The sequence below is a fragment of the Bordetella genomosp. 5 genome, assembly GCF_002261475.1.
Classification (GTDB): domain Bacteria; phylum Pseudomonadota; class Gammaproteobacteria; order Burkholderiales; family Burkholderiaceae_B; genus Bordetella.
The window spans coordinates 396,074-451,781 of the sequence record NZ_NEVN01000009.1 but is presented as its reverse complement, the minus strand read 5'-3'; the positions used below and the strand labels follow the sequence as shown (position 1 = coordinate 451,781).

Genomic DNA, 55,708 nt, shown 5'->3' with positions numbered 1-55,708 from the left:
TGTGCGGGCGTTGTGGTTCGATCAACCAGCCATCCTGCCCGCCGCCTGGACGAGCGCGAGCGAGGCCGAAGACGACATGGGCGCCGATGTGCGGCCCGCCGCGCCGCAGGGTCTGTCGTGCGCCGGTTATGGATCGGTGGTGATGGTGACGGCCGCGATGGGCCTGGCAGCCGCCAACGAGGCGGTGCAGACCATCCTGGCCCAGGCGGCCGGCGCCGGCACCTGAGGCCTCAGGCGTCCCGCAGCACCACGTCGAACCAGCCTCGCAACGCGTTCGAGAGCCGCAGGGCGCGCGCTTCGCGCAGGTCCTGCACGGTCAGCACGCGCTCGTGCACGTCGTTGGCATCGAGCAGCGCGGCGCGTTGCACGCCGGGCAGGCAACCGCTGTCGACGGGAGGCGTGTACCAGCGGTCGCCCTGTTGCACATACACATTGCTGCGGCTGCCTTCACAGACCTCGCCGCGCTGATTGATATAGACCAGATCGAAAATGTGCGGATGCGAGGGCAGCCACTCGATGGTTTTGGTGTACCAGGGCCGGTGCGTGGTTTTGTAGCGCAGCAGCGGCTCCGAGGCGTTCAGCGTTTCGGGCGCGATCAGGATTTCCTGCACCAGCGGCAGCGGCGCGAGCGGCGCCGTCTGGATGGTGCACTGGCCCGCCCGATCGAGCAGCAGGCGCAAGCGGTGCGGCCCCGGGGCGGTGAGCGCGCGGGCCGCGGCCCGCACCTGGGTCTCGACGCCCATCTCGTCGCAGCGGTAGCCCAGGTCCTGGGCGCTGCTCGCCAGGCGCACCAGATGGCGCGGCAACAGCGGCATGTCGCGCGTGGCGGTGACGAGGATGGTTTCGATGAGTTCGGGCGACATGGGCGGCTCCGGATGAACGAGGTGCGTCAGCGCGCGGGCGATTCCGCAAGAATACGCGCTTTCCAGTGGCATTCCTCCCATTCGAGCGCCGGGTCGGAATCGTGCACGATGCCGCCGCCCACGCTGTACACGCCGCGGCCCTGCGCGTCGAGCACCAGCGTGCGGATCGCCACGTTGAGCGAGAAGTCGCCGTCGGGCGCGAGCCAGCCCACGCTGCCGCAATAAAGGCCGCGCGGCGCGATCTCCATCTGGCGGATGCGGCGCATGGCCGCGATCTTGGGCGCGCCCGTGATCGAGCCGCACGGAAACAGGGCGGCCAGCACGTCGGCCAGGCCGGCGTCCGGCACATGCGCGCTCACCGTGGACGTCATGGTCCAGACCGAGGGGTACTGCTCCAGCGTGAACAGCGCATCCACCGTGACCGAGCCGGGCTCGGCCAGCCGGCCCAGATCGTTACGCAGCAGATCCACGATCATCAGATTCTCGGCGCGGTCTTTCTCGCTGGCCAGCAGCGCGGCGCGCAGGCGCGCATCCTCGGCGGGATCCGCAGAGCGCGGCGCCGTGCCCTTCATGGGGCGGGTGACGAGGCGGTCGCCCTGCCGCGCCACGAACAGCTCGGGCGAAAACGACAGCACGGTGTGCGCGCCGTCTTCGATGTAGGCCGCGTGCGGCACCGGATGGCGGGCGGCGATATCGCGATAGAGCGCGGCGGGATCGCCGTCGACGCGCACGGCCAGCGGTTGGGTGTAGTTGATCTGGTACTGCTCGCCGGCCGCGATCTGGGCGCGGATGCGCGAGATCGCCGCCAGGTAGTCGTCGCGTGCGAGCCGGGGCTGCACCGACGTCACGCGCGCCGGCACGGCCGGGGCCGGCGCCTGCCAGCACGCGCCGTGTTCCGCGCGGCCGAACACCAGCGCGGTCAGCCGCGCGCTGCCGTCGTCGGCCGGCGGCGGGCAGGGCCCGTCGGGCGCGGGCAGCAGCGACTCGGGCGCGAGCCACTCGCCCAGTTCGTAGTCCAGCAGCAGGGCGACCCAATGGCCGGCCGCACGTGCGGCGTCGATCTCGTGCCAGACGCGCGGCAGGTCGTCGCGCCGCCGCGCTTCGATGCGCGCGATCGGATCGGCCAGGCGCAAGGCGCGCCCGGCCAGCCGATCTTCAAACCAGCACTGTGTCATTGAGAGGAAGCGGCCAGAAACTCTTTGAGCACACGGCCCGTATGCGAATCCGGCGCCTTTTCCATGACGTCTTCGGGCGAGCCTTCGCCCACCAGCTGGCCGCCGCCGGTGCCGCCCTCGGGACCGAGGTCCAGCAGCCAGTCGGCCTCGGCGATCACGTCGAGGTTGTGTTCGATCACGACCACCGTATTGCCCGCCTCGACGAGGCGATGCAGCACGTGGATCAGCTTCTCGACGTCGGCCATCGACAGGCCCACCGTGGGCTCGTCCAGCACGTAGAGCGTGTGCGGGATGCGCGAGGCGCGGCCGGTCTTGATGAGGCCGTCGGTCAGGCGCGCCTTGGAGAGCTCGGTGACCAGCTTGATGCGCTGCGCCTCGCCGCCCGACAGGGTCGGCGAGGGCTGCCCGAGCGTCAGGTAGCCCAGACCCACGTCCTGCATGAGCTGCAGCGGGCGGTGGATCTTCGGATGGGCCGCGAAGTATTCGAGGGCATCGTCGACCTCGAGCTTGAGCACCTCGCCCGCGTTCTTGCCGCGCATCTGCACGCTCAGCGTGTCGGCGTTGAAGCGCGCGCCGCCGCAGGCATCGCAGGGCACCTTGACGTCGGGCAGGAAGCTCATCTCGATGGTGCGCATGCCCTGGCCTTCGCAGATCGGGCAGCGGCCGTCGCCGGTGTTGAACGAGAAGCGCGCCGCGCCCCAGCCGCGCATGCGGGCCTCGCGCGTATCGGCGAATTGCTTGCGCACGTCGTCCCAGAAGCCGACATACGTGGCGGGGCAGGAGCGCGGCGTCTTGCCGATGGGGGTCTGGTCGACCTCGAGCACGCGGTCGATGGCCTCCCAGCCGCTGATGCGGGCGCAGCCGTTCCAGGCTGGCGCCTTGCCCTGCGAGACCGCATGGACCAGGTTGTCGAGCAGCACCTCGCGCGCCAGCGTCGACTTGCCGGACCCCGACACGCCGGTGACCACCGACAGGCGGCCGACCGGAATGCGGGCATCGACATTGCGCAGGTTGTGCAGGTGCGCGCCCTTCACTTCGATCATGGGCGTGTCGGCCGTGACCGGCCGGCGGCCTTCGAGCGGATGCGCGAGCGGCTTGGCCAGATAACGGCCCGTGACGGACTCGGGCGAGGCGATCAGGTCTTCGGCCGTGCCCTGGGCCACGACGCGGCCGCCGCGGATGCCCGCGCCCGGACCGATGTCGATGATGTGCGAGGCGCGCTTGATGGTGTCGTCGTCGTGCTCGACCACCACCAGCGTGTTGCCGTTGCCCTCGAGGCGCGCGAGCGCGTCGAGCAGGATGCGGTTGTCGCGCGGATGCAGGCCGATCGTGGGTTCGTCGAGCACGTAGCACACGCCCTGCAGATTGGAGCCCAGCTGCGCGGCGAGCCGGATGCGCTGCGCCTCGCCGCCCGAGAGGGTGGGGGCCGCGCGGTCCAGCGCCAGGTAGTTCAGGCCGACTTCCTGCATGAAGTCGAGGCGGCCGCGGATCTCGGCCAGGATGTCGCGCGCGATCTCGCCTTCGCGGCCACGCGTGACGAGGCCCGTGAAGAACGTGTGGGCATCGGACACCGGCAGCGACGCGAGCTCGGCGATGGAACGATCGCGCCAGCGGACGGCCAGCGCGGTGCGGTTGAGCCGCTGGCCATGGCAGACCTTGCAGGTCTGCGCATCGCCCTCGTACCAGGCGTTCCAGGCGGTTTCTTCGCCGGTCTGCTCTTCGTCGAAGCCGCTGAGCTGCAGCCCGGTGCCGAAGCAGCCCGTGCACCAGCCGTGCTTGGAGTTGTAGGAGAACAGGCGCGGATCGGGCTCGGGGAAGCTGATGCCGCACGAGGGGCAGGCGCGCTTGACCGAGAAGTGCTGCTGCGTGGCCTGGGCGGCAATGCCGCCGTCGCGGCGCTCTTCGAGCGATCCGCCGCCCTGCGTCAGGTCGGTGAGCACGCTCATGGTGCCCTGGCCGAACTCGAGCGCGGTGCGAACGGCGTCACGCAGGCCGGCTTCGTCGGCCGGGTCGACCAGCACGTCGGCCACCGGCAGTTCGATGGTGTGCTCCTTGTAGCGGTCGAGGCGGGGCCACGGGCTCACGGGAATGAATTCGCCGTCGACGCGCAGGTGCGAGTAGCCCTTGCCCGACGCCCATTTCGCGAGGTCGGTGTAGTAGCCCTTGCGCGCGGTGACCAGCGGCGCCAGCACGCCGATGTGCGTGCCTTTGTGCTCGCGCATCAGGCGCGCCACGATCTGGTCGGTGTTCTGCGGCTCGACCGGCACGTTGCAGTCGGGGCAGTATTGCGTGCCCAGCTTGACGTAAAGCAGCCGCAGGAAATGATGGATCTCGGTCATCGTGGCGACGGTCGACTTGCGGCCGCCGCGGCTGGTGCGCTGCTCGATCGCCACCGTGGGCGGAATGCCGAAGATCGCGTCCACGTCGGGCTTGCCCGCGGGCTGCACGATGGCGCGCGCGTAGGCATTGAGCGATTCGAGGTAGCGGCGCTGGCCTTCGTTGAACAGGATGTCGAAGGCGAGGGTGGACTTGCCCGAGCCCGACACGCCCGTGATCACGGTGAACTTGTCGCGCGGAATCTCGACGCTGACGTTTTTGAGGTTGTGCTCGCGGGCGTTTTTGATTTCGATGGCGCGCGCGGCCTCGCGGCGATGGCGCAGGTGCGATTGCAGCGGCGTGCCGTAGTCGGCGTCGGGCTCGGCGACACGCGCCACCAGCCCGGCCTGCTCGGCCTCCTGGCGGTCGGCGTCGCTGGACACCACCACGTCGGCCGGCAGGATGCTGACCTCGTAGTCGCGCAACGCGGCGCCGGTGTAGGAGCGCGGGTTGTCCATCAGGTCTTGCGGCGTGCCCACGCCCACCAGTTCGCCACCGGCGTCGCCGCCGTCCGGACCCAGGTCGATGAGCCAGTCGGCCGCGCGGATCACGTCGAGGTTGTGCTCGATCACCAGCAGCGTGTGGCCGGCCGCCAGCAGCTTGCGGAACGCGCGCATCAGACGCGCGACATCGTCGAAGTGCAGACCGGTGGTGGGCTCGTCGAACAGGAACAGGCTGCCCTTCTTGGCCACCTTGGCCGTCGAAATGCCGGAGCGAGCCGCTTCGGCCAGATGGCCCGCGAGCTTGAGGCGTTGCGCCTCGCCGCCCGACAGCGTGGGCACGGGCTGGCCCAGCCGCACGTATTCGAGACCGACATCGGCCAGCGGCGCGAGGCCGGTCTGCACGTCGCGCAGACCACGGAAGAACTCGACCGCTTCGCTCACGGTCATTTCGAGCACCTGGTCGATCGAAGCCGATTTGTTCAGGTGTTCGATGCGGACCTCGAGCACTTCGGGGCGGAAGCGCTTGCCGTCGCAGTCGGGGCAGCGGAGGTAGACGTCGGACAGGAACTGCATCTCGACGTGTTCGAAGCCGGTGCCGCCGCAGGTGGGGCAGCGGCCGTCGCCACTATTGAAACTGAACGTGCCGGCGGTGTAGCCGCGCTCCTTGGCCACCGGGGCCTGGGCGAACAGCTTGCGGATCGCGTCGAAGGCGCCCACGTAGCTGGCCGGGTTGGAGCGGGCGGTCTTGCCGATCGGGGTCTGGTCGACCATCACGACCTCGGCGATCTGCTCGGCGCCCAGCAGACGATCGAACTCCCCGGGGCTCTCGGACGGCTTGCCCTGGTGCTTGAGCAGCGCCGGATACAGCACGTCCTGGACCAGCGTGGACTTGCCCGAGCCCGACACGCCGGTCACGCAGACCAGCCGGCCCAGCGGCAGCGCGATCGAGACGTTTTTCAGGTTGTGCGCCCGTACGCCTTCGAGCAACAGCTTGGGCGTGTTGGCCGCCACCGGCATGGGCCGCGGCGCTTCGACGCGCTGGCGCGCGCCGAGATAGTCGCCCGTGAGCGTGGGCGCCGTGCGCAGCTGGGCCGGCGTGCCGTCGAAAACGATCTGGCCGCCGCGCTCGCCCGGACCCGGGCCGATATCGATGATGCGGTCGGCCGCCACCATGACCTGCGGGTCGTGCTCGACCACCACCAGCGTGTTGCCGGCGTCGCGCAGGCGATGCATGACCTCGACCACGCGATGCATGTCGCGCGGATGCAGGCCGATCGACGGCTCGTCGAGCACGAACAGCGTATTGACCAGCGAGGTGCCCAGCGCGGTGGTGAGGTTGATGCGCTGCACCTCGCCGCCCGACAGCGTACGGCTCTGGCGGTCGAGCGTGAGATAGCCGAGGCCCACGTCGCACAGGAATTTGAGGCGCGCGCGCGCTTCGGTGAGCAGCAGATCGGCGGCGGCGTCGAGCGCGCCCTCGAAGCGCAGCGTGTCGAAGAATGTTCGCACGCGCTCGATCGGCAGCAGCATCACGTCGTGCAGCGACAGGCCATCGAGCTGCTCGAGCTGTTCGCGCGACCAGTTGGTGCCGGCCGGCATGAAGCGGCGATAGCGGCCGTCATCGGGCGGCAGAACCGTATCGGCCTCGGCCTTGCTGCCCAGGCGCCACAACAGCGAATCGGGCTTGAGGCGTGCGCCGTTGCAGGTGGGGCAGGGCGTGTAGCTGCGGTACTTGGACAGCAGCACGCGCACGTGCATCTTGTACGACTTGGTTTCGAGCCAGTCGAAGAAGCGGCGCGCGCCGTACCACTGGTTTTTCCAGGCGGAGTCGGCGCCCTTCCAGTCGGGCGTGCCGCGGATGACCCATTCACGCTGTTCTTCGGTGAGCGCCTTCCAGGGCACGCCGAGCGGAATGCCGGCCTTGGGCGCGTACTTCACCAGGTCGTCCTGGCATTCCTTGAACGACGGCGTCTGCCAGGGCTTGACCGCGCCCTCGAGCAGGGTCTTGTTTTCGTCGGGGATCACCAGGCCGTAATCGATGCCGATCACGCGGCCGAAGCCGCGGCAGCTCTCGCACGCGCCGAGCGGGGAGTTGAACGAAAAGCTGCTGGGCAGCGGATCGCTGTATTCGATGTCGCAATCGGCACAGTGCAGCCGATCGCTGAACTTCCAGACGGCCGCGTCGGCGCCGTCGTCGTCCATCACGTGGATCGCGAGGTGGCCGGCGCCCATGCGCAGCGCGGTGTCGAGCGCTTCCATGACCCGGTCGCGCTCGGCATTGCCCATGCGCAGCCGGTCCTGCACGACGTGCAGCACGCGGCGGGCCTCGGTGGCCTGCTTGTCGGCCTTCTTGCCCTTGCCCTTGGCGGGAGCGGCGGCCCGCGCCGGCGCCGCGTCTTCGGCGTGCACGCGCGTGTAGCCCTGGCCTTCGAGAAAGCCCTTCACCTCATCTTCGGAGAAGTTGGCCGGCACCGCGATCGGGAAAGTGATCACGAGGCGCGGATCGCCGGCCTCGGCGGCGCGGTGCGTGAGCGCGTGAAAGATCGATTCGGGCGAGTCGCGGCGCACGAGCTTGCCGCAACCGCGGCAATACAGCTTGGCGCCGCGCGCGAACAGCAGCTTGAGGTGATCGTTGAGCTCGGTCATGGTGCCGACCGTGCTGCGCGAGCTGCGCACCGGATTGGTCTGGTCGATGGCGATCGCGGGCAGGATGCCCTCGATGCGATCGACCTGCGGCTTGTCCATGCGGTCGAGGAACTGCCGCGCGTAGGGCGAGAAGGTCTCGACATAACGGCGCTGGCCCTCGGCATACAGGGTGTCGAACGCGAGCGAACTTTTGCCCGACCCCGAGACCCCGGTCACGACCACGAGCTCGCCGGTGGCGATCTCCAGGTCCAGGTTCTTCAGGTTGTTCTGGCGGGCGCCAACGATGCGGATATGGGAGCTCATGAAGCGTAATCGTAGCCTGAGGGGTGGGCCGGCCTGCCGCGGCCGCGAGATCGTGTGGCCGGGAAGGATACTGTGGAATAATTGGCTATATCGTGAACGCCATGACCACATTGTGGATAAACCAGATGTGGGCGAGCGCGCGGATTTCAAGCCTGCCACTCTGTAAGCGGCGAAGGTACGACACCGCAAGCCGCGCGCCCGGCACGGGGGCATGGTGCGCGGCAAGCTGTATGGATAAACAGTATCGCAGATTTTGCGCACCGCCGCGCCGGCGCCGCGCACCAGGAGACGTCTTGTCCGAATCGACCGTGGCCGGGACGGCCGCCTTCGCCAAATTCATGGTCATTCTCCAGGCCGTGGCCGACGCCGCGCAGCCGCCGTCGATCGCCGATCTCGCCCGCGCCAGCGGCTATCCGCGTTCCACCGTGCATCGCATTGTGGCGGCGCTGGCCGAGCACGGGATGCTGCGCGAGATGCGAGGCGGCTATGGCATCGGCACGCGCGTGCTGGGCCTGGCGAGCCGCGCATGGTCGCAGTTCGACGTGCGCGAGGCCCTGGCCGGAGAGCTGCGCGCATTGCGCGACCTCACCGGCGAGACCGTGCATCTGGCCGTGCCGGCGGGCACCGCCATGATGTACATCGACAAGCTCGAGAGCCCGGGTCCGCTGCGCATGGTGTCGCGCGTGGGCGCGACGGTCGCGGCGCACCGCAGCGCGGTGGGTCGCGCCTGGCTCGCGGCGCTGGCGCCCGAACTGTGCGAGGCGCGCCTTGCCGCATTGCCCGATTGCGACGCCGCGGCGCGGGGCTTGCTGTCCAGCACCACGCTGCCGCAGGCGCGCGCCCGTGGCTATGCGCTCGATGACCAGGAAAACGAAGCCGGCATCTGCTGCTATGGCGTGGCGCTGCAGGCGCCCGATGACACAGTGGTAGCCTGCGTCAGTGTGAGCGTGCTGTGCTTCCGCACCCACGCCGACCCGCTGCAGGCCTATGTCGCCCCTTTGCTGGCGCTGCGCGAGCGCTCGCGCGCGCTGCTCGGACTGCTGCCGCCGCAGGGCGGCTGAGTCCCCGCTCTTCCTTTTGCTGTTTCCACGTTTTCAGCGAGGTATTCCGTGACTGCTCCTTCCGATCATCCTGCCCTGACCGCCTTGCACACCGCCCGGGTGGTGCCCGTGCTGCGCTACGACGACGCCGCGACCGCCGCCTACGCCGCCGAGGTCGCGTTCAACGCCGGCTGCACCACGCTCGAGCTGACCTGGACCATCCCCGGCGTGACGGACCTCGTGCGCGCGCTGCGCGACAAACACGGCGACCAGGTGGTGCTGGGCGTGGGCACCATCCTGGATGAATCGCAGGCGCGCGATGCCCTGACGGCGGGCGCGGACTTTCTGGTGTCGCCCGGCCATACCCCGGGCATCGTGGAGCTGGCGCATGCCGCGGGCGGGCTGTGCCTGCTGGGCGCCTTCACGCCCACCGAAGTGCTACAGGCGGTGCGCGCCGGCGCGGACATCGTGAAGGTGTTCCCGGCCGACACGGGCGGGCCGCGCCATCTGGCCGCGCTCAAGGCGGTCTTTCCGGACGTGGCGTTCTGCCCCACGGGCGGGGTGACCGCACAGAACATGGGCGATTACTTCGCGGCCGGCGCGGCGATGGTGGGCATCGGCAGCAATCTCTATGACAAGACCGCCTTCGCGGCGCGCGATACCGGCACGCTGGTGCGGCAGATCGTTCAGACCCTGGAGGCCGCCCGTGGCTGATTTCGACATTGTCGGTCTGGGCGAGCCCCTGATCGAGTTCAACCAGACCCAGGCCGGCGAGCGCCAGTATCTGCAGGGCGTGGGCGGCGATACCTCCAACGCGGTGATCGCCGCCGCCCGGCAGGGCGCGCGCTGCGCCTATCTGACCCGGGTCGGCGACGACGCCTTCGGTGAGCAACTGCTCGAGCTGTGGCGCGCCGAGGGCGTGGACACGCAGGGCGTGCTGACCGACAGCGGCGGCCACACCGGCATGTATTTCGTGCAGCACGGCCCCGACGGGCATGTGTTCAGCTATCTGCGCGCGGGCTCGGCGGCGAGCCGCATGCAGCCGGACGATCTGGAGCTGGGCCTGGTGGAGCGCGCGCGCTTTCTGCATGTGTCCGGCATCAGCCTCGCCATCAGCGCCAGCGCGTGCGACACCGTGTTCGCCGCGATGGCGCGCGCCCGCGCCGCGGGCACCGAGGTCAGCCTCGATTCGAATCTGCGTCTGCGGCTCTGGCCGCTGGCGCGGGCGCGCGCCATCCTGCGCGAGGCGCTCACCCAGGCCGATCTCTTCCTGCCCAGCATGGACGACCTGCGTCACCTCACCGGGCACGAGGATCCCGAGCGCACGCTCGACTGGATCCGCGAGGCCGGCGCGCCCGGTGTGGTGGTGCTCAAGCTCGGCAAGGACGGCGCGGTAATCGACGATGGCGAGAGCCGGGTGCGTGTGCCCGGCCATCCCGTGAAGGCGGTGGATGCCACCGGCGCGGGCGATTGTTTCGCCGGCAATCTGCTGGCGCGCCGTTGCCTGGGCGACGATTGGCGCGCCGCGGTCACCTACGCCAACGTGGCGGCGGCCCTGTCGACCCAGGGCTATGGCGCGGTCGAGCCGCTGCCCCGCGCGGAGGCCGTGCTGGCGAAGATGGCGGAAGGCTGAGGGCCACCGGGGGACGGATCCCTGGCGCGGCCGAACGCCAACAGCTGAGCCGCCGTCGCCGCGTGGACAATTGGCCGCCTTGCCGGCCCCGCCGATTTCCGGCTAGAATCCCAAGTTACCTGAATTTCGCCGCACGCCAGCAAGCAGTTTGATTGCGGGTGTCGCTGTACTGGATATGTCCGGTTGCGCGGCGGCTTTTTCGAATCAACCCGCGAACCCTATACCGGAGTCATCATCATGGCAGAACGCAAGCGCGTGCGTCGTAACACCCTGGAACGTCGTTGCCTGGGCAAGAGCTTCAAGCGTCTTTTCGTGACCGCGCCCAAGGGCGTGTTCAAGATGCTGGAAAAGATCAAGCGCGTCTAAGCGCCTTCGGTCCAGACCAACAAAACGCCGGCTTAGCCGGCGTTTTGCTTTTGTGCCGCGCGTGCCACGGCCTCAGTCGGGATTCTTGAACTGCGGCATGGCCGCGTGCGGCGCGTCGGTCGGCGCACGCCGTGCGCCGGTGTCCACCGGCGCGCTCGACGGCGGGGGCGCACCGGCCGGGCCGAGCTGCGGGCGGATGAAGTCCATGAAGGCGCGGGTCTTGGCCGGCAGGATGCGCGACGGGAAGCGGGCGTAGATCGAGATCGGCTGGACCTTCCAGTCGGGCAGGATGCGGCGCAGCGAGTTGCGCTCGATCACCGGATCCAGCGCCAGGCACGAGGGCAGGCGCGTGATGCCCAGCCCCAGACCCGAGAGCGTGCCCATGACGCTGATGTTGTTGCCGGCGAGCTGCCCCTGCACGTCGACGCGCTCGGTCCGCACGCCGTTGTTCAGGATCCAGTACGAGTGCGCGTCGTCGATGGCGGTGCGCAGGCACTGATGATGCGCGAGGTCGGCGGGTTGCTCGGGTTCGCCATGACGCTCGAGATAATCCGCCGAGGCATACAGATAGTTGTCGAGCGCGATGATCTCGTGTTCGACGCTGCCCGGGGTGTCGGGTTCGCCGTCGCCATCGCGGCCGAAGCGCAGGATGACGTCGAACGGCTCGCCCTGCGAATCCGCGCTCGACTTCATGCTCAGATCGAATTCGCATTCGATGTCGGGATAGGCATCGGTGAAGTCGCGGATCGACGAAGGCAGCAGCCAGATGGCGAGGCTGTACGGAATCGAGATGCTCAGGCGGCCTTTGGGGCGGCTTGCGAGCGAGCGCAACTGCTCGTGCGCCAGCCGGGCCTCGTCGATCAGGCCCTGGCAGCGGCGCAGATAGATATCGCCGGCGTCGGTGAGCTCGAGACGGCGGGTGTTGCGGTTGATCAGGCGCAGGCCGATCGCCCGCTCCAGCTGGCTGATGCGGCGCGACAGCGTGGAAGTGGGGATGTGCAGCGCCCGGGCGGCCAGGCTGAAGCTCTTGCGCTTGGCCACTTCCACAAACAGGGCGATGTCGTTGAGCTGTACGGGACTCGGTTCCATGGCGGGCAGGCGGGGGCAACGCGGCAGTGTACCTGCTCGCGCGCCGGCCCTGCATCCCCGATGCCCCGACATATGTGAATTCGTGACATATTCGTTTTCAAAATCCGCGCAAGCCCGAATATCGGGGTTCGGGCGGATTCCGTACACTGCCTTCGTGACCTGCCTGCCGCCCCACGTGCCCTCTCATCTTCGTCCCGCCGCATGATCGAACCGACCTATCGATTCACGGTCCTGACGCCCACGTTCAACCGCGCAGCGACACTGTCCCGGGTCTACGACTCGCTTTGCCGCCAGACCCTGCGCGACTTCGAATGGGTGGTGGTCGACGACGGCTCCACCGACAACACCCGCGAGGTCGTCCTGGCCTGGCAGGCCCGCGCCGATTTTCCGATCCGCTATTTCTGGCAAAACAACCAGCACAAGAAGGCGGCGTTCAACCGGGGCGTGCGTGAGGCGCGCGGCGAGTTCGTGGTGGCGCTCGACAGCGACGACGCGATGCCCGCCGACGCGCTGGCCATCCTCGATGCCGCCTGGGAAGAGATCCCGGCCGACCGCCGCGAGTCGTACGTGGCCGTCACCGGACTGTGCGCGCGGCCCGACGGCAGCATCGTGGGCGAACGCTTTCCCAAGGATCCGCTCGACGCCACCGCCGTGGAGATGTACTTCCGCTACCGCGTGCCGGGCGAAAAATTCGGCTGCATGCGCACCGACGTGCTGCGCGCGTATCCCTTTCCGCAGGATGTCGCGGGCTTCGTGCCCGAGAGCCTGGTGTGGTGGGCGATCGCGCGGGCCGGCTTCATGACGCGCTTCATCAACCGCGTGGTGCGCGTCTATCACGACACGCCAGGCGGCCTGATGAACAGCGGCGTCTCGATCCGCAACAACGTGCAGGGCCTGTATCTGCTGGCCTGGGACATGCTGCAGCATCACATGGACCAGATCCTGCACCGGCCGCGCGAGTTCCTGCTGGCGGCGGCGCGCTACACGCGCTTCCGCCTGCACCTGCAGAATTCCGGGCTGCCCACCGCGGTGTCCAACTACCGGCTGACCAATGTGTGGGCCGGTATGCTGGTCACGGTGATGTGGCCGCTGGGCTATGTCATGTACCGGCGCGACCGCCGCCGCGGCCTGGCCTGACACGCGTCAGGCCGCCTGAGCGTGCCCCAGCCCCAGATACACCTCCACCACGCGCGGGTCGCGCGCCACCTCGGCCGCCGGCCCTGACAGCGTCACCTTGCCCATCTCCAGCACATACGCATGGTCGGCCACCTGCAGCGCCGCCCTCGCGTTCTGCTCGATAAGCAGGATCGACACGCCGCGGCGGCGCAGCTCCGCCACGATCAGGAACACTTCGCGCACGATGCGGGGCGCCAGCCCGAGGCTGGGCTCGTCCAGCATCAGCAGCCGCGGCCGCGCCATCAGCGCGCGGCCCACGGCCAGCATCTGGCGCTCGCCGCCCGACAAGGTGCCGGCGAGCTGCCCGCGCCGCTCGCGCAGGCGCGGGAACAGCTCGAACACTTCCGCCATGCATTCCTGCTGGTCGCGCTGACCGGTGCGGTAGCGATGGAAGCCCCCGAGCAGCAGGTTGTCCTCGACGCTCATCTCCGCGAACAGCTCGCGCTTCTCGGGCACGAGGTTCATGCCGGCCGCGACCATTTCCTCGACATCGGCGTGGGCATGCGAGGTGCCGCCGAACTGGATCTCGCCGCGCGACGGCAGCACGCCCATGATGGCCGACAGCAGCGTGGTCTTGCCCGCGCCGTTGGGGCCGATCACGGTCACGATCTGGCCTTCGCCGACCTCGAGGTCGACGCCGGCGACGGCTTCGATCTTGTCGTAGGCCACGTGCAGGCCGCGCACTTGCAGAAGGGGTGCGCTCATGTCGTCGTTTCCATATCGATACCGTTTTCCACGCCGCCCAGATACGCCTCGAGCACCGCGGGGTCGCGCTGCACCTCGGCCGGCAGGCCCTGTGCGATCTTCTGGCCGAAGTCCATCACCACCACGCGGTCGGCCAGGCCCATCACGAATTCCATATCGTGCTCCACCAGCAGGATGGCCATGCCTTCGCCGCGCAGGCGGTCGAGCAGCGCGGCGAGTTCACGCTTTTCCTGGTAGCGCAGGCCGGCCGCGGGCTCGTCGAGCAGCAGCAGGCAGGGATCGGCGGCGAGCGCCCGCGCGATCTCCAGGATGCGTTGTTGGCCCAGCGCCAGCGAGCCGGCGGGGTCGAGCAGATGCGGGCCCAGCCCGACCCGCTCGATCTGGCGCGCGGCCTCGGCGAGCAGGCGCTGCTCTTCGGGACGGTCCATGCGCCAGGCCGAGCGCAGCACGCCGCTCTCGCCGCGCAGATGCGCACCGATCGCCACGTTCTCGAGCGCGCTCATGCGCTTCATCAGCTTGACGTGCTGGAAGGTGCGCGAGAGCCCCATGCGCGCGATCCGGCGCGCGCCGAGTCCCGCGACCTCCTGGCCGAGGAAGCGCACGCTGCCCGAGGTGGGCGTGTCGACGCCCGAGAGCTGGTTGAACATGGTGCTCTTGCCCGCGCCGTTCGGGCCGATGAGCGCAAGCACCTCACCGGCGTGGACCTCGAGGCTCATCGCATCGTTGGCCACCAGGCCGCCGAACTTGCGCGTCACCTCGTGCGCCACCAGAACCACCTCGCCGCGCGGCGGCATGGTCCGCCGGGGCAGGGGTTCGGCCTGCGTGTCGACGCGGCGGGGCGGCACGCGCACCGGCACGATGCGCGCCAGCGCCGGCCAGATGCCGCCGCGCCAGCGGTGCAGGAGCAACACCATGCCGAAGCCGAACACGATCACTTCGAAGTTGCCGCTCTGGCCCAGCAGTCGCGGCAGCCAGTCCTGCAACCATTGCTTGAGCACGGTGAAGACGCCGGCGCCGACCAGCGCGCCCCACACGCTGCCGGCGCCGCCGATGACGGTCATGAACAAATACTCGATGCCCATCTGCAGGCCGAACGGATTCGGATTCACGAAGCGCTGCATGTGGGCATAGAGCCAGCCCGAGGCGCAGGCCTGCAGCGCGGCGATGATGAAAATCACCATGCGCGCGCGCGCCGTGTCCACGCCCATCGACTCGGCCATCACGCGGCCGCCCTTGAGCGCCCGGATCGCGCGGCCCTCGCGCGAGTCGAGCAGGTTGCGCGTGGTCCAGATGCCGATCAGCAGGAACGCCCAGATCAGGTAGTAGATCCGATCGCCCTGATGCAGGCTGATGCCGAAGAGCGAGATGGCCGGGATGTCGGTGAGGCCGGTGTGCCCGCCCAGCCCTTCGGCCGAGCCGAAGGCGAAGTACAGGCTCAGGCCCCAGGCGATCGTGCCCAGGGGCAGGAAGTGTCCCGAGAGCCGCAGGGTGAGCGCGCCCAGCAGCCACGCGACCAGCAGCGTGAGCAGCAGGCCGGCCAGCAGCGTGAGCCACGGCGACAGGCCGAGCCAGGCCACGACGGACGGCAGGGCGTCGGCGCGCGTGGTCAGCACGGCGGTGGTATAGGCGCCCAGGCCCACGAACGCGGCCTGGCCGAAGCTCGTGAGGCCGCCCACGCCGGTCAGCAGCACCAGGCCGATGGCCACCAGCGCGTACAGACCGATGTAATTGAGCAGGGTGACGTAGAACGCGGGCAGACCCAGCGGCGCCAGCGCGAGCAGGATCAGAAAGACGGCGAGGAGGCGGCCGGACGTCATGCTTCGTCCTCCTCTTCTTCGACCGTGTGGCTCTTGAGCGAGCGCCACAGCAGCACGGGAATGATCAGGGTGAAGACGATGATCTCCTTGTAGGCGCTGGCCCAGAAGGCGGAGAAGGCTTCGATCAGGCCCACCAGCACGGCGCCCAGGGCCGCCACGGGGTAGCTCACCAGGCCGCCGATGATGGCGCCCACGAAGCCCTTGAGGCTGACGAGAAAGCCCGAATCGAAATACATGGTGGTGATCGGCGCGATCAGGATGCCGGAGACGGTGCCGATCAGGCCCGCCAACAGGAAGGTGATGCGGCCGGCGAACACCGGCGAGATCCCCATCAGCCGCGCACCGGCGCGATTGAAGGCGGCCGCCCGCAACGCTTTGCCATACATGGTGCGTTCGAAGAACTGGTAGAGCACCAGGATCAGCACCAGCGACACGGCCAGCACCCACAGCGCCTGGCTATTGACGTTGAGCGGGCCGAGCGCGAACTGCGCGTCCGAGAAGGGGCGCGTGCGCGCGCCCTCGGCGCCGAATGCCAGCAGGCCCAGGCCGACCAGCGCCAGGTGCACCGCGACCGAAACGATCAGCAGCACCAGCGTGGAAGCCGCCGCGATCGGTTGATAGAACAGCCGGTAGAGCTGAGGGCCGAGCGGAACCACGATCGCCAGCGTCAGCAGCGCCTGCACCGCCATGGGCAAGTCGGCCAGCGGCAGCGTGTACAGCAGCCCCGCCAGCACGAACGGATAGACCAGCCGCGCGCCCCAGCGCCAGTCGGGCCGCATGCGGCCGTAGCGGCGCCGCTGGGCCAGCAGATCGGCCAGCGCTTCCGCCACGGCGAACGCGACCACCAGCCAGACCAGCAGCACGGGTTTGCCGGCCTGCAGCGCGGCCATGGTGAGGGCGCCAAAGGCGACGAATTCGCCCTGCGGGATGAACAGCACCCGCGTGACGGTGAAGACGAGCAGAATGGCCAGGGCCAGCAGCGCGTAGATCGCGCCGTTGGTCAGGCCATCCTGCCCGAGGATCAGGGCTATCTGAGCATTCATGCGTCGTGGTTCCGGCCCGGCGTCTTACTTGACCAGCGTCCAGTTGCCGTCACGCACGGTGATCAGCTCGCGTCCGCGTTCGTCGAAACCGCTGTGGTCGGCGGCGCTCATGTTGTAGACGCCCTGCGTGCCCACCAGCTCCTTGGTCTGTTCCAGCGCATCGCGCAGCGCGGAGCGGAACTCCTTGGTGCCCGGCTTGCCGGCCTTCTCGGCAATCGGAACGGCCTTCTCGAGCAGCAGGCCGGCGTCGTAGACGTTGGCGCCGAAGGTGGCGGGCACCGAGCCGTGCAGCTTCTGGTAGGCGGCGATGTAGTCGGAGGCGACCTTCTTGGACGGGTTGCTGTCGGGCATTTCCGGCAGCACCAGCATCAGGCTGGCCGCGAGGATCGTGCCTTCGACCTTCTTGCCGCCGAGCTTCAGGAAGTCGGGTAGCGCGGCGCCGTGGGTCTGGTAGAACTTGCCCTTGTAGCCCTGATCGAACAGCGTGGTCTGCGGCAGCACGCTGGCCGCGCCCGGAGCGGCGATCAGCACCGCGTCCGGCTTGGCGGCGAGGATCTTGAGCGCCTGGCCGGTCACCGAGCTGTCGAAGCGCAGGTAGCGTTCGTTGGCGCTGATCTTGATGCCTTTCTCGGTCGCCATGGCCGAGAACACCTTGTACCAGTTCTCGCCGTAGGGATCGTTCAGGCCGATGAAGCCCACCGTCTTGATGCCGGTCTTGGCCATGTGGTCGACCAGCGCACGGGCGATGATGTCGTCGTTCTGCGTGGTCTTGAACACCCACTTCTTCTGGTCGTTCATCGGCAGCACCACCGCGGCGGTACCCACCGGCGCCAGCATGGGCACGCCGGCCTCGGCGGCGAACTGGATCACGCCCATCGCGTTGGGCGAGCCCGACGGGCCGATCAGCGCGTCGACGTTCTGCTCCGAGATCAGCTTCTTGAACGCGGTGACCGACTGCGTGGAGTCGCTGGCGTCATCGAGCGAGATGTACTCGACCGTCAGGTCGCCGATCTTCTTGGGCAGCAGCGGGACCGTATTTTTTTGCGGGATGCCGACCAGGGCGGTGGGGCCGGTGGACGACGTGACCACGCCGACCTTGACCTGGGCCAGGGCGGGGAAGGCGATCAGGGCGGCGGCGGCCGCGGCCGCCAGGGAGAGCTTGTTCGACAACATGGCAATTCCTCCGTGCTTTGGAGAGGGTGGATGCTGCGCTTGCCGCGGGCGCCGGGAAGGGCGTCCGCGCTTCGTGGGACTGCTTGTTAGACGGGTGAAACGTTCAGATCGTGATCGAGCCCACGCTCGCGCCGCCGCAGACATACAGCGTCTGACCGGTCACGAAGCTATTGGCGGGATCGGAGAAAAACATGACCGCGCGCGCGACGTCGTCGCTGCGGCCGATGCGCTTGACCGGGATGTTGTTGGCGAGCGCGCGCTCGCGTTCGCTGCCGGGTTCGATGACCTCGTAGAACATATCGGTCTGGATCGGGCCGGGCGCCACCACGTTGACGGTGATGCCGCTGGGCGCGAGCTCCAGCGCCCACGTGCGCGCCATGCCGATCATGCCGGCCTTGGTGGCGGAATAGGCCGTGCGCGTGGGCAGGCCCAGCGCACCGCGCGACGACAGCAGCACGATGCGGCCGTAGCCGCGCTCCTGCATGCCCGGCAGCGTGGCCTGCACCAGCGCCAGCGCCGCGCCCAGATGGATCTGCGTCAGTCCCTGCAGCTCTTCGGGCTTCACGTCGGGCAACAGATTCGGCCAGATCACGCCGGCGTTGTGGATCACGTGGCTCACGGGATGCCGGGCGGCCACCTCGGCGGCGGCCTGCGCCGTGGCGGTGGCGTCGAGCAGGTCCACCTGCACATGATGCAGGCGCGCATGGCGCTGTTCGCCCGTGCGGCGCGCCAGCGAAATCACCTCGTAGCCGGCCTCGAGCATGCTGCGGCAGATTTCGGCGCCGATGCCGGCGCTGCCGCCGGTGACGATGGCCACATTTTCATTGTTCATTGTGTTCCCCTTGCGTGGCGCTTGCGTCAGACCGGCGCCATGGCCAGCACGCGCAGCGGGCTGCCCGAGCCGTTGCGGATCTTCAGCGGCGCCGAGAAGATCACCGCGCCCTTGGGCGGCAGCTGATCGAGATTGGTCAGGCACTGCAGGCCATAGCGGTTGTTGCCGTGCATGAAGTAGTGGCAGGGATAGGGCGGATCCAGGTGCGCCGCCTGGCCCGCGTCGGTGCCGACCGACTCGGTGCCGAACCCATGCACGTCGCGCTCCTTGATGAGCCACGGCACGACATCCGCGTCGGGGCCCGGCGAGTGAGCGCCATCGGCCTGCATGTTCAGATACTCGGCGGGCTTGGCGCGCTTGGACCAGTCGGTGCGCATCAGCACCCACGAGCGGGCAGGAATCTCGCCATGCTCGGCTTCCCAACGCTTGACGAAGTCGATGGTGAGCAGGAAATCGGGGTTGTCGCGCGATTCGCGCGAGCAGTCGATCACGCAGGCGTTCGCGACGAAGGCCTCGACGGGGATGGTGTCGACGGTATTGTCGGGCTGGTCCTTGCCGCTGATCCAGTGGGCCGGCGCGTCGAAGTGCGTGCCGGTGTGCTCGGAACACGAGAAGTTGTTCCAGTACCAGGCCGGGCCGCGCTCGTCATAGCGCGAGATCTCTTCGATGCGGAACGGCCACGCCTGGCCGAACTCGGGCGGCAGCACGATGGTCGGAAACTCGGGCGTGAGGGTTTCGGTCAGGTCGACCACGCGGATCCGGCCTGCGGCCAGGTCGCCGACGAAACGGGCGAGGGTGTCTGCGCTCAATGGTTGCTCCTTGTCGATGCGGCGGGCTCAGGCGCCCAGCTCGCGTTCCAGTCCCTTGGGGTTGTCGGCCAGACGGGCGAGGAATTCCTCGGCCACGTCGCCCACGTACACGTCTTCGGTGCCCGCCTCGAGCGCGCGCACGATCGCGGCGGCGATCGCCTTGGGCGCCACGCGCGGGGGCGGCGTGCGCTGCTCCCATTCGTGGTCGACCGGGCCCGGGAAGACGTTGATCACGCGCACGCCCGCGGGCCGGAACTCGGCGCGCAGGCACTGCGCCAGCGACAGCGCGGCGGCCTTGCTCGCCGACCACACGCCGCGCGCGGGCAGATTCATCTGCGCATAGATGCTCAGCACGTTGACCCAGGCGCAGGCGTTGTTCAGTCCGTCGGCGGCGCGGCCGCACATCCCGGGGCCGAACGCCTGCGCCAGGCGCATGAGGCCGAGGCAATTGACGTCCAGCGCATCCCGCGCGCGGTTCACATCGCGCGCGCCGAGCAGCCCGCCCTCGCGTTCGTAGTCGGCCGTGTTGACGAGAATGTCGACCTTGCCGCCGATCGACGCGGCGGCGCGATCCACGGCGTCGGTGTCGGTGATGTCCAGCGGCAGGACGCTCACGCGCTCGTCCGTGCGCAGCGCCTCGAAGGCGGCGTCGCCGCGCCAGGCCTGCGGGTCGCCCACGAAGACCCGGGTGGCGCCGGCCTGCAGCAATGCGCCGACCAGGGCCTGGCCCACCGCGGAGCGCCCGTCGGTGACCAGTACGCGTCGCAGCTTCGGCGTGCAGGAGGTCTCGCGCAGCGTCTTGTCGTCTTCCATATGGGGTGTGTCCTTGGGCGGCAGGGCGATCATCACGGCCTGGCCGCTGCGATCCAGTTTGAGTACCAGGCGCACCGGCTCGCCGTCGCGGCAGTCCTCGTGCAGATGGGCCACCACGCTGGGGCCGGCGTCCATCACGACGGTGCCGACGTGCCAGGGCAGGCGCTCGCGGAAATAAAGGTCGTTGCTGTGCTGCAGGGTGGTGCGGGCGATGAGGGTGCCGCATGGCGACACGTCGCGCCAGGGCAGCTCATGATGCAGGCAGGCGCCGCACACTTCGCGCGGCGGATACTGAACCGTGCCGCAGGCGGCGCAGACCTGCAGGCGGAAGTGGCCGAGCGCCGCCGCGGCGGTCAGCCCCAGCGCGGCACGGCTGCGCGCGCCGGGCGGCAGCGTGGGCTGGCGCGTACGCGCGACCGGATTCTTGCGCCCGGGGGGCTTGAGCGGGGCGGTCATGATGCGCTCCCGAGCAGCGCCGCGCCGGTGCACAGGCCGCGGTCGTAGTTGATCATGCCGAAGCCGCTCACCAGCGCGGTGCGCGCGTCGGCCACCTGCGTGCGGCCCGCGCCGCCGGTGAGCTGGCGCAGCGCTTCCACCGTGCCGAGATAGCCGCCGGCGGCGCCGGCCTGGCCGACCGAGAGCTGTCCGCCGTTGGTGTTGAACGGAAAGCTGCCGTCCACCGTGAAGGTGTGACGGCGCACGAACTCGGGCGCTTCGTTCTTGGCGCAGAAGCCCAGGTCTTCGAGCTGCATGAAGTTGATCACCGGGTAGTCGTCGTAGGCCTGCATCACATCGACATCCGCGGGGCCCCGGCCGGCCTGTGCGTAGAGGTCGTCCACGTCGAGCGTCCAGCCGCCGCGCGTCTGGATCGGATCCTCGCTCCAGGCGTTATGGCGCTCGATCGTGCCCAGCAGATGCGCGTAGGGCAGGCCGAGCGCCCGGGCGCGTTCGTCGCTCATCACCAGGAAGGCGTCGGCGCCCGCGCACGGCATGACGCAGTCGAAGAGGTGGATCGGGCTCGCGATCTCGCGCGCGCCCAGGTATTGCTCGAGCGTGAGCGGCTTCTTCATCAGCGCGTGCGGATAGCGCAGCGCGTTGTCGCGCTGGGCCACGCAGAGCTTGCCGAAGTCGGCACGGGTGGCGCCGCTCTCGCGCATGTAGTGGTCGGTGAGCAGCGCGAAGCTGGCGTTGGGGCCGCCCGCCCCGTAGGGATAGACGCCGTCCTGGGCAAAGCGGGAGAACTGGCTCACCGTGTTGCGGAACGAGTCGACATGGTTGGTATCGCCCGCGACGCAGGCGACGATCGAGGCGTCGCCGGCCTGCACGGCACGCGCCGCGCGGCGCAGCGCCACCACGCCCGAGGCGCCGCCCATCGGGATATGGTCGAGCCAGCGGGGCTGCATGCCCAGATGCTGCATCAGGCCGACCGCGCTGTCCGGCGCGAGCGTGAAGCTCGATACGCATACGCCGTCGACGTCGTGCTTGCGCAGGCCGGTGGCGCGCAGCAATTCGGCCAGCGCGCGTCCGAGCCACCAGTGCGCGGCATGCGTGCTGTAGCGGACGTAGGGCACCGTGACCGGCACGGCCACCGCGACGCCGTCGTAACCCTTGCGGCTCATGCGGCGTGCTCCTGGCGCTTCTTGAGCGCGCGGGTGTCGACGCAGCGTTCGGTGCCGGGCAAGGTCGGCGCCCAGTTTTTCATCTCGCCCCGCTGGATCTTGTTGGTGGTGGTGAGCGGCAGCGCATCCACGAACGCCACATAGCCGGGCGCCTTGTAATAGGCCAGTTGCTCCAGACACCACTGCACGAGTTCCTGCGCCGCGGCGGCGCGGCCGTCCGGGTCGGCGGGTTCGCTGTCGGCGACCACGCAGGCCAGGACCTCGTCGCCGCGCACGGGATCGGGCACGGCCGCCACGGCCGCGGTCTTGACGTTGGGGTGACGCAGCAGCACCGCCTCGACCTCGACGGCAGAGATGTTCTCGCCGCTGCGGCGGATCACGTTTTTCTTGCGATCGACGAAGCGCAGCGCCCCGTCGGCATCGCGGCGCACGATGTCGCCGGTATGAAACCAGCCGCCTTCCCACGCGGCATCGGTGGCCTCGGCGTCTTTCAGATAGCCGGCGAAGAAACCGTAGCGGGGGTCGTCGCCCGCATGGCGCACGAGCAGTTCGCCGGGCTGGCCCGCGGCCGCGTCGGTGCCATCGTCGGCCACGATGCGGACCTGAACGTCGGCCTCTTCGCGACCGAAGCAGTTCGATCCGATGTGGCGCGGCTCTTCGTTGGCGATGACGACGGCGCCGGCGCCGGTTTCGGTCATGGCCCAGGCCTCCAGCAGCGGGAAGCCGAAGCGGGCCTCGAAGGGCTCGTGCAGGCCGCGCTCGACGCCGGCGCCGAAGCCGAAGCGCACACGATGCTTGAGGTCCTGCGCGCTGTCGGGCGCCTTCATCAGCATGGCGGGCATCACGCCCAGGTAGTGCAGCACCGTGGCGCGCGAGGCGCGCACGCTGTCCCACCAGCTGCGCGGGTGGAAGCGGTCGAGCGGGATGAGGCAGCCGCCGGTCAGCACCATCGCCATGGCCGAATACGCCATGGCGTTCATGTGCACCAGGGGCAGCGGCGTGATCATGCGTTCCACGCCCGGGCGCAACGCGGCCAGGCCGCCGGCGCGCGCGTACCACCGGCCCGCGTGCAGGAAATAGCGATTGGGCAGGATGCAACCCTTGGGCCGGCCCGTCGTGCCCGAGGTGTAGAGCAGGGCGCATTCGCTCAGCTCGTCCGGCGCTTCGTTCGCGCGCGGGGCCGCGAACGGCGCGACCGGCACCGCGTCGGCCGGGCCCATCACGGCGAGCGGCCGGCCCGCCCGGCCGGCGGCGGCGCGCAGGTCGTCGTGCCGTTGCGGCAGCGCGACCGCCAGCGCGATCTCGGAGTGTCCCGTCAGGTACTCGAGTTCGGCGGCGCGCAGATCGGCGTTGATCGGCACGACCGACACGCCGAGCGCGTTCAGCGCGAACCAGTGCAGAAAGAAGTCGGGCCGATTCTCGAGCAGCAGGCCGGCGCGGTGGCCATGGCCGTAGCCCGCCGCCGCATAGGCGCTGCGCAGCGCCTCGACGCGGACCGCGGCGTCGGCATAGGCGAGCTCGCCTGCCGCGATGCCGTACAGGCCCGCCGTCTCCGGCAGGATGCACAGGAAAGCGTGCTCCGGCCATTGGCGCGCGCTGTCGGTGAAAGCCTGGTGAACCGTTGCGTTCATGTCGCGCTCCTCACATGAACAGTTGAATGTTGCCGAAGGCCGCGTCGCAGTTCAGCAGATCGACGCGCTTGAGGCGCATGCGCAGCGCGCCGTCCTGGTCGACCAGGTGATGCGTGGCCCAGCCCGCGTAGAGGGTCTGCTCGTCCTGGCGCGACTCCACGTAATGGAAGGCGCTGCGCACCACGTAGCGGCCTTCGTCGGGCTGATGTTCGGGGTGGTCGTGTTCCACGGTGGGCGCCTGCAGCAGGTGATGCGAGCGGCTGCGCGGCTGTTGCGAAAACGTGCGGTTGCCCGTCAGGCGTTCGATCCGCACGCGTAGCAGCAGCTGGTCTTCGTACATCAGCGACGCATGCAGGCGCGCGTCCTGCTGGTCGTGGGCGAGCGGCATCCAGTAATGGCCATCGGCGGTGAAAAGCGCCAGCCACGCGTCGAACCGCTGCTCGTCGAGCAGGCGGGCTTCGGCGTAGACGAAATCGGCGAGGCGTTGGTCGAGCGGCGCGTTCATGCGCGGGCCTCCATGCTGTCGGTGAGGTAGCGGGCCCAGGCCCGGTACTGGTTGCGCATCTGCCATTCGTTGGTGCCGTTGGTGACGACGTTGCGCTGGCTCTGCTCGTCGGCCTGCCACAGCCGCGCCACGTTGACCCAGTCGTGCGAGCGGGCCGCCAGGCCTTGCTGGGCGCGCTCGTACATCTCCAGGTCGTCGTGGCCCACCACCGAGGTGGGCGCGTTGATCAAGCGGTTGTACATGAGGGTGCGTTCGAGCAGCAGGTCGGGCGCGCCGACCAGCCGGAAGGTCCACGACTCGACCAGCGTGCGGTCGGCGGCCAGCGGCTTGAAGATGCGCAGCGTCTGGATCGGGCCCTTGACCATGATGTTGGGGAAGTACACGGTGTTGTGGCGGACCTCGCCCAGGATGGCATGGGCCCGGTCCTCGCCGTAGGCGTTCACCATCGCGTCCCAGTAGCCCGGGATCGTGGAGTACGACGCGTGAATGGAATCCGACACGCCGGTATGACCGTGGCCGTTTTCCCAGACGCGGATGCCCATGTTCTCGAAGAATTCGTAGGGCGAGATGAACGGCGCGAAGAGCTCCACGGCCATGGGCTTGGGCGTCCCCTCGGGCGCGGCCTCCCAGACCCTCACGGCGGTACCCGCCGAGGACTCGTGCGCCACCATCGGGTGGCAGGTGTCGGTCTGGTTGTCGACCAGCATCTTCCAGTTGCAGCGGTGCACGTAGCGGAACACCCCGCCCGCCACCTCGAGCCGGCCCTCGGGCGAGCGGTCGACCATGTTGTCGAGGGTGCTGAGCGACTCGCCGAAGAACGCCGCGAAATCCTGGCCCTGCGCGTTGAGGCGGCAGAAGATGAAGCCGCGATAATTTTCCACGGCGCCCACGGCCGCCATGCCGCTGCTGGCCTCGCAGGACGACAGCACCTCGGGGTCGTAGCCCTTCTTGAGCGGGATCGACAGGAGCGATCCGTCGGTCTTGAAGGTCCAGGCGTGGTAGGGGCAACGGAAGAATTTGCCGGTATTGCCGCAGGCATCGCCCGCCACCATGGTGCCTTTGTGCGGGCAGCGGTTGTACAGCACGCGTACCGATTTGTCGGTGTGGCGCACCATCACCACGGGCTGCGCGCCCACGGTGGTCGTGATGTAGTCGCCGTTGTTCGGCACCTGGCTCTCGTGGCCCACGTACACCCAGGTCGCGGCGTACAGGTGTTCCATTTCGAGATCGAACAGCTCGGGGCTGGTGAACAGATCCTTGTGCACTTCGGTCTCGCGCACCAGGGCGCGGACGGCGTCGGGATTGTCGCGGTAGCGTGGGCTCGCCATGTCTGCCTCTACAGGTCCAGCACCAGGCGGGCCGACTTGGCGCGCGAGATGCACATCTGAATGACCGTGCCGCTGGCCTTCTCGGCCGCTGACAGGTAGTAATCGCGGTGGTCCGGCTCGCCCTCCAGCACGGTGGCCTGACAGACGCCGCACTCGCCGCGCTTGCAGTCGTACAGCGGGTCGCAGCCGGCCTCTTCGAGCACATCCACGATGGTCTTGTCGGCCGGCACGGTAAGAACCTTGCCCGACTGGCGCAGCTCGACTTCGAAGGGCTGGTCGCCGGCCTGGGCCGTCGCCGTGGTGAAGAGTTCGAAATGGACGTGCGCCGGCGGCCAGCCGCGCTCGGCCGCCTTGGCGATCACCGCGTCGATCAGGCCCTTGGGACCGCACACATACAGGTGCTGATGCGGCGTGCTCGCCGCCAGCAGGGCATCGAGGTCGAAGCGGGCGGCGGGCTCGTCGTCGGCGTACAGGCGCAACGCGCCGCCCGCCAGACCCTCGAGCTCGCCGGCGAACGCCAGCTGCTCGCGGCTGCGGCCGGTGTAGTGCAGCGCGTAGTCGCGGCCGGCGCCGGCCAGCGCGGCGGCCATGGCGGCGATGGGCGTGATGCCGATCCCGCCCGCGATCAGCACCACCGGCGCTTCGCCGGCCGGGGCCTCGTGCAGCGGGAAGTCGTTCTTGGGGCCCTCGGCTTCGAGCTCATCGCCCACGGCGAGCGCGTGCATGTGGCGCGAACCGCCCTGGCTGTTGTCTTCGAGGCGCACGCCGAGGCGGTAGCGCGCCGGTTGTGCGAAACCGGCGGCGCCACCTTCGGTGGCGATCAGCGAATAGCAGCGCGGCTCGGCCAGGCCGGGGATCGTGATCTTCAGGTGCGCGCCGGGTCCGAAGGCGGGCAGCGCGCCGCCGTCGGACCGCTCCAGACAGACCGAGCGGATCAGCGGGGATTCTTGGCGGATGTCACGTACGACGAGTTTCAGCGGAGCCACGATGGATCTCGATTCAAATGTCAGGCGGGAAGGTGTTCGGCGGCGCGGCGTTCGAGCGGCGCGCAGCTGGCCTGGGCCAGCGCCAGCTCGCGCAGTTCGCGCAGCCGCGCCGCGGCGTCGGGCTGGCCCAGCATGCGGCCCGCCGCGTCGATCAGCGTGTGGTACTTGCTCTGGCCGCGGGCGTGGGTGTCGCTGTAGCCCTTGACCAGACGGCGGCATAGCGTGGTTTCGACCGCCAGCGCGTAGTCGGTGGGCGCGATGCGGGCGATCAGCGCGAGCCAGGTCTGCAGGGCCTCGCTTTCGATCTGGTGGCGCAGGGTGGTGCGCCGGAAGCGTCGCATGCCGGCCAGTCCGTAAAACGCCAGAAAGCCCGGGAGCGTGCCCAGCCGCATGCGTTTGCCGCGCGCGAGCCGCTTTTCCACGAAGCGGCCGAAGCCCCGCGAATGCTCGAGCCAGCGGCCCAGGCGCACGGGCAGGGTGCCGCAGATTTCCTCGAGCCGGGGATGCACGAATTCGGTGGTGTAGACCAGCTGATCGGGCTTGGCGCCGACCTCGGCGCGCACGCGCTCGGTGCGGGTGCCGCGCGTCTTGAGGTCGGCGACACGGATCACGTCGTCGTAGGCCATCGCCACCGCGAGGTGGCGCGCGGCCGCACAGGTCAGCGCCCAGCCCGCCGCGTCGCCGCCGTGCTGACGGTCCAGGGCGGCCAGCGTGTCCATGCGATCGAGGTACTCGCCGGCATAAGCCGGGTCCTGGTAGTCGATCAATCGGCGCAGCGCCGCCACCATCAGCGGCTGGGCCGCGCCCGGAAAGTCGCGCCGCACCCGATCCAGCAGCGTCTGCGTGGCGGGGGAGGCGGCGTGTTCGGGCACCTCGGGCAGATGATCGGGTGCCACGATGGCATCGGGCTGGGCCGGCGCCTGCACCGCGGCGGCGTAACCGGCGCCGAAGGCGCGCAGGCTGGCCTGCACCCCGACACCGGCGCGCTCGATGGTGGCTTCGTAGGCATCGCGCGCAAACGGCAGGGCGCCGCTGCCGGCGACGGCGCCGAACAGGCTGGCGCTGATCACGCTGCCGTTGCGGTCGGCCAGCTCCTGCAGATCGAAGCAGAGAAAGCGGCGGGCGGCGTCGCGGCCGGCATCCAGCACCTTGTTCGGATCGGCGATGCCGTTGCCCGGCGCGGATTTCTCGCTCACCGCATAACTGCGGTGCGATGAGCTGATGAGCGTGGTGCGCTCCGGGGTGACGAGCCCGCGGGTAATGGCGCGGCCCCCTTCCATCAGCTCGGCGGCGACCACGAGATCGACGTCGCCCGGCGTGGGCATGAGCGCCAGCGCGGGTTGTCGTCCGGCGCGCGCGACTTCGGTCTCCGGCAGCAGTTCGAGGTAGTAGATGGTGGCGCCGGTGCGCTGGGCCACGCCCGGCACCGAGGTGGTCTGTGCCCACCATCCGGCATGCTCGGCCAGCTCCACGATCCAGTCTGCGAGCACGCCGCCACCCTGGCCGCCCATGGCCAGGATGGCGATCTTGATCGGTTCGGTGCGGGCGGTATCGGTCAGGCTCATCGGGCGCTCACAGGGCGTAGCGGTTGAGGCGAGCGGCGCGGCGGCGTTGCAGGAAGCCGATCACGCCGTTGCGCACGCGAGCGAGCAGGCGGTCGCCCGCGCTCGGGTTGTGCACGATGTCGGCGCGGTAGAACGACGGGCACAGCACGGCGGCGTGCGCGACCTCGCCGCAGTTGCCGCAGCCCACGCAGCTGCTTTCGACGTGTGCGACCGGGTCGGGCTTGAGCGGGTCGCCGCTGTCCTTCACCGAGAGCGAAGGGCAGCCCGACAGCCGGATACAGGCGTGATCGCCGGTGCAGACGTCGGGGTCGACGCCGAAGCGCTCCTTGACCACGCGCTTGCCTTCTTTGACCGCGCGATTGAACAGCGGCTTGATCCGGCGCTGCTTGTTCAGCATGCATTCCGACTGCGCGATGATGACCTTGGGCCCGCCCTCGTCGGTGGTGAGCGCCTCTTCGAGCACGGCGCGCACGCGCGACACGTCGTAGGTGTGGTCGATCGTGCGCACCCATTTCACGCCGACGCCACGCACGGCCGCGTCGATCGGATTGTTGGTGGAGCGGTCGGGATTCTCGGCGCGCGATGACAGGATGTCCTGCCCGCCGGTGGCCGAGGAATAGAAGTTGTCCACGATGACGATCACGCCATCGTATTTGTTGAACACGGCGTTGCCGATGCCCGAGGCGAGGCCGTTGTGCCAGAAGCCGCCGTCGCCCATGATCGAGATCGGCCGCTTGGCCGCCGGCACGTTGAACGCCGCGGCGCTCGACGCGCCCAGGCCGTAACCCATCGTGGTGGCGCCCAGATTGAAGGGCGGCAGGATCGAGAACAGATGGCAGCCGATGTCACAGGAGATGTGATGCTGGCCGAGCTTTTCCTGGGCCAGGGTCAGGGCCGAGAAGATCGGCCGCTCGGGACAGCCGGTACAGAAGCCGGCGGGCCGCGGCGGCACGACGCTGGCCAGGTCGGCCGCATGGCGCATGAACGTGACGGGCTGCTCGGCCGGGCGTGCGGCCGGGGCGGGGCGCGCGCGCGTCACCTCGGTGGCCTGAAGCTGGCGCTCGCCCTGGGCGTCCGCGGCGGCGGGCGCGTGGGTCTGCACGGCCTCCGGCGCATGGGCCGCCATGAATCGGCGGATGCCGTCGCGCATCACCTGGGTCGTGTACTCGCCCGCCATCGGCAGGACATCCTTGCCGGAAAGCTGAGTCGTGACACCGGCACGCCGCAGCACGGCGTGAAGATTCTGTTCGATGTAATCGGGCTGCCCTTCTTCGAGCAGCAGCACCGCGCGCTTGTCGCGGCAGAAGTCCAGCACTTCGTCTTCGATCACGGGATACGTGACGTTCATCACATAAAGCGGAATGCGGCTGTTGCCGAAGTGATCGGCCAGGCCCTGCAGCTGCAGCGCGCGGATCACGCCGTTGTACAGCCCGCCCTGCAGGATCAGGCCCACGTCCTGCAGCTCGCCATCGAAGAACTCGTTGAGCCTGCGCTCTTTGATGAACGAGATGGCGGCAGGCCAACGCTCTTTGATCTTTTCCTGTTCGTGCAGGAACGAGGCCGGCGGCAGCACGATGCGGCTGGTGTCGCGTTGCGGCGCTTCGAGCGCCTGCGCGAGCGAGAAGGCGGGGCGCTGGTTGTCCTTGGCGATGAAGCGGCCATGCACGTGACAGCCGCGGATGCGCAGTTGCAGCATGACCGGCGTCTTGCTCGCCTCGGACAGCGAGAAGCCGTCTTCGACCGCCTGCACCATGCTTTCGAGGTTGGGGCGGGGATCCAGCAGCCAGATCTGCGACTTCATTGCGAACGCGTGGGAGCGCTCCTGCATGATGGAGGAGCCTTCGCCGTAGTCTTCGCCCACGATGACCAGCGCGCCACCCGTCACGCCGCCCGAGGCCAGGTTGGCCAGGGCGTCGGAGGCGACGTTGGTGCCCACCGTGGATTTCCAGGTGACGGCGCCGCGAATGGGGTACATGACGGAGGCGGCGAGCGTGGCCGCGGCGGTGGCCTCCGAGGCGCTGGCCTCGAAGTGCACGCCCAGCTCCTGCAGGATGTCGTTGGCATCCGCCAGCACGTCCATCAGATGCGAGATGGGCGAGCCTTGATAGCCGGCGACGTACCCCACGCCGGACTGCAGCAGGCCCTTGGTGACGGCAAGAATGCCTTCGCCGCGGAACTCTTCGCCCGCGCCAATGCGCAACTGCTGGACTTCTTTCTTGAACGACCTTTCCGCCATCGAGAAACCCCTTGAGCACGGACCTCAGGCCCGCGTTGGAATGTTGCGTGGCAACACGCACTTCCTGTTTTTCTGGCACCGCGAAAATACTTTAGAAGTCAACTTTTTAGCTGTCAATGAAAAACATGAAATTTCATTGAAAGAAAAAAATATCACGCTAAAACAAGGGTGTATATACTCGTTGTCCTGTGCTTTCGCTGCTGGCACGATGCCTGAAAGTGGTGCAGACGGCGGGTTTTATTCAGGGCTAACCCTATGCTGCGCAACAGCATCGCGACACGATGTGGTGCAGACCTGACCGAGGCGGCACCGGGCTGGTGCGCAGGCTGCTGCGATGCGTCAGCGGTGCGGGTTCGGCGGCCCGTTACGGACGCTGCCCGGGTCACGAATCAGCGGTGGTGCAATTCAGCAACGATGGGCGCGGACGACTCATGAAGAAAAACACAGCGGCATCCGAGGCAGGCGAAGGCAGTCCCCGTTTCGTCGACAACTACCTGGCGTATCTGCTCGCGCAGGCGAGCCATCGCATCTCGGCCGAGTTCCACCGCCAGGCCAAGGAGGCCGGCATCTCGGTGACCGAGTGGCGGGTGCTGGCCAGTCTCGAAGGCAGCCCCGGTGAAACCATCGGTTCGCTCGCGGCGCTCGCGCTGACCAAGCAACCCACGCTCAGCAAAGTGGTGCAACGACTCGAGGCCGACGGCCTGGTGGTGCGCGCCGGGGTTCGCAGCGACCGGCGCCAGACGCGTGTGCGCATCACCGCGAAGGGCCACGCGCTGGTGGGCTCGCTCTGCGCGGCCGCGCTCGAGCATCAGGATGCCGTGCTGCGGCCCTTCGGCCATGAGCGCGCGGCCCAGTTGATGGAGATGCTGCGCGCCCTGATGGGCACCCCCCTCGAGCCCGCCGACGACGAAGAAACCTGACCGCGCCGGCGCCGCACGGCGGCCGATGCGGGCTCAGCCCGAATGGGGATCCAGGGGGCCCGACAGGTACTGCATGCAAAGCTCGCCGAGCCGCAGCAGGGCGGGGGGCAGCGTCTTGCCCTCCAGCGTCACGAAGACGAACTGCGATGACAACGCCAGCTCGGGCCGCAGTTCCATCTGCACCAGCTCGCCGCGCGCGATCGCCGGTTGCGCCACCTGCAGCACACCGAAGAACACGGTATCGGTCGTGCGCACCAGATCGACCAGCGCCTGGATGTCGTTCGACTGATATTGGATGGCGTCGATGAAGTGCACCGGCGGACCGAAATAGGCGTTGAGCCGGTGCATCACCTCGTCGCTGATCGCGCGGCCGCTGGCCGCGACGGCATAGCGGCGCAGGGCATCGAAATCGAGCGCGTGCCGGCCGGCGAGCGGATGGCCGGCGCGCACCACGAAACCGAGCGGCGTGCGCGGGAAGAAGCGCAGGTGCAGGTCGGCGTCGGCGGGGATGTGATTGCGGTGCACCACCAGCGCGTCGACCGCACCCTCGCGCAGTTCCTGCACCTGCATCTCGGGCGTGCCCCCGCTCAGCAGCAGCTTGATCGCCGGGTAGCGCTCCTTCATCTCGCGCAGCAGCGGCAGCGACAGGATCGCGGTGGGCGTGGGTCCCAGACCCAGTCGCAGCGTGCCGCCCGCGTAATCGGCCAGCAGGCTGGCGCTGCGGCGCAGCTCGGCGAGTTCGACCCGGATACGGCGCGCGCGGACGATGGCCAGCTCGCCCAGCGCCGTCAGTGTTTTCCCTTTGTCGCGCTCGAGCAGGCGGCCGCCGAGCGTCTCTTCGAGCGCCTGGATGCTGCGGCTCAGGGCGGGCTGCGTGAGATGCAACTTGGCCGCCGCGCGGCTGAAAGACTGGGTTTCCACGAGGACGAGGAAGTGTTCGAGCTGCTGCAGGTTCATCCGCGCCCCTTGTTTTATTACGTTCTGATTATGCTTTGATGATGAATTATGCATTGGACGTAATGAAAACGGGCTTCCAGAATGCGGGCCTTCACTGTCCGAATTCTCTGGAGCAACCGGCCATGGCCCATCGTTCGCCCTTTCCGCAGTCGGTTTCACCCCTGGTTCAACGTCTGTTGGGGCTGGCCGCGGCCGGCACGCTCGCGCTGAGCATTGCCGCTCCGGCTGCCGCCGCCAACTGGCCGGTGCGTCCGGTGTCGGTGGTGGTGCCGGTGGCCGCGGGCGGTGCGGCCGATGCGCTGGCCCGGGCCTGGGCCGCCTACGCCAGCAAGGAAATCGGCGGCACCGTGGTGGTCGAGAACAAGCCCGGCGCCAACGGCAGCATCGCGGCCGCCTTCGTGGCCAAACAGCCGGCGGACGGTCATGCGCTGCTGTTCGGCAGCACCTCCAACATGTCGGTCAATCCGTTCACCTACTCGCAGCTGGCCTACAACCCCACGCGCGATTTCGATCCGATAACGAAGATCGCCGGCACCTCGCAGGTGCTGGTGGCCAATCCCAAGACCGGGATCCGCTCCGTGGAGGATCTGGTGAAGAAGGCCAAGGCCGATCCCGGCCATCTCAACTACGGCTCGGCCGGCATCGGTAACTCGACCCATCTGAACGTCGCGTTCCTGGCCGAACATTTCAACATCAAGATGTCGCATGTGCCGTACAAGGGCGCAGCGCCCGCGATGATGGATCTGATCGGCGGCCAGATCGACCTGACCTCCGACGCGCTGACCGGCGCGGTGCCGCAGGTCAAGACCGGCAAGGCCGTGCCGCTGGTGATCTTCGGCACCGACCGCGTCGCGCAGTTGCCCGACGTGCCCACGATCGCCGAAGTGGGCGTGCAGGGCTTCCCCGGCGATGCCTGGTACGGCCTGATGGCGCCCAAGGGCACGCCGCCCGAGATCGTGACGCGGCTCACCGAGGCCACGCGCAAGTTCTGGGCCGACCCGGCGGTGCGCAAGCAGATGGACGAGATCTACATGACGCCGCCGAAGGCCCTGGGGCCCGAGTCGGTGGCGCAATCCATGACGACCGAAGCCGAGGTGTGGGGCCCCATCGTCAAACGCCTGGGCATCCGCAACGACTGAGTCATGCCGGGCCGCGCGCCCGGCGTTTTCTTGAGACACCATGAACGCCATTCCCACTCCGCCCCTGGCCGAGGCCGTCGAGCATCTGCCGCGCGGCGAAGACTTCCTGCTGTGGCCGCCTTGCCTGCAGTCGTACGGCTATCGCATCGTCGACCGCCTGTTCGCCACCCGCACCATCCGCCGGGGCGCGCAGCCCCGGCCCATGCCGCGCGCGCCCGAGATCGATGTGCGCTTCGATCAGGCCGGCGAGACGCTGGGCGTGGCCGACCTGATGGACCGCAACAACGTGGCCGGCCTGATCGCGATTCATCGCGGCCACATCGTGCTCGAGCGCTATGGGCTGGGCTTTCGCCCGCAGGAGCGCTGGTCGACCATGTCGACGGTCAAATCCATGACCGCCATGCTCACCGGCGCGGCGCTGCGCGATGGCGCGATCGCCAGCCTTGATGACCCGGTCACCGCTTATGTGCCGGCGCTGGCCGGCTGTGCCTACGACGCCGTCACGGTCCGCCATCTGCTCACGATGTCGTCGGGCATTGCCTGGGAAGAGAACTACACCGACAAGGCGTCGGACGTGAACCGCTACAGCAAATCGCTGGCCGACAAGGTGCCGGGCGGTGTGCTGGCGCTGTTGCGGGCCTGCCATCGCGCGCACGACGCAGGGCGCATCTGGCACTACAACACGGGCGACACCTATCTGCTGGGCGCCGTGCTGAGCGCGGCCACCGGCGGCACGCTGGCCGACTACATGTCGCGCCGCATCTGGCAGCCGTGCGGCATGGAGTTCGACGGGTTCTACACGCTCGAATCTGACGACGGTCAGGAGATCGGCGGCAGCCGCGCGGGCATGACGCTGCGCGATATCGGCCGCTTCGCGCAGTTCGTGCTGGACGACGGCGTGGTCGGCGGCGAACGCATCCTGCCCGAGGGCTGGGTGGCGCAATCCGGCACGCCGGCCTTCCGGATTCCGGCGGACCTGCACACGGCGCAACGCCAGGCGCTGGGGCTGATCGCCTACGGCTACAGCTGGTGGCTGCGCGAGGACGGCGCGATGATGGCCATGGGCCATTCCGGCCAGCGCATCTTCATCGATACGCGCGCGCAGCTGGCGGTCGTGCAGCTCGCGGCCTATCCCGAACCGCGCTACGTGAGCCCCAACGAGCCCGACCGCGACGCCGCGCTCAACGCCTTCATCCTGGCCCTGCGCGACGCCACCGGAGCCCGCGGGTGAGTTCGCGCCGCGCCATGATCTGCGCGGCGCAGCCCGAGGCCGCGGAGGCCGGCGCGCGCGTGCTGATGGACGGCGGCAACGCGGTGGATGCCGCCGTGGCCGCCGCGTTCACGCAGTGCGTGGTGGACCCGATGATGGCCGGCATCGCGGGCTACGGCACCCTGCAGATCGCGCTGCCCGCACGCGGCGTGCACACCTGCATCGACTTCTGCGCCCGGGCGCCGGCCGCGGCGCGCCCCGACATCTGGGCGCATCTGCCCCTGAACGAAACGCCCGATGGTTACGCCTTCGTGGTCGAGGGCAACGTGAACGAGGCCGGCTATCAGTCGATCGGGACGCCCGGCACGCTCGCGGGCCTCGATCATGCGCTGTCGCGCTACGGCACGTGGTCGTTTGCCGACGCGCTGGCGCCGGCCCTGCGGCACGCGCGCGAAGGCGTGGTGGTGCGCCCGCACATGTACCAGTACGGCGCGCTCGACCGCGCGCGCGGCGGCATGCTGGAGACGCGCGAGCGGCTTGCGCTGACGGCCACCGGCCGCGCGGTGTACCTCGATGCCGAAGGCCAGTTCAAGCGGCCCGGCGAGCGCCTGCACAACCCCGACCTCGCCGCCACGCTGGAACATCTGGCGCGCGTCGGCGCGGCGGATTTTTACCGCGGCGAGATCGCCGGGCGCATCGCCGACGACATGCGCGCGCACGACGGCCTGCTCACGCTGGCCGACCTGAACGCGTATCGGGTCGCCGAAGTGGCGCCGCTGTGTGGCGAGTATCGCGGCTGGCGCGTGGCCGGTTTTCCGCCGCCCGCCGGCGGCCTCACGCTGATCCAGGCGCTGCACGTGCTGGCGCAATTCGACGTGGCCGCGCTTGGTCACAACAGTCCGGCCTACCTCGATCTGCTGGCCCGCGCGCTCAAGTGGGTCACGATCGACAAGGACACGCTGATCGGCGACCCCGAGTTCGTCACGGTGCCCGTCGAGCAACTGCTGTCGCAGGCACACGCGGCGTCGATCGCCGCGCGCATCCGCGACCGCGTGCCCGCGGAGCTGGCCCGGCTCGCACCCGGCATCGCCGCCGAACCGCGCGACACCACGCAGGTCTGCGTGATCGACGCCGCGGGCAACGCGGTCACGCTCACGCACAGCCTGGGCACCAGCTCCGGCATCATCACCGACGGCCTGGGCGTGCTCTACAACGGCCTGCTCAGCGGCTTCGACCCGCGTCCGGGCCGGCCCGCCTCGATCGGCCCGGGCAAGCGCCGCACCAGTTCGCAATGCCCGCTGCTGCTGTTTCGCGACGGCGAAGTCCAGGCGGCGCTCGGCGCGCCGGGCGGCACGGCCATCGCGTCGGCCCTCACGCAGACGGTCGTGAATCTGGTGGATTTCGGCATGAGTGCCTTCGAAGCCGTGGCCGCGCCGCGCATCTCGGTCACCGGCAACGCGATCGACGTGTCCAACCGGATCCCGCGTTATGTGACCGACGCCGTCGAGGCGCAAGGTCAGACTATCCATCGCTCCTGCCAGAGCTACGCCTTCGCCGCGCCCCACGTGGTGTCGCGCATGACCGGCACGCTGCAAGGCGGCGCCGACCCCCAGCGCGACGGCGTCGCGCTCGCTGTGGCGCTCTGAAGAGACGCCCGTCTCACTGTCCCCGGTTTCACAACCTGCGGTAATAAGTGGCCCGCATGGGCAGAAACCCCTAATTGACGGCGCTGTCGGGCCTAGGCAATATCCGCCGGTCTTTAATATTCAGATACCTGTCAGGAGCTATCATGCGCCGCACCTTGATTGCTATCGCGATCGCCGCCGCCGTCGCTGCCCCCACCATCGGGCACGCCAAGACCTTCCGCTGGGCTGCCCAGGGCGACATCCTCACGATGGATCCGCACTCGCAAAACGAGGGCATGACCATCGCGGCGAACAGCTACATCTACGAGCCGCTGGTCGACTACGACGCCTCGTTCAAGGTCGTGCCGCGCCTGGCCACCTCCTGGGAGCAGGTTTCCCCCACGCTATATCGCTTCAAGCTGCGCGAAGGCGTGAAGTTCCACGACGGCGCCGCCTTCACGGCCGACGACGTGGTGTTCTCGGTGCACCGCGCCATGGCGCCCACCTCGAACTACAAGGCCTACACCACCGGCATCAAAGAGGCGCGCAAGATCGACGACCTGACGGTCGAGATCGAAACGTCCGCCCCGAATCCGGTCCTGCTGCGCCAGCTGCCCAACGTGTTCATCATGAACAAGGCCTGGGCCGAAAAGCACAACGTCACCAAGCCGCAGGACTTCGTCAACAAGGAAGAAACCTTCGCGGCGCGCAACACCAACGGCACCGGCCCCTACCAGCTCAAGTCGCGTGAAGTCGACGTGCGCACCGTGTTCGCCGCCCACGCCGGCTGGTGGAACAAGGACAAGAAGGTCGGCAACGTGACCGAAGTGGTCTTCACGCCGATCAAGCAGAACGCCACCCGCACGGCCGCGCTGCTGTCGGGCGAAATCGACTTCGTGCTCGACCCGGCTGCCCAGGATCTGGATCGCCTGCGCCGCGAAGCCAAGGTGGTCGAAGGCAACGAATACCGCACCATCTACATCGGCTACGACCAGAAGCGTCCGGAGCTGCTGTACTCGAACATCAAGGGCAAGAACCCGTTCCAGGACGTGCGCGTGCGCGAGGCCCTGTACCGCGCCATCGACGTCGACGCCATCAAGCGCGCCGTGATGCGCGGCCTGTCGGCCCCGACCGGCACGATGATCGCGCCGCAGGTGCACGGCTGGACCGAAGCGCTGGCCAAGCGCGTGCCCTACGATCCCGAGAAGTCGCGCGCCCTGCTGAAAGAAGCCGGCTACGACGGCACGCTCAACTTCACGCTCGATTGCCCGAACAACCGCTACATCAACGACGAAGCCATCTGCCAGGCCGTGGTCGGCATGTGGGCCAAGGTCGGCGTGAAGGCCTCGCTCAACGCGATGCCGCGCGCCACGTACTTCCCCAAGGTGCAGAACCGCGACACCAGCGTGTATCTGTTCGGCTGGGGCGTGCCGACCTTCGACGCGATGTACACGCTGCAGAACCTGATCCGCACCAAGGGTGAAGGCGCCGACGGCATGTACAACCTCGGCGATTACAGCAACAAGGAAGTCGACGCCATCATCGATCGCGTCAAGACCGAGACCGACGTGGCCAAGCGCGACGCCGACATTCACAAGGTGCTGGAGATCCACGCCAAGGAATTCGGCCACATCCCGCTGCATGACCAGGTCATCCCGTGGGCCATGCGCAAGAATGTCAGCGTGACGCACCGCGCCGACAACCGCCTCGTGGCCGAGTGGGTCAAGGTCGACTGACCTCGGTTTTTCCTCTCCAGCGGCGGCGTCGTGAGACGCCGCCGCGTCTTGCTTTCCATTCCCCATGTTCGCATTCATTCTTCGCCGCCTGTTGCAGGCAGGCGCGGTCATGCTTACGGTGGCCCTGTTGGCGTTCGTGCTGTTCCAGTATGTGGGTGACCCCGTCACCATCATGCTCGGGCAGGACGCCACGGACGCCGAACGCGTAGAGCTGCGCCAACGACTCGGCCTGGACGATCCCGCCCCGGTCCAGTTCGCGCGCTTTGTCGGCAACGCCGTGCAAGGCGACTTCGGCATGTCGCTGCGCCAGAGCGAGCCGGTCTCGTCCCTGATCCGCAGCCGCCTGCCGGCCACCCTCGAACTCTCCTTCGCCGCCGCGCTGCTGGCGCTCGTGGTGGGATTGCCGCTCGGCGTTTACACCGCGCTGCGCCGCAACGGCATGCTGTCCCAGATCGTGTTGGCCGGCTCGCTGCTGGGCGTATCGCTGCCCACCTTCCTGATCGGCATTCTGCTCATCATGATCTTTTCGGTCACGCTGGGCTGGCTGCCGAGCTACGGCCGGGGCGAGACCGTGGCACTGGGCTGGTGGACCACCGGGCTGCTCACGCCGACCGGCTGGAAGCACCTGATCCTGCCGACCATCACGCTGTCGCTGTTCCAGATGACGCTGATCCTGCGACTGGTGCGCTCGGAGATGCTGGAGGTGCTGCGCACCGACTACATCAAGTTCGCGCGGGCGCGCGGCCTCAAGCGCCGGGCCATCCACTTCGGTCACGCCCTGAAGAACACCATGGTGCCGGTCATCACGATCACCGGCCTGCAGCTCGGCGGCATCATCGCCTTCGCCATCGTGACCGAGACCGTGTTCCAGTGGCCCGGCATGGGTCTGCTGTTCATCCAGGCGGTGCAGTTTGCCGACATTCCCGTCATGGCAGCCTACCTCTGTCTGATCGCACTGGTGTTCGTGGTGATCAACCTGGTGGTCGATCTGCTGTATTTCGTTGTCGATCCGCGTCTGCGCGCGGGTCTGGGCCGTGCCCGGGGAGGTCACTGATGCAAGCCACGCTCAAACGCTGGTGGAACAGCGACCTCTGTTGGTCCTGGCGCCACGCGCCGGTCGCCATCGTGGCGACCGTGATTCTCGTCCTGCTGCTGATCGGTTCGTTCGGCGCGGGTTGGGTGGCGCCGCATAATCCGTTCGACCTGACCACGGTGGAGCTGCTCGACGCGCTGCTGCCGCCGGCATGGGAAGAGAACGGCTCGTCCAAGTATCTGCTCGGTACCGACAGCCAGGGCCGCGACCTGTACTCGGCGCTGCTGTACGGCACCCGGGTGTCGCTGCTGATCGGCCTGGCGTCGGTGGCGCTGTCGATGGTGATCGGCATCGTGCTGGGCCTGCTCTCGGGTTACGTGGGCGGCCGTGTCGATGCGTTCATCATGCGCGTCGCCGATGTGCAGCTGTCGTTTCCCGCCATCCTGATCGCGCTGCTGATCGATGGCGTGGCGCGTGCCGCCGTGCCGCGCGAGCTGCACGAGGTGATCGCGTTCCCGGTGCTGATCGGCGCGATCGCGCTGGCCGGCTGGCCGCAATATGCCCGCACCGTGCGCGGCTCGACCCTGGTCGAGAAAAACCGCGAGTACGTGCAGGCTGCCCGCGTGATCGGCGTGTCCACGCCGGTCATCATGTTCCGCCACGTGCTGCCGAATGTGATGGGGCCCGTGCTGGTGCTGGCGACGGTGCATCTGGCCACCGCCATCATCACCGAGGCGACGCTGTCGTTCCTCGGGGTGGGTGTGCCGCCGACCTCGCCGTCGCTGGGCACCCTGATCCGCATCGGCAACGATTTCCTGTTCTCGGGCGAATGGTGGATCACCATCTTCCCGGGAGTGGCGCTGGTGCTGCTGGTGCTGTCGGTCAACCTGTTGGGCGACTGGCTGCGCGATGCGCTCAACCCGCGACTGAATTGAGGCGACCATGAGCGCATTGTTGGAAGTAAAGAATCTATCGGTCGAATTTCCGAACCGTCATGGCGTGCTCAAGGCGCTCGATGACGTCTCATTTTCGATCGCGCCGGGCGAAGTGCTCGGCGTGGTGGGCGAGTCCGGCGCGGGCAAGTCCCTGACCGGGGCGGCCATCATCGGCCTGCTCGAGCCGCCGGGCCGCGTGAGCGGTGGCGAGATCCTGCTGTCGGGCCGCCGCATCGACAACCTCGGCGACGAGGCCATGCGGCGCGTGCGCGGGCGCGAGATCGGCGCGGTCTTCCAGGACCCCCTGACCTCGCTCAACCCGCTCTACACCGTGGGGCACCAGCTGGCCGAGACCATCGTCACGCACCTGCCCATGACCTGGAGCCAGGCGCGCACGCGTGCGATCGAGCTGCTCGCGTCCACCGGCATCCCGGCGGCGCGCGAGCGTATCGACCACTATCCGCACCAGTTCTCGGGCGGCATGCGTCAGCGCGTGGTGATCGCACTGGCGCTCGCCGCCGAGCCCAAGCTGGTGGTGGCCGATGAGCCCACCACCGCGCTCGACGTGTCGATTCAGGCGCAGATCATCGATCTGCTCAAGAAGCTGTGCCGCGAGCAGGGCGCCTCGGTCATGCTGATCACGCACGACATGGGCGTGATCGCCGAGACCGCGGATCGCGTGGCGGTGATGTACGCGGGCCGCCTGGCCGAGATCGGCCCGGTCGCCGATGTGATCCATCAGCCGCAGCACCCGTACACGGTGGGCCTGATGGGATCGATCCCCAGCATGAAGGGGCACGTGGAGCGTCTGGTGCAGATCGACGGCAGCATGCCGCGTCTGACCGCGATTCCGCCGGGCTGCGCATTCAATCCGCGCTGCACGCGGCGCATGCCGCGCTGCACGCAGGAGCGCCCCGAGTTGTTGCCGGCGGGCACGTCCCGCGCGGCCTGTTGGTTGCACGATGTGGAGGTGGCGGCATGACGGCCCCCCTGATTTCCGTTCGCGACGCGGCGCGCTGGTTCGACGTGTCGCAACCCTGGCTGGAGCGCGTGATGGCGCGCAAGCCGCGCCAGATGTTGCGCGCCGTCGACGGCGTCTCGTTCGACATCGCGCGTGGCGAAACACTGGCGCTGGTGGGCGAGTCGGGCTGCGGCAAGTCCACGGTGGCCCGCATGCTGGTGGGCTTGTACGGCCTGACCCGCGGCGAGATCCAGTTCGACGGGCAACCGGTCGAGCGCATGCAGGGCCGTTCGGGGCGGGCGTTGCGGCGCCGGCTGCAGATGATCTTCCAGGATCCGTTCGCCAGCCTGAATCCGCGCTGGCGCGTGGGCCGCATCATCGCCGAGCCGATGCTCACCCACACCGACATGAGCGCGGCCGAGCGCCAGATCCGCGTGGCCGAGCTGCTCACGCAGGTGGGGCTGGACCCGGCCGATCAGAGCCGCTATCCCCACCAGTTCTCGGGTGGTCAGCGCCAGCGTATCTCGATCGCGCGCGCGCTCGCCGTGCGGCCGGAATTCCTGGTGTGCGACGAGCCCACCTCCGCGCTCGACGTGTCGGTGCAGGCGCAGGTGCTCAACCTGATGAAGGAGCTGCAGCGCGAGCTGGGGCTGACGTACCTGTTCATCTCGCACAATCTGGCGGTCGTGCACCATGTGGCCGACCGCGTCGGCGTGATGTATCTGGGCCGCATCGTGGAGGTGGCGCCGCGCGACGACGTGTTCGCCACGCCGCGGCATCCCTACACCCGGATGCTGCTCGAGGCCATCCCCGACCTGGAAGGCACGGGCAAGCGCCGCACGGCCGTGGCGGGCGAGGTGCCCAACCCGCTCAACCCGCCCACGGGCTGCACGTTCCATCCGCGTTGCCCGCATGCCAACGAGCGCTGCAAGCAGGAAGTGCCGGTCCTGATGCCCGCCGGGCCCGGCGTAGTGGCATGTCACGCGGTCCAGGAAGGACGACTATAAGACAGCGAGACGCCGCGCCTTTGCAAAAAAACGGCGTGGCCTTGGCCACGCCGTTTTGCGTCAGGGGCTGGCTGCGATCAGTGGCGGTGCGGGCTCGGCGGCAGGGCGCGGCGCAGGGCGTCTTCCTCGCCGTCGTCTTCGTCGTCCTCGTCGTCTTCATCGTCCTCGGGCTCGAGCGGATCTTCGCTCAGGGCGAACGGCAGGACGTCGGCCAGCTCGTCCGACCAGGCGCATTCTTCGCCTTCCTGGTCGAGTTTGACGAAGCGCTCGCCCTCCACCAGTGAAATCTGCACGGCCCACAGGTAGATGCAATCGTAGGTCTGCGTGGCTGCGTCGGGCAGGCCGCCCAGGCCGCCGAGCAGGCGCGCGTCCTTGCCGCCCATCTGCACGTGAGGCTGATCGTCGTCGGCCTCTTTGCCATCGGTATCGAGCGCCACGCCGAACGTGACCCACTCGGTGCCCTCGTCGCCCTTGCCGACTTCGGCGAGGACGGGGCGGCCCATGTAGGCGGACATGGCGTCGGCGGTCTTGGCGAGCATGTCGAGCTCGGCCGTGCTGAAGGTGACGATCGAGGCGGGAGCTTGGCTGGAGGCGGGCATGGTGGGTCTGGGTGCGGGCAAATGCGCGTACTATGCGCGGGTTTTCCCGTGAATTTTGCCATGACCGCCGCACCCTCCGCCCGCCACATGCTGTTTCCGTTGTTCGCCGCCCTGATCTGGTCGGTGAATATGGTGGTCACCAAGATGGCGGCGAGCACGATTTCGCCGGCGGCCATCGGCTTCTATCGCTGGGCGCTGGCGGCCCTGCTGCTCGCGCCGTTCGCCCTGCCGGGCGTGGTGCGGCAATGGCACCTGATCCGTCCCAACCTCTGGCGTCTGGGCGTGCTCGGCGCGCTGGGCATGGCGCTGTATCAGGGGCTCGCCTATGTGGCGGCCGCCACCACCACGGCAACCAACATGGGCATCATCACGGCGATGGTGCCCCTGCTCACCATCGGGGTGGGCACGCTGGTGTTGCGCGAGCGGCCCGCCGCCACGGCCCTGATCGGGGCGCTGGTGTCCCTGTTCGGGCTGGCGCTGTTGTTGGGCAAGGGCGATCCCTTGCAGCTGCTGCGCGCGGGGGTGAACCTCGGCGACGGGCTGATGGGCCTGGCCGCGCTGGCCTACGCCTTGTACGGCATCCTGCTGCGCAAGTGGTCGTTGCCGATCGGCGCATGGCAGTCGTTGTTCGTGCAGGTGATGTTCGGCGTGCTGCTCCAGATTCCGACTTTCGTGCTGGCCGAGCCGTCGCCACTGAACGCACAGAACATCCCGCTGGTGCTCTATGCAGGCATCTTTCCGTCGCTGTTCGCGCCGTTTTTGTGGATGCAGGGCGTGCGGCATCTGGGGCCCAACCGGGCGAGCCTGTTCCTGAATCTGATGCCGGTCGGAACCGTGGCGATCGCCATGGTGGCGCTGGACGAGCAGCCGCACCTCTATCACGTGACGGGCGGGCTGCTGGCCCTGGCCGGCGTCAGTCTGGCGCAGTGGCGGCCGGGCCGCGCCGCCGCCGTGTAGTAACCGGGCGCCGGGCACCGGGCGCCGGGCACCGGGCGCCGGGCACCGGGCGCGAGGCCCTCACGGGCGCGGAGAACCGGCGCGCCGCCGTCTGAAATCCGGGCCATGCCAAGGTGGCCTACAATCCAGGGTTTCGCATCCTGTCTCTCTACGAGCCCATGGCCCAATACGTCTACACCATGAATCGCGTGGGCAAGATCGTGCCGCCCAAGCGGCAGATCCTGCGCGACATTTCGCTGTCCTTCTTCCCCGGCGCCAAGATCGGCGTGCTCGGCCTGAACGGCTCGGGCAAATCGACGCTGCTCAAGATCATGGCCGGCGTGGACAAGGAGATCGAGGGCGAAGCCGTCCCGATGCCGGGCCTGAACATCGGCTATCTGCCGCAGGAGCCCGAGCTCGATCCCACCCACACCGTGCGCCAGTCGGTCGAAGCCGGCCTGGGCGCCGTGTTCACCGCCAAGCAGCGCCTCGATGAGGTGTACGCCGCCTACGCCGAGCCGGACGCCGATTTCGACGCGCTGGCCGCCGAGCAGGCCAACCTCGAAGCCATCATCGCCGCCGCGGCCTCCAGCGGCGCCGACGATATCGAGCACCAGATGGAAATCGCGGCCGATGCGCTGCGCCTGCCGCCCTGGGATGCCATCGTCGGCAATCTGTCGGGCGGTGAAAAGCGCCGCGTCGCGCTGTGCCGTCTGCTGCTGTCCAAGCCCGACATGCTGCTGCTCGACGAACCGACCAACCACCTGGATGCCGAAAGCGTCGAGTGGCTGGAGCAGTTCCTGCACAAGTTCCCGGGCACCGTCGTGGGCGTGACCCACGATCGCTACTTCCTCGACAATGCCGCCGAGTGGATTCTCGAACTCGACCGCGGTCACGGTATCCCCTGGAAGGGCAACTACAGCACCTGGCTCGAACAAAAAGAAGCCCGCCTCAAGCAGGAAGAGGCTTCCGAGTCCGCGCGCCAGAAGACCATCAAGAAAGAACTCGAGTGGGTGCGCCAGAATCCGAAGGGCCGCCAGGCCAAGGCCAAGGCCCGTATCGCCCGCTTCGAAGAACTGTCGTCCTACGAATACCAGAAGCGCAACGAGACCCAGGAAATTTTCATTCCGGTCGGCGAGCGCCTCGGCAACGAAGTCATCGAGTTCAACAACGTCAGCAAGGCCTACGGCGATCGGCTGCTGATCGACAACCTGAGCTTCAAGGTGCCCCCGGGCGCCATCGTGGGCATCATCGGCCCCAACGGCGCCGGTAAGTCCACGCTGTTCCGCATGATCGCAGGCCGCGAGCAGCCCGATTCGGGCGAAGTGAAGATCGGTCAGACGGTCAAGCTCGCCTACGTCGACCAGTCGCGCGACTCGCTCGCCGATGCCAAGACGGTGTTCGACGCCATCTCCGACGGCGCCGATCTGCTGACCGTGGGCAAGTTCGAGATGTCGTCGCGCGCCTACCTGGGCCGCTTCAACTTCAAGGGCGGTGACCAGAACAAGATCGTCGGCCAGCTCTCCGGCGGTGAGCGCGGCCGTCTGCATCTGGCCAAGACGCTCGTGGCCGGCGGCAACGTCCTGCTGCTCGACGAACCGTCCAACGACCTCGACGTCGAAACGCTGCGCGCGCTCGAAGATGCGCTGCTCGAGTTCCCCGGCAGCGTGATGGTGATCTCGCACGATCGCTGGTTCCTCGACCGTATCGCGACGCACATCCTGGCTTTCGAAGGCGACTCGCAAGTGGTCTTCTTCGACGGCAACTACCAGGAATACGAGGCCGACAAGAAGAGCCGCCTGGGCGACGAGGGCGCCAAGCCCAAGCGCCTGCGCTACAAGGCACTGAAGTAAACCCCAGGCAATGGGGCGAGAAGGCCGGACGCATGTCCGGCCTTTTTCATGGGCGGCGCGTGCGTGATCGCGGCGCGGCCGCGGGACCCCTCCTGGCCGGGCGTGCGGCGAGCGGTGCCCCTCGCCGGGCGCCCCTGGCCGGGCGCCCCTCGCGGGTCGGGGAGGGCGCATCTGGTATACGCTGAGGCATGTGCCGCCCGCCGGTGGCCGCTGCGGAGGATGTCCGTCATGAGCAAGCTGCTGCAGGCCGACTCGGCCACCCTGTTGATCGTCGACATGCAGGCCCGGCTCATGCCGGCCATCGAGCGGGGCGACGCGGTGCTCGCCGCCGCGCACAAGCTGGCGCAGGCCGCGCGGCTGCTGGATGTGCCGGTCGCGGCGACCGAGCACAACGCCGCCACCCTGGGCGCGACGGTCGAACCGCTCGCGGGCCAGATCCAGGCCGCGTTCCACAAGATGCATTTTTCGGCGGTACGCGAACCCGGATTCGAAGCCTGGCTGCCGCCGGCGCGCAAGACGGTCCTGGTGGCCGGCTGCGAAGCCCACGTCTGCGTGCTGCAGACCGTGATCGGGCTGGCGGAGCAGGGCTGGCACGCGGTGCTGGTGGCCGACGCCACCGGATCCCGCCGCGCCTCGGATCACCATGCGGCGCTGCGGCGGGCGCGCTCGGCGGGGGCCGATATCGTGACCACCGAGATGGCGATCTTCGAATGGCTGGGCACCTGCGAGCACCCGCGCTTCCGCGACGCGTTACGACTCGTCAAATAGGGACGGGTCCGGCGCAACAATTGTGTGTGCCGATCGAACAATTCCTATAGCTGGACACAATAATTGGGCAAACCTCACAGCAAAACGCGGATCCTTTTGCGATCCTGAAGGCTCTGAATCAATAAGACAACGCATCTTGCGCAGGGCGGGCCCGAAACTTGCGGGTAGGGCACCACCTCCGCGCGACGGTCCGGCCGTAAAGGGCGATGCGCGGTCCCGGCACAACAAAAGGAGCCCATCATGAAACTCGCTACTTTGTCCAAAGTCTGCATTGCCGCCACCCTCGCGGCGACCATGGCCGGTTGTTCCTCCTGGGACGGCATGAGCCATCGTCAGAAGAGCGCCGTCGGCGGCGCCGCCATCGGCGGCGTGGCAGGCGCGGTGATCACCAATGGCGGTGTGCTGGGTACCGTCGGCGGCGCCGCCCTGGGCGGCGTGATCGGCGATCAGGTCGGCAAGCGCTGATCCCCGGGCGGCATAGCCGCCCAAGCAAAGCGGGGCCCGTCCGGTGATGCCGGACGGGCCCCGCTTTATTTCATGGCTCGCGATTCGCTGTTTGCGCCGGCTTACGACACGGCCGCGGCCGCGGTTTCCATGTCGGCGCAGGCGCGGGTGTACAGCCGCTGGGCGTAATCCAGCTCCACGCCGAGTTCTTTGAGGTGCCCGCTCTGGTCATCGAGGCAATTGTCGTACTTGGTTTTGGCTTCGATGTAGCTCAGGCCGGTGTTGCGCAGGCTGTTGATGAAGTTCTCGCGCGACTCGCGCAGGAGATTCAGGTTTTTCTCGCCGTAATCGTAGATGTAGCGAGCCCGGGTGAGGCGATCGGCGGCCTGGCGCAGCTGTTCGCGCAGCGCCTGCTCCCGGTCTTGCGTCACGTCGGTGAAATCCTGATCCATCATGCCCGGCATCTTAACCGGACGGGCAAACGCCCGTTCGGCAAGACAGGGCCGGGATTTCGGTTCAGAGCGCCGGATCGACCCGGGCGCTCCCGCTGCTTAGCGGCGGAACTGCGGACGCGACGTGGGCGGGGGACCGCTACGCTCGTCTTTGTGGCGGAAATTGATCCGGCCCTTGGTCAGGTCGTAGGGCGACATTTCGAGGGTCACGCGATCGCCCGCCAGGATGCGGATACGGTGCTTGCGGATGCGGCCGGAGGCGTATGCGCCCACTTCGACGCCATTGTCCAGCGTCACGCGGTAGCGGCTGTCGGGCAGCACTTCGTCCACGATACCGTTCAGTTCGATGAGTTCTTCTTTCGCCATCTTTTATATCTCCTTGTCGAGCGCGGCGGTGGCAACCACAAGCGCTGCGGGGCGTTCCCAGACGGGGGACAGATTGAGACCGGACGCGAACGCCGGATACTGACTCGGGTACGGGCCATGACGCCTGGCTGGGACCAGGGAGGGGGCGGGTACTCGCCGCTGGGGCAATGTGCGCCAGGTGGCGCGGCTAGGTCGCAACGGCCAAACCGTTGGAAGAAGCGGTGGATGCAGAACGTCGGAGCGGTCCGTCGCAGGGCATCCGGGTCGTCGAGCCGGCAGGGGCGCCTCGGGGATCGTGCAGTGACACGGACCGGGTAAGCAGCGCAAATGCAGGCTTCCTGCGGAAAATCAACGACTTATTGTAGCGCGGATACCACGTTTTAGCCAGATGCCCGGGAATCTGCCGCGAGCAGGCCGCCGCGACCGTGGCATCGAGGCCACAGGCGGGCCGCCACGACGCGGGCGGCCGGTGCGAACCAGGGCGGGGCCGTGTCAGGGCAGCGGGCCCGGATGCTGCGGCAGGGTGTCGGTGATCTCGTGCCAGGGGGCCTTGTCGGCCACATGTACGTGGCACGCCGGGCGCACGCCCGGGTCGTCGTCGAGTGCGCCGAGGGGCAGGCCGTAGACCTCGGGCGTGGCGTCGAAGCGCGACAGCAGCGGCGAGCCGCAGGCACCGCAGAAGCCCCGGTAGCTGCCCGGCGACGAGCTGTACCAGGTGATATCGCTCTCGCCGCGGGTCCAGGTGAAATCGCTCACCTGCACGGTGGCGCGGCTGCGGTAGGCGCCGCCCTGGCTTTTGCGGCACATCGAGCAATGGCAGTTGAGGGCATTGGTGAGCGGGCCGTTGATTTCGTAGGCCACGCGGCCGCACAGGCAGGAACCATGCAACATGATGTAGACGTCCGGTACGCAGAGGAGGGAAGTCGGGTTTACCAGACTATACCGAGAACCGCGCCGGCCGTGGCTCTGCGCCGATTGTGACGCTCAGGTTTCAAGACCTGATCCGGCCCTGTCATTTTTTCGACAAATGGGACGGCGCACGTCATCAGGCGGTCACCCCCGATCGACAAAATCCCCTCCGTCAACAAACAACCAAGGGGGCGTCATGCCGAACTACGCGATCGAAGTCGAAGGGCTGTCCAAAACCTTCGCCGGCAAGCCGGCCCTCCAGCGCGTCGATCTGAAGATCGCCGAAGGCGAGATGGTGGCGCTGCTCGGCGCGTCCGGCTCGGGCAAGTCGACGTTGCTGCGGCATCTCGCCGGCTTCGTCGCGGGCGATGCGGGCGCGGGCCGCGTGACGGTCAACGGCTGCCTGATCCAGCACAACGGCCGCATCAGCCGCGGCGTGCGCGGCGCGCGCGCCGGCATCGGCTTTGTCTTTCAACAGTTCAATCTGGTGGGCCGCCTGCCGGTGATCACCAATGTGCTGACCGGCATGCTGCCGCGCGTGCCGCTGTGGCGCAGCCTGCTGCGCGTGTTCCGCCGCGACGAGATCGCGGCCGGCTGCGTGGCGCTGGCGCAGGTCGGCATCGGCGAGCACGCCTGGCAACGCGCCTCGACGCTGTCGGGCGGTCAGCAGCAGCGCGCGGCCATCGCCCGCACCCTGGTGCAGAACGCACGCGTGATCCTGGCCGACGAGCCCATCGCCTCGCTCGATCCCGAGTCGTCGCGCCGCGTCATGGACACGCTGGCTCAGATCAATCGCGACCGCGGCGTGGCCGTGGTGGTGTCGCTGCATCAGGTCGATGTGGCGCTGCGTTATTGCCCGCGCGTGGTGGCCCTGCGCCATGGCCGCGTGGTGTACGACGGCCCGGCGCGCGAGCTCACGCCGGCCATGCTGCAAGACCTTTACGGCGCCGATCTGGGCGAGCTGCTGCCCGCCGCCAACGGTGCGCGCGCGCCGCTGCTGGAGCCCGCGCTGGCCCTGGCCTGAACGCCGCGCGACCCCGACCGATTTCCCCACCCTGGCTTACCTACGGAGCCTCTTCATGCTGCGCAGAACCTTCTGCTTCCTGCTGGCCTCGGCCGCCCTGTCCGCCGGCGCCCACGCGCAGGATCTCAAGACGCTGAACTTCGGCATCATTTCCACCGAATCGTCGAGCAACCTCAAGTCGGCCTGGCAGCCGCTGGTCGACGATCTGAGCAAGGCGCTCGGCGTCGAGGTCAAGCCGTTCTTCGCCTCCGACTACGCCGGCATCATCGAAGGCATGCGCTTCAACAAGGTGCAGGTCGCCTGGTACGGCAACAAGTCGGCCATGGAGGCCGTCGACCGGGCCCAGGGCGAGGTCTTCGCGTCCGTGATCGACAAGGACGGCAACCCGGGCTACTGGTCGGTGCTGCTGGTGAACAAGTCCAGCCCGATCAACAGCGTCGAAGACGTCATCAAGCAGGGCAAGACCCTGAGCTACGGCGCCGGCGACCCCAACTCCACGTCGGGCACGCTGGTGCCGGGCTACTACCTGTGGGCCGCCAACAAGGTCGATCCCAAGACGCTGTTCAAGAACGTGCGCGTCAGCAACCACGAGACCAACCTCCTGTCGGTCATCAACGGCCAGGTCGACGTGGCGGTCAACAACACCGAAGCGCTCGAACGCTATCGCATCAGCACGGGCAAGAATCCGCAGGATCAGGTCAAGGTGATCTGGAAGTCGCCGCTGATCCCGGCCGACCCGATGGTGTATCGCACCGACCTGCCGGCGGACGTGAAGACCAAGCTGCGCGACTTCTTCGTGAACTACGGCAAGGGCGCCAATGCCGAGCACGAGCTCGCCGTGCTCAAGGGCCTGACCTACAAGGGCTTCCGCGCCTCGGACAACGGCCAGCTCGTGCCGATCCGCCAACTGGAATACGCCAAGGAAAAGGCGCGCGTCGAGGCCGACACCGCGATGAACGCCGGCGAAAAGTCCAAGCGCATCGCCGACCTGGACCAGAAGCTGGCCGCGCTCGAGAAGCAGGCCCCCACCGCCAAGCAATAAGCGGCACGGGCGGACGCGGCGACCGCCGCGTCCGCGCCCTCGCCACCTTTACCGGATCTTCCTCATGTCCCTGGCTGCTTCCAGCACCGTCTCCCTGCCCACGGGCCCTCGTTCCTCGCTTCCCATGATGCTCGGCTGGGCCGTCCTGATGGCCCTGTTGATCGGCTCCTGGAATGGCGCGGACATGCGTCCGCTGGACCTGTTGCGCGACTCCGGCAATATGGCGCAGTTCGCGTCCGACTTCTTCCCGCCCGACTTCCGCGACTGGCGCATGTACCTCGACGAGATGATCGTGACGGTGCAGATCGCGGTGTGGGGCACCTTTCTTGCCGTCGTGTGCGCGGTGCCGCTGGCGCTGCTGTGCTCGTCGAACATCGCACCGGTCTGGATCTACCAGCCGATGCGCCGGCTGATGGACGCGTGCCGCGCCATCAACGAGATGGTGTTCGCCATGCTGTTCATCGTGGCGGTCGGCCTGGGGCCGTTCGCCGGCGTGCTCGCGCTGTGGGTGCACACCACGGGCGTGCTGGCCAAGCTGTTCTCCGAGGCCGTCGAGGCCATCGACCCGCGGCCGGTCGAGGGCGTGCGCGCCACCGGCGCCAATGCCGTCGAGGAGATCGTCTATGGCGTGATCCCGCAGGTGCTGCCGCTCTGGATTTCGCTCTCGCTCTATCGCTTCGAGTCCAACGTGCGGTCGGCCTCCGTCGTGGGGATCGTGGGCGCCGGCGGTATCGGCACCCTGCTCTGGGAAATCATCCGTAGTTTCCGCTACGCCGAGACCTGCGCGATCATGATCATCATCATCGCGTTCGTGGCGTTCATCGACATCGTCTCGGCCCGCATCCGCGCCATGCTGATCTGAGCCGCCGACATCGTATTGTCATGCGCCGGCCTCAGAATGGCGCTTCCGAATCATTGCCGTGCCCGACACCGGGCCCGGCCCCTCACGTGGCGTCCCGCCTGCAGACCAGGCCGGGGCGCCACTTTTTTTATTCGGCGCAATCGGATTCGAGCGCGCGCAGCAGGGCATCGGCCGCATGCTGTGGCACGCTGTTGTTGAGGATCACCACGTGGCGGCAGCCCGCGGGAATGGGGTAGTCAGCGCTGGCGCGCGCCAGACGCTCGGCGATCTGGGTCGCGTCTTCGCGGCCCCGGCCGACCAGCCGCGCGCGCAGCACCGCGGCGTCCACCTGCAGACTGACCGCCGTCAGGCCCGGATAGCGCGCATGCGCCTGGGCCAGATGGGCGCGCGAGCCGTTGATCACCACCGTGGCGCCGATGGCGAGCCAGGTATCGATTTCGACGCCGATGCCGTAGCGCAGGCCATGGCTGTGCCAATGCAGCGCGAAGCAGCCCAGGCCCGCGCGGCGGTCGAATTCATCGGGCGGCAGGTGCAGCGACGCTTCGTCGGCGCCGCCGGGTCGGGTGATGTAGCGATGCGCGACGAGCAGCGGGCGGTGCGCGGGCTGGCGCTCGCGCAACAGGCGCAGCACCGTGTCCTTGCCGCTGCCCGACGGCCCCATGAGGTACACCAGGCCGTGACCGTTCATGATCGAACGGGCAGCCAGGCAGCGCCCGCGCCATCGCGCACGCTGCCATCGAAGCCGTAGTGGCGGGCGATCAGGAAGTCGGCGCCGGGCTCGGGCTGCACATACAGGCTGACGGCGCTGGCCGGCATCGGCTCGGCCGCCAGCGGCGCACTGAGCGTGGTCAGCGCCGCTTCGGCGGCATGCAGCGCGGGTTCCGCCAGCATGCCGCTTAGCGTGATGTGAAAGCGGTAGGTGTCGAACGCGTAGGGGTAGCCCCAGCGCATCAGCATCGCGCGTTCGGCGTCGGACAACTGTTCGGGACGGCGCCTTGCCAGCTCGGCCTCGGTGGCGGGGGCGCGCAACGGGTCGAGAAAGGCGACGGCATCGTCGGCGAGGGCCTGCATCGCGCGACGGCCGGTGTCGTCGTCGGCGGCGATGCACCAGGCCAGAAATCCGCGCAGCCGGCGCAGCGCCAGCCGCACCTGGAAGGGCGCGTGGCGGCGGGCCAGCGCGCGCAGCGCGGCGTCGAGTTCGGTGGCGTCGGCGCCATCGGCCAGCCGCAGCGGCGCCTTGAGCGTGGCATGCAGGCCGTACAGGCGGGGTGCGCTTGTCCAGTCGGCCGGCGCCTCGGAAGGCAGGGCGGCGCCGGTCTGCGCGCAGCGGCCCAGCCAGGCGCTGCCGTGGTCCCACCACGCGCCCTCGGGCGCGAGGTAGACCGCGTAGCGATGGGCGAGGGGAGGGGGCATGATTCAGGCGGCCAACGCGGCGGCGCGCTCGGCCTCGAATTGGCGCGTGGCATAGCGCAGCGCACCGCCGACCACGGCCGCGCAGACGCGGGGCATGCCCGGCACGCTGTCGTCGACCACGATCAGGTCGGCGATGCGGCCCGGCGTGAGGCTGCCGCGGTCGCGCAGGCCGGCGGCGCGCGCCGGGTTGGCCGACACGAGGGCCCAGGCGTCGACCAGGGGCAGCACACCGGTGTCGGCCAGCTTCAGCGCGGCGAGCAGCGGTGCGGGGTAGTAGTAATCGGAGGTCAGGACATCGCACAGGCCGGCACGCACCATGTCGGTCGCGCCGGGGGCGCCGGTGTGGCTCTTGCCGCGCACCACGTTGGGCGCGCCGAAGATCACCGAGTTGCCCAGGTCCCGCGCGACGCGGGCGGCTTCGGGCGTGAGCGGAAACTCCGCGACTTCGCAGCCCAGGCCGTGGTAGTAGCGGCGGGTGCTTGCGTCGGGGTCGTCGTGAGAGGCGACCTTCAGGCCGGCCTCGTGCGCGCTGCGCACCAGATCCCGCATGGCGCTCGCCACGCGGTCGGCGCCGCTCATGGCCTGGCGGATGCGCTCGCGGAAGGTGTCGAGATCGCACTCGGCGCGATCCGCATACTGCAGCAGCTTGCGGTCGTCGCCCAGCCGGCGCGCCATGCCGGGCAGATGATCGTTGAGCGCAAGAAAACGCACGCGGCCCGCGCGGATCCAGTCCTGTGCGAGCGCCACGCCATCGAGATGGTGGGTTTCGAAGCGCAGATGCACATAGTGCCGTGCGGCCAGCTCGTCGCGCAGCGTGTCGAGCGCGCCGAACATGTGTTCGGCGTACGGCTCGCCGCGCAGCCCGCCTTCCCACGACAGCGTCACGCCATGAAACTCGGTGGTGATGCCGTTGGAGAGCAGCTGGCGGTCGACGTCGAGCAGCGCGTTGTTGTACGGGAACGCGACACCGGGCCGGGGCATGACGGCGCGTTCGAAGGCGTCGCCGTGCAGGTCCACGATGCCGGGCAGCACCAGCAGGTCGCCTGCGTCCAGCCATTGGCCGTGGCGCCGCGCGGGGCCACCCGCGTCGTCGATGAGCCCGCCATGAAAGCGCAGGCTGGCGACGCCGGGCCCGGAGGGCGTCAGGATGCGCTTGCCGGTGATGCCGGCCAGCAGGGGGGCTGGAGCAGAAGAAGGATTCATGCGGCGTACCTTACCGAAGCCACATTACAGCTAAATGTCTAGACGAATCGGGCGGGTCATGCGGGCACGGTGTCGTCGTCGCTGATCACCAGTTGCACCCAGTCGCCGACGAAGCGCGTGAGGCTGTACTGGAGCGGAACGCCGGCCTGGTCCACATTGAGCGATTCGATCTGCAGGATCGGGCGCGTCTTGGGCTGACCCAACAGGCGCGTCACCTCGGCGCTCGGGAGCGCGGCGGTGATGCGCGACCACTTGCGGGTGTAGTCGTCCACCCCGAAATGAGCATAGACCTTCGACACCGAACGCTGGCGCGCGAGCTCGTCGGCAAAGTCCGGAAAGCGGCGTTCGTCGAAAAAATGTTCGGAGACGTTGATCGGCGTGCCCTCGGCCTTGCCGATCAGTTGCACGCGCAACAAGGGATGGCTGCGCGGCAGGCCGAGATGGCGCGCCACGTCGGCATTGCGCAACACCAGGCTGTCGATCACTTCGACATGGCCGTGCAGGCCCTGGTTGCGGAGGTTCTCGGAGAAGCGGGTGCGCCGGCCGATGACGTAATCGATCGCGTGCTCCTGCACGAAGGTGCCACGCCCCTGCTCGATCCGCACCAGACCATGCTGCTCGAGCTCGGCCATTGCGCGGCGGATCGTGTGCCGATTGACCGAGAAACGCGCGGCCAGCTCCGGCTCGGGCGGCATCTGTTCGCCCGCGGGATAGCGCTTCTTGCGGATGTCTTCGGCGAGCTGTTCGCCGATCTGGCGCCATACCGCGATGCCGGAGCCTCTTTCTACCATGGTCTTGTACCTGTCATGTGCGCAACATATCGTCGGCGAGATTGTGCACCATCGCCGCGCGCCGCGCCCTGGTCACGCGGCCGAATCGGGGCCTGTCATCAAAGCTTAATCCTGCCCTGCAAAACTGCCGCCATTCGTGTTTCACTTTGGCTATATTCATCTAGACGTTTAGAGGACGCACATGGATTCCTGCCCGAACCCCAACGACGCCGAGCGGGCCGCCTGGATGCGCGTGCTGGCGCTGGCCGATCCCCAGCGGCTCGACGTGCTCTACGACGCGCTCGAGCCCATTCCCGATTACCGCATGCTGCGCGAGCCGCAGACAGGCATGGCGATGGTGCGCGGCCGCAGCGGCGGCACGGGCGAGCCTTTCAACCTGGGCGAGGTCACGGTGACCCGCTGCGCCATCACGCTCGATCCCGGCGTCATGGGCGTGGCCTATGTGCAGGGGCGTGGCCGGCGGCATGCGCGGCAGGCCGCCGTGGCGGACGCCCTCATGCAATTGGCGGATTGGCGGCCGCGCATCGAACGTGATCTGCTGGCGCCCCTGGCGCGCGAACAGGCCGAGCGGGCCGGCCGCCGCGCCGGCGCCGCCGCGCAGTCGCGGGTGGAGTTCTTCACGATGGTGCGAGGAGAGGATTGATGCAGCCGCAACGCCAACCCCAGACCTCCCCGGCGGTGCAGACGGGCGCCGTGCAGACGGGCGCCGTGCATACGGGCGCCGTGCACACGGGCGCCGTGCACACGAGCGCCGTCCCGCTGCCCGGCTTCACCGATCCGGTGGCCGACGCGCAGCAGGCGTTCCGCCTCGCCCTGCAGGCCATGGCGGCGCCCGGCCGCGTCCATACGCTCGAGCCGACCTGCGCGGTGCCGGCCGGCTTCGCGCCCGCGCTCACCGCGCTGCTGCTCACGCTGGCCGATACCGACACCCCGCTGTGGTTGCCGCCGGACAGCAGTGCCCAGGCGCTGGCGTTCGTGCGCTTTCATTGCGCCAGCCCGCTGGTCGACCTGCCGCTCGCCGCGCGCTTCGTCGCTGTACCGGCCGGCGCCAGGGCGCCGGCCCTGACCGACCTCGACGCGGGCCAGCCCGATTACCCCGACCGCTCCGCCACGCTGATCCTGGAAGTGGAGACCCTCGAACAGGGGCAGGCGGTCACGCTGCGTGGCCCGGGCATCCGCGACACGCAGACGCTGCGCGCGGCGGTGCCGGAGGGCTTCTGGCGCGAATGGCGCCACAACCATGCGCGTTTTCCGCTCGGCGTGGACCTGTTCCTGACCTGCGGCGCGCAGTTCTGCGCCTTGCCGCGCACCGCCATCGTGGAGGAATGACATGTACGTAGCCGTGAAAGGA

The 55,708-nt window shown here is 68.5% G+C and carries 53 protein-coding genes (2 of these 53 cut by a window edge); 26 read left to right on the top strand and 27 right to left on the bottom strand.

Features of this window, described 5'->3' with window-relative positions; all coding sequences use genetic code 11:
* Positions 1-226 carry the 3' end of a tRNA threonylcarbamoyladenosine dehydratase gene (locus CEK29_RS18480; RefSeq protein ID WP_094803307.1) on the top strand. It extends 647 nt beyond the left edge of the window, so 226 of the gene's 873 nt are visible here — the last part of the coding sequence; its start codon lies beyond the left edge, outside the window; its stop codon occupies positions 224-226.
* 4 nt (positions 227-230) lie between these two features.
* Here the strand turns inward: CEK29_RS18480 and CEK29_RS18475 are convergent, their stop codons facing one another.
* From CEK29_RS18475 to uvrA, 3 genes are read right to left on the bottom strand one after another with little or no spacing between them, the layout of a single operon-like run.
* A complete protein-coding gene (locus CEK29_RS18475; protein WP_094858913.1) occupies positions 231-863 on the bottom strand; it encodes an aminotransferase class IV family protein in 633 nt (210 codons plus the stop codon).
* A 26-nt stretch (positions 864-889) separates the two neighbouring features.
* Positions 890-2,038: an aminodeoxychorismate synthase component I gene (locus CEK29_RS18470; protein WP_094858912.1), complete on the bottom strand. Its 1,149-nt coding sequence runs from the start codon at positions 2,036-2,038 to the stop codon at positions 890-892.
* Entirely contained in the window at positions 2,035-7,806 is a 5,772-nt protein-coding gene (gene uvrA, locus CEK29_RS18465) for an excinuclease ABC subunit UvrA (protein WP_094858911.1), read from the bottom strand. The genes CEK29_RS18470 and uvrA overlap by 4 nt, the downstream gene beginning before the upstream one ends.
* A gap of 293 nt (positions 7,807-8,099) precedes the next feature.
* Between uvrA and CEK29_RS18460 the strand changes: the two genes are divergently transcribed.
* The 4 genes from CEK29_RS18460 (at position 8,100) to CEK29_RS24150 (ending at position 10,845) form a co-directional block, all read left to right on the top strand.
* Positions 8,100-8,867 carry an IclR family transcriptional regulator gene (locus tag CEK29_RS18460; protein WP_255176192.1) on the top strand — a complete coding sequence of 256 codons (768 nt, stop codon included), beginning with the start codon at positions 8,100-8,102 and terminating at the stop codon, positions 8,865-8,867.
* A 48-nt stretch (positions 8,868-8,915) separates the two neighbouring features.
* The gene (locus CEK29_RS18455) at positions 8,916-9,560 is read left to right on the top strand and encodes a bifunctional 4-hydroxy-2-oxoglutarate aldolase/2-dehydro-3-deoxy-phosphogluconate aldolase (RefSeq protein WP_249279152.1); all 645 of its coding nucleotides are present in this window, start codon (positions 8,916-8,918) and stop codon (positions 9,558-9,560) included.
* Complete coding sequence (locus CEK29_RS18450) at positions 9,553-10,479, top strand: sugar kinase (RefSeq protein ID WP_094802941.1); 927 nt, start codon at positions 9,553-9,555, stop codon at positions 10,477-10,479. Before CEK29_RS18455 ends, CEK29_RS18450 begins: the two co-directional genes overlap by 8 nt.
* Positions 10,480-10,716: 237 nt before the next feature.
* Complete coding sequence (locus CEK29_RS24150) at positions 10,717-10,845, top strand: hypothetical protein (protein WP_255176191.1); 129 nt, start codon at positions 10,717-10,719, stop codon at positions 10,843-10,845.
* A gap of 72 nt (positions 10,846-10,917) precedes the next feature.
* Here the strand turns inward: CEK29_RS24150 and CEK29_RS18440 are convergent, their stop codons facing one another.
* A complete protein-coding gene (locus CEK29_RS18440) occupies positions 10,918-11,934 on the bottom strand; it encodes a LysR family transcriptional regulator (protein ID WP_094858909.1) in 1,017 nt (338 codons plus the stop codon).
* Positions 11,935-12,135: 201 nt separating this feature from the next.
* Between CEK29_RS18440 and CEK29_RS18435 the strand changes: the two genes are divergently transcribed.
* Positions 12,136-13,071: a glycosyltransferase family 2 protein gene (locus CEK29_RS18435; RefSeq protein WP_094858908.1), complete on the top strand. Its 936-nt coding sequence runs from the start codon at positions 12,136-12,138 to the stop codon at positions 13,069-13,071.
* A gap of 6 nt (positions 13,072-13,077) precedes the next feature.
* On the opposite strand, the gene CEK29_RS18430 is transcribed toward CEK29_RS18435, so the two are convergent.
* The 14 genes from CEK29_RS18430 to CEK29_RS18365 form a co-directional block, all read right to left on the bottom strand.
* Positions 13,078-13,815: an ABC transporter ATP-binding protein gene (locus CEK29_RS18430; RefSeq protein ID WP_094802933.1), complete on the bottom strand. Its 738-nt coding sequence runs from the start codon at positions 13,813-13,815 to the stop codon at positions 13,078-13,080.
* Complete coding sequence (locus tag CEK29_RS18425) at positions 13,812-15,632, bottom strand: branched-chain amino acid ABC transporter ATP-binding protein/permease (protein ID WP_094858907.1); 1,821 nt, start codon at positions 15,630-15,632, stop codon at positions 13,812-13,814. The genes CEK29_RS18430 and CEK29_RS18425 overlap by 4 nt, the downstream gene beginning before the upstream one ends.
* On the bottom strand, positions 15,629-16,675 hold the full coding sequence (locus CEK29_RS18420) for a branched-chain amino acid ABC transporter permease (protein WP_094802929.1): 1,047 nt from the start codon (positions 16,673-16,675) through the stop codon (positions 15,629-15,631). Before CEK29_RS18420 ends, CEK29_RS18425 begins: the two co-directional genes overlap by 4 nt.
* Positions 16,676-16,699: 24 nt before the next feature.
* On the bottom strand, positions 16,700-17,848 hold the full coding sequence (locus CEK29_RS18415) for an ABC transporter substrate-binding protein (protein WP_094802927.1): 1,149 nt from the start codon (positions 17,846-17,848) through the stop codon (positions 16,700-16,702).
* A gap of 103 nt (positions 17,849-17,951) precedes the next feature.
* The gene (locus CEK29_RS18410) at positions 17,952-18,680 is read right to left on the bottom strand and encodes an SDR family NAD(P)-dependent oxidoreductase (RefSeq protein WP_094858906.1); all 729 of its coding nucleotides are present in this window, start codon (positions 18,678-18,680) and stop codon (positions 17,952-17,954) included.
* A 26-nt stretch (positions 18,681-18,706) separates the two neighbouring features.
* Positions 18,707-19,489: a cyclase family protein gene (locus CEK29_RS18405; protein ID WP_094858905.1), complete on the bottom strand. Its 783-nt coding sequence runs from the start codon at positions 19,487-19,489 to the stop codon at positions 18,707-18,709.
* A gap of 27 nt (positions 19,490-19,516) precedes the next feature.
* Positions 19,517-20,758 (bottom strand): SDR family NAD(P)-dependent oxidoreductase, encoded by a 1,242-nt coding sequence (locus CEK29_RS18400; RefSeq protein WP_094858904.1) that lies wholly within the window; start codon positions 20,756-20,758, stop codon positions 19,517-19,519.
* Complete coding sequence (locus CEK29_RS18395; RefSeq protein WP_094858903.1) at positions 20,755-21,921, bottom strand: thiolase family protein; 1,167 nt, start codon at positions 21,919-21,921, stop codon at positions 20,755-20,757. Before CEK29_RS18395 ends, CEK29_RS18400 begins: the two co-directional genes overlap by 4 nt.
* Positions 21,918-23,552 (bottom strand): AMP-binding protein, encoded by a 1,635-nt coding sequence (locus CEK29_RS18390; RefSeq protein WP_094858902.1) that lies wholly within the window; start codon positions 23,550-23,552, stop codon positions 21,918-21,920. The genes CEK29_RS18395 and CEK29_RS18390 overlap by 4 nt, the downstream gene beginning before the upstream one ends.
* Before the next feature lie 10 nt (positions 23,553-23,562).
* Positions 23,563-24,057, bottom strand: coding sequence for an aromatic-ring-hydroxylating dioxygenase subunit beta (locus CEK29_RS18385; protein WP_094802916.1), 495 nt, complete (start codon positions 24,055-24,057; stop codon positions 23,563-23,565).
* Positions 24,054-25,385 (bottom strand): aromatic ring-hydroxylating dioxygenase subunit alpha, encoded by a 1,332-nt coding sequence (locus CEK29_RS18380; RefSeq protein ID WP_094858901.1) that lies wholly within the window; start codon positions 25,383-25,385, stop codon positions 24,054-24,056. The genes CEK29_RS18385 and CEK29_RS18380 overlap by 4 nt, the downstream gene beginning before the upstream one ends.
* Before the next feature lie 8 nt (positions 25,386-25,393).
* A complete protein-coding gene (locus CEK29_RS18375) occupies positions 25,394-26,371 on the bottom strand; it encodes a PDR/VanB family oxidoreductase (RefSeq protein WP_094858900.1) in 978 nt (325 codons plus the stop codon).
* Positions 26,372-26,391: 20 nt separating this feature from the next.
* Positions 26,392-27,936 (bottom strand): indolepyruvate oxidoreductase subunit beta family protein, encoded by a 1,545-nt coding sequence (locus CEK29_RS18370; RefSeq protein WP_094858899.1) that lies wholly within the window; start codon positions 27,934-27,936, stop codon positions 26,392-26,394.
* Between the two features lie 7 nt (positions 27,937-27,943).
* Positions 27,944-30,172 (bottom strand): indolepyruvate ferredoxin oxidoreductase subunit alpha, encoded by a 2,229-nt coding sequence (locus CEK29_RS18365; RefSeq protein ID WP_094858898.1) that lies wholly within the window; start codon positions 30,170-30,172, stop codon positions 27,944-27,946.
* Here CEK29_RS18365 and CEK29_RS23735 point away from each other — a divergent pair.
* Both CEK29_RS23735 and CEK29_RS18360 read left to right on the top strand, forming a co-directional pair.
* The gene (locus CEK29_RS23735) at positions 30,153-30,470 is read left to right on the top strand and encodes a hypothetical protein (protein WP_141217952.1); all 318 of its coding nucleotides are present in this window, start codon (positions 30,153-30,155) and stop codon (positions 30,468-30,470) included. The genes CEK29_RS18365 and CEK29_RS23735 overlap by 20 nt on opposite strands.
* 133 nt (positions 30,471-30,603) lie before the next feature.
* Entirely contained in the window at positions 30,604-31,092 is a 489-nt protein-coding gene (locus tag CEK29_RS18360) for a MarR family winged helix-turn-helix transcriptional regulator (RefSeq protein WP_094858952.1), read from the top strand.
* A gap of 33 nt (positions 31,093-31,125) precedes the next feature.
* Here the strand turns inward: CEK29_RS18360 and CEK29_RS18355 are convergent, their stop codons facing one another.
* Positions 31,126-32,049, bottom strand: coding sequence for a LysR family transcriptional regulator (locus CEK29_RS18355; RefSeq protein ID WP_094802906.1), 924 nt, complete (start codon positions 32,047-32,049; stop codon positions 31,126-31,128).
* Between the two features lie 122 nt (positions 32,050-32,171).
* Here CEK29_RS18355 and CEK29_RS18350 point away from each other — a divergent pair, with 122 nt between their 5' ends.
* From CEK29_RS18350 to CEK29_RS18315, 8 genes are all read left to right on the top strand, one after another.
* Positions 32,172-33,188: a Bug family tripartite tricarboxylate transporter substrate binding protein gene (locus CEK29_RS18350; RefSeq protein ID WP_249279151.1), complete on the top strand. Its 1,017-nt coding sequence runs from the start codon at positions 32,172-32,174 to the stop codon at positions 33,186-33,188.
* Between the two features lie 40 nt (positions 33,189-33,228).
* On the top strand, positions 33,229-34,419 hold the full coding sequence (locus CEK29_RS18345) for a serine hydrolase domain-containing protein (RefSeq protein ID WP_094858897.1): 1,191 nt from the start codon (positions 33,229-33,231) through the stop codon (positions 34,417-34,419).
* Positions 34,416-36,044: a gamma-glutamyltransferase family protein gene (locus CEK29_RS18340; RefSeq protein WP_255176190.1), complete on the top strand. Its 1,629-nt coding sequence runs from the start codon at positions 34,416-34,418 to the stop codon at positions 36,042-36,044. The genes CEK29_RS18345 and CEK29_RS18340 overlap by 4 nt, the downstream gene beginning before the upstream one ends.
* A gap of 143 nt (positions 36,045-36,187) precedes the next feature.
* Entirely contained in the window at positions 36,188-37,759 is a 1,572-nt protein-coding gene (locus CEK29_RS18335; protein ID WP_094802902.1) for an ABC transporter substrate-binding protein, read from the top strand.
* A 64-nt stretch (positions 37,760-37,823) separates the two neighbouring features.
* Positions 37,824-38,813 carry an ABC transporter permease gene (locus CEK29_RS18330; RefSeq protein WP_094802900.1) on the top strand — a complete coding sequence of 330 codons (990 nt, stop codon included), beginning with the start codon at positions 37,824-37,826 and terminating at the stop codon, positions 38,811-38,813.
* The gene (locus tag CEK29_RS18325) at positions 38,813-39,727 is read left to right on the top strand and encodes an ABC transporter permease (protein WP_094802898.1); all 915 of its coding nucleotides are present in this window, start codon (positions 38,813-38,815) and stop codon (positions 39,725-39,727) included. Before CEK29_RS18330 ends, CEK29_RS18325 begins: the two co-directional genes overlap by 1 nt.
* Positions 39,728-39,734: 7 nt before the next feature.
* Positions 39,735-40,709 (top strand): ABC transporter ATP-binding protein, encoded by a 975-nt coding sequence (locus CEK29_RS18320; RefSeq protein WP_094802896.1) that lies wholly within the window; start codon positions 39,735-39,737, stop codon positions 40,707-40,709.
* Positions 40,706-41,695 carry an ABC transporter ATP-binding protein gene (locus tag CEK29_RS18315; RefSeq protein WP_094802894.1) on the top strand — a complete coding sequence of 330 codons (990 nt, stop codon included), beginning with the start codon at positions 40,706-40,708 and terminating at the stop codon, positions 41,693-41,695. Before CEK29_RS18320 ends, CEK29_RS18315 begins: the two co-directional genes overlap by 4 nt.
* A 77-nt stretch (positions 41,696-41,772) precedes the next feature.
* Here CEK29_RS18315 and CEK29_RS18310 read toward each other — a convergent pair whose 3' ends face one another.
* Positions 41,773-42,294, bottom strand: coding sequence for a hypothetical protein (locus CEK29_RS18310; RefSeq protein WP_094858896.1), 522 nt, complete (start codon positions 42,292-42,294; stop codon positions 41,773-41,775).
* 60 nt (positions 42,295-42,354) lie between these two features.
* Here CEK29_RS18310 and CEK29_RS18305 point away from each other — a divergent pair, with 60 nt between their 5' ends.
* From CEK29_RS18305 to CEK29_RS18290, 4 genes are all read left to right on the top strand, one after another.
* Positions 42,355-43,251, top strand: coding sequence for a DMT family transporter (locus CEK29_RS18305; protein WP_249279149.1), 897 nt, complete (start codon positions 42,355-42,357; stop codon positions 43,249-43,251).
* 158 nt (positions 43,252-43,409) lie between these two features.
* Complete coding sequence (gene ettA / locus CEK29_RS18300) at positions 43,410-45,083, top strand: energy-dependent translational throttle protein EttA (protein WP_094802890.1); 1,674 nt, start codon at positions 43,410-43,412, stop codon at positions 45,081-45,083.
* 228 nt (positions 45,084-45,311) lie between these two features.
* Positions 45,312-45,851, top strand: coding sequence for an isochorismatase family protein (locus tag CEK29_RS18295; RefSeq protein WP_094858950.1), 540 nt, complete (start codon positions 45,312-45,314; stop codon positions 45,849-45,851).
* A 240-nt stretch (positions 45,852-46,091) separates the two neighbouring features.
* Positions 46,092-46,316, top strand: a complete 225-nt coding sequence (locus CEK29_RS18290) for a glycine zipper 2TM domain-containing protein (protein WP_094802888.1) — start codon at positions 46,092-46,094, stop codon at positions 46,314-46,316.
* 101 nt (positions 46,317-46,417) lie between these two features.
* Here the strand turns inward: CEK29_RS18290 and CEK29_RS18285 are convergent, their stop codons facing one another.
* The 3 genes from CEK29_RS18285 to CEK29_RS18275 form a co-directional block, all read right to left on the bottom strand.
* Positions 46,418-46,750: a hypothetical protein gene (locus CEK29_RS18285; RefSeq protein ID WP_255176189.1), complete on the bottom strand. Its 333-nt coding sequence runs from the start codon at positions 46,748-46,750 to the stop codon at positions 46,418-46,420.
* Between the two features lie 96 nt (positions 46,751-46,846).
* Entirely contained in the window at positions 46,847-47,113 is a 267-nt protein-coding gene (gene infA, locus CEK29_RS18280) for a translation initiation factor IF-1 (RefSeq protein WP_094802886.1), read from the bottom strand.
* A 492-nt stretch (positions 47,114-47,605) separates the two neighbouring features.
* The gene (locus CEK29_RS18275) at positions 47,606-48,004 is read right to left on the bottom strand and encodes a GFA family protein (protein ID WP_094802885.1); all 399 of its coding nucleotides are present in this window, start codon (positions 48,002-48,004) and stop codon (positions 47,606-47,608) included.
* A 214-nt stretch (positions 48,005-48,218) separates the two neighbouring features.
* Between CEK29_RS18275 and phnC the strand changes: the two genes are divergently transcribed.
* From phnC to phnE, 3 genes are all read left to right on the top strand, one after another.
* Positions 48,219-49,046, top strand: a complete 828-nt coding sequence (gene phnC, locus CEK29_RS18270) for a phosphonate ABC transporter ATP-binding protein (protein ID WP_094858895.1) — start codon at positions 48,219-48,221, stop codon at positions 49,044-49,046.
* 55 nt (positions 49,047-49,101) lie between these two features.
* The gene (phnD, locus tag CEK29_RS18265) at positions 49,102-50,088 is read left to right on the top strand and encodes a phosphonate ABC transporter substrate-binding protein (protein WP_094802881.1); all 987 of its coding nucleotides are present in this window, start codon (positions 49,102-49,104) and stop codon (positions 50,086-50,088) included.
* 64 nt (positions 50,089-50,152) lie between these two features.
* Positions 50,153-50,950, top strand: coding sequence for a phosphonate ABC transporter, permease protein PhnE (phnE, locus tag CEK29_RS18260; protein ID WP_094858894.1), 798 nt, complete (start codon positions 50,153-50,155; stop codon positions 50,948-50,950).
* Positions 50,951-51,077: 127 nt separating this feature from the next.
* On the opposite strand, the gene phnN is transcribed toward phnE, so the two are convergent.
* The 4 genes from phnN to phnF are packed head-to-tail and all read right to left on the bottom strand — an operon-like array spanning position 51,078 to position 54,357.
* A complete protein-coding gene (phnN, locus tag CEK29_RS18255) occupies positions 51,078-51,638 on the bottom strand; it encodes a phosphonate metabolism protein/1,5-bisphosphokinase (PRPP-forming) PhnN (protein WP_094858893.1) in 561 nt (186 codons plus the stop codon).
* Positions 51,635-52,363 carry a DUF1045 domain-containing protein gene (locus tag CEK29_RS18250; protein ID WP_094858892.1) on the bottom strand — a complete coding sequence of 243 codons (729 nt, stop codon included), beginning with the start codon at positions 52,361-52,363 and terminating at the stop codon, positions 51,635-51,637. The genes phnN and CEK29_RS18250 overlap by 4 nt, the downstream gene beginning before the upstream one ends.
* Positions 52,364-52,366: 3 nt before the next feature.
* The gene (locus CEK29_RS18245) at positions 52,367-53,566 is read right to left on the bottom strand and encodes an alpha-D-ribose 1-methylphosphonate 5-triphosphate diphosphatase (protein WP_094802873.1); all 1,200 of its coding nucleotides are present in this window, start codon (positions 53,564-53,566) and stop codon (positions 52,367-52,369) included.
* Positions 53,567-53,622: 56 nt separating this feature from the next.
* Complete coding sequence (gene phnF / locus CEK29_RS18240; protein ID WP_094802871.1) at positions 53,623-54,357, bottom strand: phosphonate metabolism transcriptional regulator PhnF; 735 nt, start codon at positions 54,355-54,357, stop codon at positions 53,623-53,625.
* Between the two features lie 181 nt (positions 54,358-54,538).
* On the opposite strand from phnF, the gene phnG reads away from it, so the two are divergent.
* The 3 genes in view from phnG to CEK29_RS18225 are tightly spaced (at most 1 nt apart) and all read left to right on the top strand, a layout consistent with a single transcriptional unit that may run on beyond the window.
* A complete protein-coding gene (gene phnG / locus CEK29_RS18235; protein ID WP_094802869.1) occupies positions 54,539-55,000 on the top strand; it encodes a phosphonate C-P lyase system protein PhnG in 462 nt (153 codons plus the stop codon).
* Positions 55,000-55,686, top strand: a complete 687-nt coding sequence (gene phnH / locus CEK29_RS18230; RefSeq protein WP_094858891.1) for a phosphonate C-P lyase system protein PhnH — start codon at positions 55,000-55,002, stop codon at positions 55,684-55,686. Before phnG ends, phnH begins: the two co-directional genes overlap by 1 nt.
* Position 55,687: 1 nt before the next feature.
* On the top strand, positions 55,688-55,708 hold the 5' portion of the coding sequence (locus tag CEK29_RS18225; protein WP_094802865.1) for a carbon-phosphorus lyase complex subunit PhnI. Its footprint extends 1,137 nt past the window's final position; the window shows 21 of its 1,158 coding nt (coding positions 1-21); it begins with the start codon at positions 55,688-55,690; its stop codon lies off the right edge, out of view.

Bases quoted from the DNA above. Each gene is read 5' to 3' on its own strand.
- CEK29_RS18475 (WP_094858913.1), bottom strand. From the start codon at position 863: ATGTCGCCCGAACTCATCGAAACCATCCTCGTCACCGCCACGCGCGAC.
- CEK29_RS18470 (WP_094858912.1), bottom strand. From the start codon at position 2,038: ATGACACAGTGCTGGTTTGAAGATCGGCTGGCCGGGCGCGCCTTGCGC.
- uvrA (WP_094858911.1), bottom strand. From the start codon at position 7,806: ATGAGCTCCCATATCCGCATCGTTGGCGCCCGCCAGAACAACCTGAAG.
- CEK29_RS24150 (WP_255176191.1), top strand. From the start codon at position 10,717: ATGGCAGAACGCAAGCGCGTGCGTCGTAACACCCTGGAACGTCGTTGC.
- CEK29_RS18440 (WP_094858909.1), bottom strand. From the start codon at position 11,934: ATGGAACCGAGTCCCGTACAGCTCAACGACATCGCCCTGTTTGTGGAA.
- CEK29_RS18435 (WP_094858908.1), top strand. From the start codon at position 12,136: ATGATCGAACCGACCTATCGATTCACGGTCCTGACGCCCACGTTCAAC.
- CEK29_RS18430 (WP_094802933.1), bottom strand. From the start codon at position 13,815: ATGAGCGCACCCCTTCTGCAAGTGCGCGGCCTGCACGTGGCCTACGAC.
- CEK29_RS18425 (WP_094858907.1), bottom strand. From the start codon at position 15,632: ATGACGTCCGGCCGCCTCCTCGCCGTCTTTCTGATCCTGCTCGCGCTG.
- CEK29_RS18420 (WP_094802929.1), bottom strand. From the start codon at position 16,675: ATGAATGCTCAGATAGCCCTGATCCTCGGGCAGGATGGCCTGACCAAC.
- CEK29_RS18415 (WP_094802927.1), bottom strand. From the start codon at position 17,848: ATGTTGTCGAACAAGCTCTCCCTGGCGGCCGCGGCCGCCGCCGCCCTG.
- CEK29_RS18410 (WP_094858906.1), bottom strand. From the start codon at position 18,680: ATGAACAATGAAAATGTGGCCATCGTCACCGGCGGCAGCGCCGGCATC.
- CEK29_RS18400 (WP_094858904.1), bottom strand. From the start codon at position 20,758: ATGACCGCCCCGCTCAAGCCCCCCGGGCGCAAGAATCCGGTCGCGCGT.
- CEK29_RS18395 (WP_094858903.1), bottom strand. From the start codon at position 21,921: ATGAGCCGCAAGGGTTACGACGGCGTCGCGGTGGCCGTGCCGGTCACG.
- CEK29_RS18390 (WP_094858902.1), bottom strand. From the start codon at position 23,552: ATGAACGCAACGGTTCACCAGGCTTTCACCGACAGCGCGCGCCAATGG.
- CEK29_RS18385 (WP_094802916.1), bottom strand. From the start codon at position 24,057: ATGAACGCGCCGCTCGACCAACGCCTCGCCGATTTCGTCTACGCCGAA.
- CEK29_RS18380 (WP_094858901.1), bottom strand. From the start codon at position 25,385: ATGGCGAGCCCACGCTACCGCGACAATCCCGACGCCGTCCGCGCCCTG.
- CEK29_RS18370 (WP_094858899.1), bottom strand. From the start codon at position 27,936: ATGAGCCTGACCGATACCGCCCGCACCGAACCGATCAAGATCGCCATC.
- CEK29_RS18365 (WP_094858898.1), bottom strand. From the start codon at position 30,172: ATGGCGGAAAGGTCGTTCAAGAAAGAAGTCCAGCAGTTGCGCATTGGC.
- CEK29_RS18360 (WP_094858952.1), top strand. From the start codon at position 30,604: ATGAAGAAAAACACAGCGGCATCCGAGGCAGGCGAAGGCAGTCCCCGT.
- CEK29_RS18355 (WP_094802906.1), bottom strand. From the start codon at position 32,049: ATGAACCTGCAGCAGCTCGAACACTTCCTCGTCCTCGTGGAAACCCAG.
- CEK29_RS18350 (WP_249279151.1), top strand. From the start codon at position 32,172: ATGGCCCATCGTTCGCCCTTTCCGCAGTCGGTTTCACCCCTGGTTCAA.
- CEK29_RS18345 (WP_094858897.1), top strand. From the start codon at position 33,229: ATGAACGCCATTCCCACTCCGCCCCTGGCCGAGGCCGTCGAGCATCTG.
- CEK29_RS18335 (WP_094802902.1), top strand. From the start codon at position 36,188: ATGCGCCGCACCTTGATTGCTATCGCGATCGCCGCCGCCGTCGCTGCC.
- CEK29_RS18330 (WP_094802900.1), top strand. From the start codon at position 37,824: ATGTTCGCATTCATTCTTCGCCGCCTGTTGCAGGCAGGCGCGGTCATG.
- CEK29_RS18325 (WP_094802898.1), top strand. From the start codon at position 38,813: ATGCAAGCCACGCTCAAACGCTGGTGGAACAGCGACCTCTGTTGGTCC.
- CEK29_RS18320 (WP_094802896.1), top strand. From the start codon at position 39,735: ATGAGCGCATTGTTGGAAGTAAAGAATCTATCGGTCGAATTTCCGAAC.
- CEK29_RS18315 (WP_094802894.1), top strand. From the start codon at position 40,706: ATGACGGCCCCCCTGATTTCCGTTCGCGACGCGGCGCGCTGGTTCGAC.
- CEK29_RS18310 (WP_094858896.1), bottom strand. From the start codon at position 42,294: ATGCCCGCCTCCAGCCAAGCTCCCGCCTCGATCGTCACCTTCAGCACG.
- CEK29_RS18305 (WP_249279149.1), top strand. From the start codon at position 42,355: ATGACCGCCGCACCCTCCGCCCGCCACATGCTGTTTCCGTTGTTCGCC.
- ettA (WP_094802890.1), top strand. From the start codon at position 43,410: ATGGCCCAATACGTCTACACCATGAATCGCGTGGGCAAGATCGTGCCG.
- CEK29_RS18295 (WP_094858950.1), top strand. From the start codon at position 45,312: ATGAGCAAGCTGCTGCAGGCCGACTCGGCCACCCTGTTGATCGTCGAC.
- CEK29_RS18290 (WP_094802888.1), top strand. From the start codon at position 46,092: ATGAAACTCGCTACTTTGTCCAAAGTCTGCATTGCCGCCACCCTCGCG.
- CEK29_RS18285 (WP_255176189.1), bottom strand. From the start codon at position 46,750: ATGATGGATCAGGATTTCACCGACGTGACGCAAGACCGGGAGCAGGCG.
- infA (WP_094802886.1), bottom strand. From the start codon at position 47,113: ATGGCGAAAGAAGAACTCATCGAACTGAACGGTATCGTGGACGAAGTG.
- CEK29_RS18275 (WP_094802885.1), bottom strand. From the start codon at position 48,004: ATGTTGCATGGTTCCTGCCTGTGCGGCCGCGTGGCCTACGAAATCAAC.
- phnC (WP_094858895.1), top strand. From the start codon at position 48,219: ATGCCGAACTACGCGATCGAAGTCGAAGGGCTGTCCAAAACCTTCGCC.
- phnD (WP_094802881.1), top strand. From the start codon at position 49,102: ATGCTGCGCAGAACCTTCTGCTTCCTGCTGGCCTCGGCCGCCCTGTCC.
- phnE (WP_094858894.1), top strand. From the start codon at position 50,153: ATGTCCCTGGCTGCTTCCAGCACCGTCTCCCTGCCCACGGGCCCTCGT.
- phnN (WP_094858893.1), bottom strand. From the start codon at position 51,638: ATGAACGGTCACGGCCTGGTGTACCTCATGGGGCCGTCGGGCAGCGGC.
- CEK29_RS18250 (WP_094858892.1), bottom strand. From the start codon at position 52,363: ATGCCCCCTCCCCTCGCCCATCGCTACGCGGTCTACCTCGCGCCCGAG.
- CEK29_RS18245 (WP_094802873.1), bottom strand. From the start codon at position 53,566: ATGAATCCTTCTTCTGCTCCAGCCCCCCTGCTGGCCGGCATCACCGGC.
- phnF (WP_094802871.1), bottom strand. From the start codon at position 54,357: ATGGTAGAAAGAGGCTCCGGCATCGCGGTATGGCGCCAGATCGGCGAA.
- phnG (WP_094802869.1), top strand. From the start codon at position 54,539: ATGGATTCCTGCCCGAACCCCAACGACGCCGAGCGGGCCGCCTGGATG.
- phnH (WP_094858891.1), top strand. From the start codon at position 55,000: ATGCAGCCGCAACGCCAACCCCAGACCTCCCCGGCGGTGCAGACGGGC.